This window comes from Bradyrhizobium sp. HKCCYLS3070 (assembly GCF_051167575.1).
Lineage (GTDB): Bacteria > Pseudomonadota > Alphaproteobacteria > Rhizobiales > Xanthobacteraceae > Bradyrhizobium.
Genome location: NZ_JBNPTI010000004.1, coordinates 114,534 through 172,204 on the forward strand (window position 1 = coordinate 114,534; position 57,671 = coordinate 172,204).

Here is a 57,671-nt window from a genome sequence, read left to right on the forward strand (position 1 = left end):
GCCTGTTCGTCGACATGCGCGGTTCGACCGGCCTCGCTGAGAAACGGCTGCCGTTCGACGTGGTGTTCATCGTCAACCGCTTCCTCAGCGCCGTCTCCCAGGCCGTGCTGGCGAATGGCGGGCAGCCCAATCAGTTCGTCGGTGACGGTATGCTCGCGCTGTTCGGACTAGCCACCGATTCACATGTCGCCTGCGGCCAGGCGATCCAGGCGGCGCGTGACATCGCGGCCAACATCGCCGAGCTGAACGCGTTCCTCAGCCATGATCTGCATGACCCGATCCGCTTCGGCATCGGCATTCACGGCGGCGAGGTGATCGTGGGCGAGATCGGCTATCGCGACCACATGGTGTTCACCGCGCTGGGCGACGCCGTCAACGTCGCATCACGACTGCAGGACATGACGAAGACCCTCGGCTGCCAGGTCATCATCTCGGACGAGGTCTACGCGCGGGCGCGACTCGGCTCCGACGTGCTGCCGCAGCGCGAGGTCGAGATTCGCGGCCGCGCCGAGCCGATGCGCGTCAGGACGGCCATGGACGCCGCTGAACTCGCAATGCTCTCGGACGAGGGGACGGCTGCATGACAAGTTGCGTTGAACCTGTTTGCAGCCTGCGCTGTCATACCGAGAACGGTTGCAGCGGGTCCGCGGTGACTGGCGGAACGGTGGCATTGCGGTCAAAAGCCGCAAAGCCGCCACGATATCGATCATTTCGGGCCAAAACCGCCCGCGGTTTGCGCTATCACGCCTGTCACAACCGCAGTAGTCTCGAATTCCGGGCCTGACGGTTTGCGGGGACCGCGGCTCGTACTCGGATTGGTCCCGCGGAGGCGACGTATGGCTAAAGGTACGGTCAAGTGGTTCAACCCGACCAAGGGCTATGGCTTCATCCAGCCCGCGGCCGGGGGCAAGGACATTTTCGTTCACATCTCCGCAGTGCAGAAGGCCGGGCTGGCGACCCTCAACGAGGGCCAGACCATCGAGTACGACGAGATTGCCAACCGCGGCAGGAGTTCGGCCGAGAACCTGAAAGTGTAGCGGATCAATTGGCGCGCCATTCCGCCTCGCGGCTATTCGGCGCGATCGTTTCCCTCACCAAGCCAGCATGGTTGTCGACACGTCGAAATAGACAGGAGCGGTGCCCGCTCCTGATCACATCTTTGCGTTTGTTTGTAGTTTCAGCTCCCTCCCCGCCATTGCCTCACCCGCCCGACCCGGGTCAAATGCGCCTCGAACCGCGCCGGCAACGTAATTCCAGCGCGCGGAAACAAGCGACGGGAGCGACGCAACATGGACGACAAGGGCATTTTCCATGGCCTGAAGGTGCTGGACTGCGCGAGCTTCATCGCGGCCCCCGCAGCCGCCACCGTTCTTTCCGATTTCGGCGCTGACGTCATCAAGATCGAGCCGCCCGGCGCCGGCGATCCCTACCGCAACCTGCCGAGCCTGCCCGGCTATCCGCGCAGCGAGCATAACTACGCGTGGTATCTCGAAGCCCGCAACAAGCGCAGCCTCGCGCTCGACCTGTCGAAGCCGGAAGCGCAAACCGTGCTGCAGCGGCTGGTAAGTGAAGCCGATGTCTTCATCACCAATTTCCCGCCGTCGGTCCGCGCCAAGCTCGGCCTCACCCACGAAAAGCTGGCGCCGCTCAATCCGCGGCTGATCTATGCGTCGTTTACCGGGTATGGCGAGAAAGGCGAGGAAGCCGACAAACCCGGCTTCGATAGCAATGCCTATTGGGCGCGCTCCGGACTGATGGACCTGGTCCGTGCCGACGAGAGCACGACACCCGCCCGCTCCGTCGCCGGCATGGGCGACCACCCCTGCGCAATGGCGTTCTATGGCGCGATCGTCACGGCGCTTTACCAGCGCGAGAAGACCGGCAAGGGCTGCCATGTCGCCTCCAACCTGATGGCCAACGGGGTCTGGGCGGCCTCCGTGCTTGCTCAGGCCAAGCTTTGCGGCGCGACCTTCGTCGAGCGGCGGCCGCGCGAACGCGCGCTGAACGCAGTCGCCAATCACTACAAATGCCAGGACGGCCGCTGGATCATGCTCTCGCTCCTCAATGAGGAGAAGCAGTGGCCGATCCTCGCCCGCTGCCTTGGCCGAGAGGAGCTGATCGACGATCCGCGCTTCGTCACCAAGGCCGATCGCCACGCCCGCTCGGTCGAACTGATCCACGAGTTCGACGCGGTGTTCGCGACCAGGCCGCTGGCCGAATGGCGCCGGATCCTCGACGGCAGCGGGCTCGTGTTCGGGGTGGTCGGGATTCTCGACGACATTCCAAACGACAGGCAGATGATCGAGAACGAGGTGCTGGTGCCGTTCGAGAACGACACCATGCTGACGGTCAACAGCCCGATCTTCATCGACGGCCAGCGCAAGGTCACCCCGCGCAAGCCGCCCGGCATAGGCCAGCACAGCGACGAGATCCTGCGCAGCGCCGGCTTCGACGACGAGGCCATCCGCGACCTGCGCGCGCGCGGTGCGGTGGCCTGAGCTAGCGCGTCGCGATGAAGCACATGCCGAACCGCGTCGCCGGGCCGGTCTGACAGGACAGGTTCGCGGCGCAGGTCCAGGTCGAGAAGCTCTTGTCGTTGTCCGCGGCCGCGGCGTGGCTCGCGTAGCAATGCCCGCCCCAGCCGTCATTGTAGACCGTGCCGGCGAGCTCATCGCTGCCGCGCAATTGCGGGCGGCTGGCGAAGCCGCGCGAGAAATCCGGAGTCCGCCCCTCGGCAAAGGCGGTGAGGATGTCGCGCCGGCGGACCTGGTCGCCGAAGAAGTGCGGCGAGCCCGGCACCACGACGGTGTTGGACGGCTTCTCCGCCATCCAGTCGACGCCGGGAAAGTGAAAGCCGCCGATGCCGCGGGTCTGATGGCAGCCGCCGCAGCTCGAATCGTTGAGGCGTCGCTCGAAGCCCGCGACCGACCGGATGTTCTGCAGCACGATGCCCTGCGCGGCCGCCTTCTCCAGCGCACCGACCACGTCGGCCTCGGTGAACACCGCGCCCTGCCCGGCCGCGCTCCCCTGCACCAGCCCGTAGGCCGGCAGCAGATCGGAATTGACGAATCCGACCGGGGTCGGCGCCACCGCAACCTTGGCCAGGAACTGCTCGGGGATCACCGCGGTGCCGCGGTCGAGCTCACCGAGATGGACGGGGTCGAGCAGCCAGGCCTTGAACTCGCGCGCCAGCGCGGCATCCGCCAGCAGCCGGTCGCGATCGACCTGATCCTCCAGCACCGCCTCCTCGAACGTCCCGCTCGCGGCCTGGTAGTCGAACACCTTCATCATGTAGTCGGTGCGGAAATCGCGGATCGCCGATTTCGGCGCATGCGCGATCTGCAGGTTGGTCTCGATGCGATGGATGTTCTCCGACCTGATCAGCGCCAGCGGGCCGTCCGGCGCCGTCAGCTTCGCGGCAAGCTCAGGCCCGGTCAGTTGCAGATCGGACGTCGCCAGCCACCGCTTGGCGATCTCGGCACAACTCGGCGAATTGCTCTTGGCCTCCGCATCGCTGCGCGCCTTGAGCACGATGTTGAGCGTCATCGGCAGCCGCGGCGAGGCGACCTCGCCATCTTTGGCCTCGGGCGGCGTGGTCCGCGTCAGGCGGTACAGCAGCCGCACCTCGCCGCAATGATCGGGATCGACGAAGGCGCGATCCATGCGATTGACGACGCCGGCCAGCACGAAGCGGGCATCGGGCGAATCGAGCACGGTGCGGTCGAACAGCTGGAACGCGTAGGACGTACCGATGCCGATGCTCTCGTTCGGCAACGTCGTCTTGTGCTTGTCGACGTAGCGGTCGAACTCCGTGTCGAGCGCCTTGCGTACGGGCATCATCGACGGCAGCGCAAACAACGCCGCGTCGGTCAGCGGCGCATCACTGGCGTGCGCAAGCATCTTCCCGAGGCCGAACGCGCCGTTGTCGAGCTCACGCAGCGCGAACGGCTCGAGGATGGCGGCGCCGCGCTCGACCGGCGGGCTCTCGTCCGCATGAGCGAGCGGGCCGCAGCACAGCATGACAAGGCCGAATACCGACAGTCGCAAGACGCGCCTCCTCACTTCCACGAACATGCAATTGAGGGCCTGCTAGTCCTCGAAGATAGCCGAAAGGCGGGCGGCTTCGGACAATTGTGCGACGAGGCGCCTCACGTCGCGGTGAGGCGCCTCGTCCAGATTCGTCTCCAAAAACAGATGGTCCGTCAGCGCGCGACGACAAGCCCCTTGGTGGTGACGACCACCCAGCGACCGTCCTGCTTGCGAATCGCGTCGACCTTGCCGAGGCCCGGCACGGGATCGCCGGCATAGACCTCGTAGAGGCCACCGCGGCCCTCGATCAGCGCGCCGCCACGACCGACGTCGCGCAGCACCCAGCCCTCGACGACCTTGGGCTTGGTGGCCTCCGTGCGGTTCGGCTCGGGGCGAGCGGTCTCCGCCCTGGCCGGCTCGGCCCGGCTCGCCTCTGCCCTTGCTGCTTCGGTCCTGGCTGCCTCGGTGGTCCTGGCCGCGTCGGCCCGGCTCGCCACGCCCGCGGGCGGCGCCGCCGCATTGATCGCCCCCACCGCCTGCGGCGCGGACGCGGCGCTGTCACGCGCGGGGGCTTGCGCGGTCGCGGACGCCTGCGCGGCGCGCAGCCGGTCCACGGCCTCGCTCAGACGCTGCAACTCGCTCGGCTTGGCCGACGATTTCGTCGACAGATCACCGAGGATCTTCTCGAGCCGGTCGAGACGCTCCGCGGACTTGTTGAGCTCGACGAGGCTCGTCTGATTGGTCTGGTCGAGGCTCGCCTTCAGCGCGGCGACATCATTGTCGATTCGCGCCACGGTCGCGCCAAGCGTGGAATCCGCAGCCTCGCCGGCCGTCGCATCGGCCGCGTCGCCGCCGCCGGAGCGCGTGACGAATTTGGCCGTGACCAGACCACCGGCAACGCCGCCGACAACCATCGACAGCAGCAGGATCGCAGCCATGGCCGGTAGGCCGAGCCTGCCGTTCACGGCATGCGGCGGCGGGGTCTGGCCCGGCTGCGGAGGTGGCAGCGTCGCTCCCGCAGCGGCCGTGCTGGCCGCCGTTGTGGCAGCGGCCGCCGGCTTGGACGCCGCATTGAACTTGAAGGGCTCGGTCTTGAACTTCGCTTTGGCCCAGGCCGCGGCCTTATCGACCGCGGCAAAAGCACCCGCCCTGGTCGCCGGTCCGGCATCCGCCTGGACTGGCGTGACCGGGCGCGTCGCGGACGCCCCGGGTTTGGCCGCGGATGCCTGCTTGGCAACGGGCTCCGACTTGGCATCCGGTTTGGCATCCGACTTGGCAACAGTCTCCGGCTTGGCAGCCGGCTCAGGCCGAACGACGGCTTCTGTCTTGGTGGCAGCCACCGACTTGATCGGCGCGTCCGGCTTGATGGCCGTCTCCGGCTTCGGCGCGGCCGCTGCCATCGGGCCGACTTTCGGCGCATTGGCCGCGAGCATCGACAGCTTTGGTGTCTCGACCTTGAGGAGCTCACCGGCCGCAGCCGTCTTGATCGGGTCCGACTTGACCGGCTCCGTCCTGATCAGATCCAGGATCGTCGAGGGAGGTTTCGCAGCACTCGATGCCACTGCAGCTTCGACTTTGCCCGGCGCCGCAACGTTGCCCCCCACCGCCTGGGGCTTGGTCAGCTCCGGCTTGACCTTGTCGGATTTGCCCTTGTCGGACTTGACCAGGTCGAGCCGCGCGGGCTCGGGTTTGGCTCGCTCCGGCTTCACCGCTTCGATCTTGGAGGGCTCGATTTTTTTCTGCTCGGCCGTGAGGGTTTCGACCTTGACCTGCTCGGGCTTGACCGGCTCGACCTTGGTCGTCCCGATCTCGGTGTCGGCCATCACCTCGGTCTTGATCTCGGACTGGCTGGCCTCCGGCTGTGGCTGGGGCGCGGTCACCGCTTCCACGATCTTCGCCTTCGGGTCGATGCCCGGACGGTCAGCCGCCGGCGCTTCGTGATCCGGCGCGATCATGGGCGGGGCGACGGTCGCGATCGCAGGCACGGCCAGGTCGACTGCATCGGGGACTGCGGATGTCTTCGGCATCGGGTCGACACTCGCACTGGCCTTGCCAGTGGTACCGGCCACGCCAAGGCTGGCCCGTTCGGGCTTTTGGTCGCTCACGTTCAGAGTCTCCGCATGACGTTGAGCACTTGGTAACCTTAGTTAGCGTTCGATTGATTGCCAAAATCTTACTTTTGGAAGGCTTACCTGAGTTTTAGGGATTCATACGGGGCGGATTTGCGCCGACAAAGTGGAGCAGATGTGGCGGACGGTGCCCGATTATTCAGCTCTGGCGGACGCGCCCCGGGGGCAGCAAGTTCGATCGGCACGCGGCGCAGCGCGGTCGACGCGGCGTCAAACGGAGCCGCTCTCGCGGCGCGATTGCGCCCGAGCTTTGCCGATCATTCCCTCCTCGTCAGTCGGAGGGCGCAGGGAAGGCCGGGTGCCGACTGGCACCCGTGGCCCCCGTGCGGAAAGATTGCACGGGGCAGGAACCACAGGTTCAGCCGGAGCGACCCGGCCTTCCCTGCGCGATGGTGTTACGGCTGCTTCGTAGTCTCCCCGGTGCGCCGGGCTTTCTGGTCACCGTCATCCGCACGAGGCGAAGCCTGCATGCGAACTTGGCATCGGCATCGGGATGCCAGGACCCTACGACTTGACCGTCCGTACCTCGCTTGCTCGCCGGCCCGCTCGCGCAGAGCCCCAAGCCTGATACGGCCACCGCTCCCCGCTGCTACGCCTCGTGACGATCGGCCGAGCCGCCCCTCCTCATCGCGAACGGGATGGCCGGGATCATCGTCGTGATTTGCCCGACGCTGCAAGGCGGCACACATGCGACAAACTGGCTCGACGGGCAGTTGGCGCATGGACGTATTGCCGGAATTGCCCGTCGGGTGGGTGGGCGATGGGCGACTGCAGGCTCGCGAATGTTGTAGTCCAGCAATGCAATCGACAGATGGAGGGCATGCACCGTCAGCGAAATCACCTCCGGCCGACGCGGCAACCACCGATTGCATAATGTCCCGTGCAGCCCGCTGTTTTCGATGAACGCTCTGGTTGCTTTCGTAGACTAATACCCTGCGTTCGGGCTATTTTTCATTTCCAGCATTTCAAGGGGAGCGCTCATGCGAAAGCTCATTTCTTCGATCGGATTTTTGTGCGCCGCGTTTTTGATCCTGGCCTCGCCAGAGGCTCACGCGCAGGCAACGCGGACCTGGGTGTCCGGCGTCGGCGACGACGTCAACCCGTGCAGCCGCACGGCGCCCTGCAAGACCTTCGCCGGCGCGATCTCGAAGACCGCAGCCGGCGGTGAGATCGACGTGCTCGATCCCGGCGGCTACGGCGCCGTCACGATCACCAAATCGATCACGATCGACGGCGGGGGAACCATGGCCTCGATCCTGGCGTCGGCGACCAACGGCATCAACGTGAATGCCGGCGCCAACGACGCCATCATCCTGCGCAATCTGAGCATCAACGGCGCCGGCACGACCCTCGGCCTCAACGGCGTCAATTTCCTCGCCGGCCGAAAGCTCGTCATTGAGAACTGTACGATCGAGAACTTCTCACAGAGTGCAATCTCGGTCGCGCCAAGCGGTGCGGCGCAGGTGGTGATCGCGGACTCCTCGCTCAAGGCGTCCGCGTTCGGCGTCACGGTCTCGACCGCGAATTCGAGCAGCGCGATCAGCGTGCTCGTCTCGAACACGAAGGCCATCGAAAATGGCAATGCCGGGATATCCGCCACGGTCCCGGCCGGAAAGCCGGGGATGGGCGTGTTTCTCGACCGGCTGACCTCCGAGTTCAACAACACCGGCGTTCTGGCGAGCGGCAGCGGCGCCATCGTGACGTTGGGAAATTCCGTCATCCAGGGCAATTCCAACGGCGTCGTCCAGACCGGCGGCGGCTCCGTCTCGTCCTTCAAGAACAACGCAATCAGCAACAACGGCGTCGACGGCACGCCGCTCACGGGGATCAGCCTGAACTAGCGACGCCGCCGCGGGAAGCCCGGCATTTGGCGAGCTGCGCCTGCCGGACAACGTGCAATCACATCAGTGAGGTCCCGTTGCCGGCGGGACCTCGCTCGATTGCGTCGATGCTGGCGCTCAAACGCCGGTGGCGGCCGCGTGCTGGGCCGCCATCTCGGCATCCGCGGCGGTGACGCGCTGGAACGCCGGACGCTGGGTGATGCGCTCGGCGTAACGCGCGAACACGTCCTTGCGCGGCACGACGCCGAACATCATGGTCCAGTTGAAGGCGACGCCCCACAACACGTCGGCGGCGGTCATGCGCTCGCCGAGGAGATACGGCCCCTTGGCGAGCTGCTGCTCCAGCGCGCCCAGCATCGTATCGTAGTCGGCATAGGGTGACTGCGTGATCGGGGCCGGTTCGCGCTTCATGAAATGGTCGATCACGGCGGGCTCGAACGACGCACCGTAATAGGCGATCCAGCGCAGATAGGGCCCGCGCAGGGCATCGTCGAGCGCCGGCGTCAGCCCCGCTTGCGGAAACAGATCGGCGAGATAGATGAAGATCGCGACCTGCTCGGTCACGATCTGGCCGCGATGCCCGATCGTCGGCACCTTGCCGAGCGGATTGACGGCCAGGAACTCCGGCTTGCGCTGCTCGCCCGCCTTCATGTTGAGGACATGCAGATCGTAGGGCGCGCCCAGCTCCTCGAGCAGGACGCGGGTGCCGGCGGCGCGGGTCTGCGGCGAGTAATACAGCGTGATCTTGTCGTCGGCGGTCATGATGGTGTCCTCCCATTGCCGGCTGCGGTGCAGGGCTTGTCGCACACCATACCTGACAAGGTGTGTCAGGTATGTTTAAACAACGTCATGCGCGCGAGCCGGCTGCTCTCCATCCTCACCACCTTGCAGGCCAAGGGACAGGTCACGGCGCCCGAACTCGCAGGCGCCTGCGAGGTCTCGGTGCGCACGATCTATCGCGACATCGACGCGCTCGCCGCGGCGGGCATCCCGGTCTATGCCGAGCGCGGCGCCGAAGGCGGGTTCCGTCTGCTCGACGGCTATCGCGTGCGGCTGAACGGACTGTCCCCAGCCGAGACCGACGCACTGTTCATGGCGGGCCTGCCGGGCCCCGCCGCCGCGCTCGGGCTCGATGGCGCGATGAGCGCGGCGCAGACCAAGCTGGTGGCGGCACTGCCGCAAAGCCTGCGCGCCAATGCCGGCCGCATGCAGGCGCGCTTCCATCTCGACGCGCCTGGCTGGTTCGGCGAGTCCGAGGAGCCGACGCATCTGCGCGCCATTGCCGACGCCCTGCTCCGCGACGTCATGGTCGACGTCCGCTATCAGACCTGGCGTGCCGAGAAGCGCCGCCGCGTCGCGCCGCTCGGCCTCGTGCTGAAGGGCGGCAATTGGTATCTCGCCGGGCAGGTCGAGCGCAGCGTGCGCACCTATCGCGTCGCGCGCATTCTCGACTGTGCCGTGACCGACGAGTGCTTCGCGCGACCTGCAGACTTTGACCTCGCCGCCTATTGGCGCGCCGCGACGGAGCGGCTGGAGGCGGAGCTGCATCCGAAGCAGGCGACGGTGCGCCTGTCAGCGCTCGGTGTGAAGCTGCTGGAGGTGTGGAGCCAGCCTTACGTGCGCGCCCGCACGCGCCTCGCCGACGACACCGATGCCGATGGCTGGCGCATCGTGACGATCCCGATCGGAACGACGCTGTGGCATGCCGCCGGCGAGCTGCTGCGCTTCGGGCCCGAGGCCGAGGTGCTCGACCCGCCCGAGCTGCGTGCGAAAATGGCCGAGCTGGCGCGGGCGATGGCGGAACGCTACGGCGCATGAGCTGCGACGGCGTGAGTTGCGGACGTATTTTCCATCCGCATCATTGGCGAGAGGGGTGCGCGCTCACGTCCAGCCGGGATGAGCGCGACCGGCAAGTGAGCGCGACCCGTATGATCGGAGCTAAAGCACCACTGGTGTGTCGGGCAGCTCGTTGGGATCGCCGGCATGCGGCGGGTAGTGCCTGGCGAGCTCGCGTGACACCGCGGCAATGCCATCGACCACGCCCCGCTCAAAGCGGCCTGCGCGAAACTCCGCTTCCATCGCGCGGCAGATCGTCTCCCAGCCTTCGGCGCCGACATGTCGATGAATGCCGCGATCGGCGATGATCTCTACGTCGCGATCGGCCAAGAGCAGGTAGATCAGGACGCCATTGTTGTGCGCGGTGTCCCAGATCCGCAGGTTGGAAAAGATGTCCAGCGCGCGCTCGCGCGGCGGCTGGTCGCGCCACAACGGCCGGCCGTCGAGCGCGCCCTCGACGACGAAGCGAAGCTGGCCGGCATGGGTGCGCTCGCCGTCCTTGATCGCCTGCTCGATGCGTGCCAGCACAGCCGGCGTGAAGATGCGCTTCAGCTGCCAGTGATGATGCAGGAGATGCCGGCCGATCCGCCTGATGCTCATGGTCGCGCGCCTCGTCCTCACCAGTTGCCCGAGGCGCCGCCGCCACCAAAACTGCCGCCGCCGCCCGAGAAGCTGCCGCTGTCGCTCGAGCTGCCGCTGCTCCAGCCGCCGGAAGACGAGCCGCTCGACCAGCCGCTGCCGCGGCGCCCGCCCGACGTCGGCATCGACGAGGACAAGCCGCCGGCGATGAAGGCAATGACGATGCCGGCCACGCTGGACAGCAGCGCAAGCGTGATCGATCCCACGAGCACCCAGGTCAGAATCCCCAGCGCGCCGCCGGTCGCAAGCGAACCCAGCAGCCGCCCGAACAAGGCCCGCAGCACGCCACCAATAAAGATCGCACCGAAGAAGGCGACAGGTGCGAACGAGGAGATGGTGTCGATATCAAGATCCGTGCCGTGCGAGGCCTGCGGCTGCGGCACCGGCAGACTCTCGCCATTGATCACGCCGATGATGCGGTCGACGCCGGCGTCGATGCCGCCGGCGAAATCGCCGCTGCGAAATCTTGGCGTGATGACCTCGTCGATGATGCGCCGCGCGGTGACGTCGGTGAGGCTGCCTTCGAGGCCGTAGCCGACCTCGATGCGCAGCTTGCGGTCGTTCTTGGCGATCACCAGCAGCGCGCCGTCGTCGACCTTCTTGCGCCCGATCTTCCAGGCCTCGGCGACGCGGAGCGAAAACTGCTCGATGGTCTCCGGCTGCGTCGTCGGCACGATCAGCACCGCGACCTGGCTGCCCTTGCGGGTTTCCAGGTCCTTCAGCTTCTGCGTGAGGCCTGCGATGTCCGAGGAGGACAGCGTGCCGGTCTGGTCGACGACGCGGCCGGTGAGCTGCGGCACCGCGACGTCCGCCAGCACGATCGTCGCGAGGCAGACGAACAGCGTCGCAAGCAGCGCCTTGAGGACCGGCAGCGCGCGCACGATTCCCTGCTCCGGCTATTTCGACGGCGCAGGCGACGGCGCGTTGAAATCGACCTTCGGCGCGACCGATATCTCGCGCTCGTTCTCGACGGTGAAGTTGGCCTTTTCCTTGTAGCCGAAGACCATCGCGGTCAGGTTGTTCGGGAAGGTGCGGATGCCGACGTTGTACTCCTGCACCGCCTTGATGTAGCGGTTGCGCGCCACCGTGATGCGGTTCTCGGTGCCTTCGAGCTGGGACATCAGGTCGCGGAACAGCGCGTCCGATTTGAGCTGGGGGTAATTCTCGGTGACGACCAGCAGCCGCGACAATGCTCCGGTCAGTTCGCTCTGCGCCGCCTGGAACTTCTGCAGCGCCGCGGGATCGTTGACGACGTCGGGCGTGGCCTGCACGCTGCCGACCTTGGCGCGGGCGTTGGTGACGCCGAGCAGCACGTCCTTCTCCTGCTGGGCAAAGCCCTTGACGCTGTTGACCAGGTTGGGCACGAGGTCGGCGCGGCGTTGATACTGGTTGACGACCTCGGACCAAGCCGCCTTGACCTGCTCGTCATTGGTCTGGATGGCGTTGTAGCCGCAATTGGTCAGGCTCAGCGTCATCAGTGCCGCCAGCACGGTCAGCAATCTCCGCATCGCGCGTCCCCCTCTTCATCCGGTTGTACCGCCTTCACACAGCACAGCTTTGGCGACGGCGCAATGACGGCAGCCGACCGCCGGACATGGGTCGCGGCGGCCGGTGCGTCGGTTCAGGGAGGTTCCGGGTCTGCCGCGGATGCGGGTCATTCGCGCGGAATGACCGGCGGAGAGAGGCAATGTCGTCTTTGCAGCGGGACTCGCGGCTGGATGATGGGCCTGCGCCAACCACACACCCCGTCATTCCGGGGCATCCGCGCGCCCCGGACGACACCATAGGCGCTTACGCTCAACTGCCCTTGCGGTCGCGTAGCTGGGTCACGAACATGTCCTGCCAGCTCGCCGGCTTGACCTTGATCGAGCCGACGCCGTGCATGAACTCGGCGATCTTCAGCACGCCCTCCGGCGTCGACGAGAACCAGGTGTCCTTGTCCTGCAGCATCTCCAGCACGTCCTCCTTGGTGGTCTTCACCTTGGCGGTGCGGGCATAGATCTCGGCTGCGGCAGCCTTGTCGTTGGCGATCAGCGTGCAGGCCTCGTCGAGCGCATCGAGGAACGCCTGCACGACCTTGGGATTGGCGTCGACGAAGCGCTTGGGCGCGAACACCACGTCCATCGTCATCCGTCCGAGCACGTCGGCGGAATTGGCAACGCGGCGAATCTTCGAATCCTTCAGCTCGATGTAGGAGAACGGCGGCGAGGTGAAATGCGCCGTGATCTCGGTCTTGCCCGAGGTGAGCGCCGCCAGCGCCTCCGGATGCGGCAGGCCGACGGTCATCGGATCGAGCTTGGCGTAGTTCTCCTTGCCGAACTCCTGCGCCGCCATCATCTGCAGCATGACCGCCGAAAGCGAGGTCTTGATGCCCGGCAGGGCGATCTTGTCGCTCGGCTTGAAATCCTTCAGCGACTTGATCTCAGGATTGTTGGTGTTCATCCACAGCGAGGTCGAGCTGAGGCCGCTGACGCCGACCACCTCCACCGCCGGAATGCCCTTGGCCTTGGCCCACAGCGTGATGAAGCCGGGCGCGCCGGTGCCGGCGATGTCGAGCGAGCCGGCCATCATCGCGTCGTTGATGATGTTGCCGCCGTCGAGCATCTGCCAGTTCACCTTGAACGGACCGAGCCCGGCCTTCTCCGCCTGCTTCTCCATCAGCTTCTGATCCTCCATCACGATCAGCGGCAGATAGAGGATGCCGTAGCCCTTGGAGAGCCTGATCTCCTTGACCTCGGCCTGCGAAGCGCCGGTGGCGCCGAGCAGCGCGGTGAGGCCGAGCGCGGCGGCCGTGAATGATTTGCTCCAGGACATGGTCGTCTCCTTCCCTGTTGTTGTGCTTATAACTCGAAGTTCAGTGCTGCATGCCCCAGCGCCGCACCGTCTTGCGCTCGATGGTCGCGAACACGACGTTCTCGACGACGAGGCCGATGAAGATCACGGTGAACAGGCCCGCGAAGACGTTGGCCGTCTCCAACTGGTTGCGGTTCTCGAAGATGAACCAGCCGAGGCCGCCGGAACCCGAGGATACGCCGAATACCAGCTCGGCCGCGATCAGGGTGCGCCAGGCGAAGGCCCAGCCCACCTTCAGGCCGGTGAGGATGGCCGGAAATGCAGCCGGGATCAGGATGAAGCGCACCAGCTTCAACCCGCGCAGGCCGTAGTTCAGGCCGACCATGCGCAAGGTGTTCGACACCGAGCGGAAGCCGGAATGGGTGTTGAGCGCGATCGCCCACAACACCGAATGCACCAGCACGAAGATGATGCTGCCCTTGCCGAGGCCGAACCAGATCAGCGCCAGCGGCAGCAATGCGATCGCCGGCAGCGGATTGAACATCGAGGTCAGCGCCTCCAGCATGTCGGCGCCGATCCGCGAGCCGATCGCGATCGTGGTCAGCACGGCCGCCAGCGCGATGCCGATGCCGTAGCCGATCAGCAGCGTCTCCAGCGACACGAGGGTGCGCGCAGGGATGATGCCGTTGCCGATGTTCTCGAAGAAGGCTGAGAGCGTGTCGGTGAAGGTCGGAAACAACAGGGGATTGCCGAGCCACAGGCCATAGGCCTGCCACAGCGCGGCGAGCGCCACCAGGATGATGGCCTTGCGGACCGCACCGATATGGTAGATGCGTTCCAGCCAGGACAGGCTCGCCTCGACCTTGACGTCGCCGAGGGGCGTGTCTGCATTGACGATTTCGGGGCGCAGCGCCAGCGTCTCGCTCATGGATGCTCTCCTCGTCTCAGTGTTGGCCGAACAGCATGTCGTTGATGCGCCCTTCGAGGGCGACCTGTTCGGGCGAGCCCATCGTACCCGGCGGCACGCTGTTGAGCTCGGCGCGGACGCGGCCGGGATGCGGCGACAGCAGCAGGATGCGGGAGCCGATCTTGATCGCCTCCTCGATCGAATGCGTCACGAACAGCACGGTGAAGCGGGTGTCCTGCCAGAGCTGCAGCAGCTCGTCCTGCATCTTGCGCCGGGTCAGCGCGTCCAAGGCGGCGAACGGCTCGTCCATCAAGAGCACGTCGGGCTCCATCGCCATGCCCCTGGCGATCGCGACCCGCTGCTTCATGCCGCCGGAGAGCATATGCGGATAGGAGTCGATGAACTTGGTGAGGCCGACCTTGTCGATATAGGACTTGGCCCGCTCGTTGGCTTCCGCGGTGCCGAGCCGGCCGCTGGCGGTCAGCGCGAACACGACGTTCTCGCGCACCGTCTTCCACGGCAGCAGCTGGTCGAATTCCTGGAATACCATCATGCGGTCCGGACCGGGCTCGCTGACATCGTGGCCCTTGAGGCGGATGCGGCCCTCGGTCGGCTTCAGATAACCGCCGATCGCCTTGAGAAGCGTGGATTTGCCGCAGCCGGAGGGGCCGAGCAGCACGAAGCGGTCGGAATCGAAGACCTTGAAGTCGACCCGGTAGGTCGCCGTGACCAAGGTGTCCGGCGTCTTGTACTGGAGCGTCACGCCCTCGACCGAGAGCAGCGGCTCGAACTGAGATGGCGATTGATGGACGGTCATCGTCCTCCCCTCCTTTATATTGCAATGCGAAATTTCGCTCGGTGCACTTCGGCGCCCTTATTCGAAGTGATAGAGGAGGAGACTGACGCGAACCTGACTCCGAGGCGGACAACAAGACCTTGCGCATCCTGCTGGTGGAAGACACGCCCGAGATCGGCGCCGCCGTGACCAGCCGGTTCGAACGGATCGGCTATGCCGTCGACTGGGAAAAGGACGGCCGCACCGCGAGCGAGCTGATCGAGGTGCAGACCTATGATCTTATCGTGCTCGACGTGATGCTGCCGAACATGGACGGCTTTGCCGTGCTCAAGCACCTGCGCAAGCGCGGCCTGCGCACGCCGGTACTGGTGCTGACCGCGCGCTCGGCGGTCGACGACCGCATCGGCGCGCTCGACCTCGGCGCCGACGACTACCTGATCAAGCCGTTCGACTATCGCGAGCTGGAGGCGCGGGCGCGGGCGCTGCTGCGCCGGGCCGCCGGCCAGTCCGACAATCTGCTGACCCTGGGGCCGCTGGTGATCGACCGCGCCGGGCGCACCGCCAGCGTCGCCGGCCAGCCGCTGGACCTGACGCGGCGCGAGCTGACCGTGCTGGAAATCCTCGCCGCACGCCCTGGGCGTTACGTCGCCAAGGAGGAGCTGGTCGAGCAGCTCTTCAGCTTCGACCAGGATCCGAGCCCCAACGCCGTCGAGCAGTTCGTCGCGCGTCTCAGGCGCAAGCTGGCGGCGACATCCGTCGAGATCAAGACCGAGCGCGGCCTTGGCTATCAGCTCCACGCTTCGTGACCTCAGGACCTCGCTGCGCGCGCGGCTGCTGATCGCGATCGGCGCGATCCTGGCCGTCGGCGCCGTCGTGCTGAGCCTCGCCGCCCGGCAATATGCCGCCACCGCCGCGCGCGACGCCTATGACAAGCTGCTCGCCGGCGGCGCCGTGCAGATCGCCGAGAACATCTACATGCAGGGAGGCGTCGTGACGCTGGATCCGCCGGCGGCCGCGTTTGCGACATTGTCGGCCTATGACCTCGTGTTCTATCGCGTCACCGATCCGCGCGGCGTCGTCGTCGCCGGCTATGACGATCTCGCCGTCACCGCGCCCGCCAGGGCGCTGCGTGAGGGCGTCGTGCTGCGCGACGGCATCTATCGCGACCAGGCGGTGCGCATCGCGGCCGTGGCGCGCAAGCTCGACGGCGCGCCCGGCGACGGCTGGAGCGAGATCGTGCTGGCGCAGACCTTGCGCGCCCGCGACGCGCTGACCTGGGACCTCGCCTCCAAGGCGATCGGCCTGATCGCTGCGATGAGCCTGCTGGCGCTGGTGGCGACTGCGCTGTGCCTGCGGCTGGTGTTCGCGCCGCTGACGCGGATCGAGGCCGAGATCGTCAAGCGACGGCCGGACGATCTCAGTCCGATCGCGATCACGCCGCCGCGCGAGGTGCGCGCGCTGGTCGGCGCGATCGACGGCTTCATGCAGCGCCTCGCCGAGCGCATCGCGCTGATGCAGCGCTTCATCGCCGACGCCACCCACCAGCTGCGCACGCCGCTGGCGGCGATCGATGCCGAGGTCGAGCTGCTGAGCGATCAGACCAAGGACCCGAGGGCGTTCGACAGGCTGCGCGGCCGCATCGCGGATCTCGCCCGCCTCACCAGCCAACTGCTCGATCACGCCATGATCCAGCACCGCGCCCAAGCACCGCGCTTCGCCGCGGTCGATATCAACGCGCTGGCGAAATCGGTGCTGTCGCAGAGCGTGCCGCTCTCTCTCGATCGCGAGGTCTCCGTCAGCTTCGTGCCATCGGAGGACGAGGTGATGCTCGCCGCCGACGCCATCAGCCTGCGCGAGGCGCTTGCCAATCTCATTCACAACGCGCTGGCGCATGGCGCGCGGACCCGGCTGATGGTGACGGTGGAGCGAGCGGCGGCACATGTCGCGATCGTCGTCTGGGACGACGGACCTGGGATCGCAGCCGACGCGCAGCAACGCCTGCTGACCCCGTTCCAGAAGGGCGACGGCTCCCACGGCTCAGGCCTCGGCCTCGCCATTGCGAGCGAGGTCGCGCAGGCCCATGGCGGCCGTCTGCGGTTCAGCGGAGTGGCAGGCGACTTCAGTGTGCGACTGGAGCTGCCGGTCGATCGGTCGACGGCAGTCGATCCACGTCCAGATTCACAGCTCAAACAGCAGCAGACATGACGTCGTCGTCCCGCGGCGGACCACGCCCGGGTCTTGCGATCGACATGCCCTTTCGAAGATCGAGAGCGCGCAGGGAACGCCGGGAGCCTTCCAGCGTGCACTTGCAAAGTGTAAAGGCTTGGCGGAATGAGTTGGCAGAATAGCGAGACCGTGGAATTCTGACACGAACTCCGTCGAGGATCGTTAAGCCCATCTTTTGGGAGAACCTCTCATGGCCTGGGTGATCTTATTCATTGGCAGCCTTTGCGAGGTGGGTTGGCTGATCGCTCTCAAATATTCCGAAGGTCTCTCGCGCCTGCCGTCGATCCTGGTCACCGTGGGTTTTATGGGCGCCAGCGTCGGTTGTCTTGGCCTCGCCGTGAAGACGATCCCGATGGGCACGGCCTACGCCGCGTGGACCGGCGCGAGCATCGCCGTCGCCACTCTCTTCGGAATCTATCTGTTCGACGAGCCGACGACCGCGACCCGGCTCGCCTCGATTGGTCTCATTGTACTTGGCATCGTCGGACTGCGCCTCGAGTCCGGATAGGCGTGCCAATCCTCAAAAATAGCTCTCGAGCGTCCCGCGCCGCCTGATGTCGAGTGTCGCGCAATGGAATGCTCCGCCAAATGCGGCGTAATGCAGGAATTCGCAGGGGATCGGCTCGAAACCCCATTGCTCGATCGCACGCATCGTTCGCACATGATGCGGATCAACGATGATGCGCTTTTCGTCCACCATCAGTACATTCATGTTGAGCCATTTTCCGCAGAGCGACGTGATATTGAGCAAGCGATCGGTGATCGGATCAGGCTCGGGAGCGACGAGAATGTCCCATTTCTTCAGTATGTCCGGGAGGCGGCTGACGTCGATGTATTCGGGATTGATCAGAAGCCTGCCCGGCCCCAGCGGCAAAATGGTCGTGTCGATGTGCATCGGGCTACGACAGCGGCTCTCGATCTCGTGGATGCGATAGCCGTCGCCGAGATGGCGGCGCAGCCATTCGATGCCGGATGCATTGGTGACATTGCTGAGGGTTACAAACAGATCGCGCCCGCAGCGGACGAAATCGGCAGCGTCGAACACCGGTTCGAATTCAGTCAGAATATACGACATCGGCTCACCGTTTTCGGGCCGTCTGAAATCGGCGTTATACAGTTCGTCCGTGAGTTGCGGCCGTGGCGCGGCAGTCCAGCGGGCGCCGCGACGGAAATAGTCCTTCAGGACCGGACGAAAGGAATGGGTCTCGAAATAGCGGCTGGGCCACGCCATAGGCGTTTCAATGATTTCGTCTCCGATCACCAGCATGCTATCGCGCGGGCAGGAGTTGCAGAAGCCGCGCGAAGACCATTCGGGCGTGCTGAAGCGCTTCTTGAAATCAGCCGGTTCCGGCCGGGTGACCACCACGCCAAGCGACTGCAACAGCGCAATAAAGCCGTCGAGCTCGCGCTGAGCCGGTTCAATCATCATCCTTGGATAGCGGAAGCCCCCGAGCAGCGCTTGCGCCCGTGCAGCCATTCCCGGAATGTTACAGGCGACGACCGGATGAGCGGATGGAATCGTCGCGCCTTCGAGCCTTCCGACAATCACTTCCTCGAGTGGATCCCACTCATTGTGCGAGTTGACCGGAGAAATCCTTACCTTGCGGTCGGAATCCGGGCCGCTGTCGTGCGTGATCATGGCATGACCAAAGCAAGAGGTGCAGATGTGGCACGAATACTCTAATGCGGTAGCATCGCCGGCGCATAGCCTCAGTGCAGCAATGCACCACAATCCGTCCTTAACAAACGGCGCGGCGCTTCCAGCCCAGTGCGGTGGCAGGGCTTCACGGCGAGCGCTCCGCAGTCATGTCGCGCGGCGTGCGAGCGCCACAACGCGGATATAAAGATGACGTTGTATCTGTCCGTAGGGCTCTGCCCTGTCAGGAGCCGCCTTTCTTGAATTCCAGCGGCGCGGCCGGCTTGAACTGGCTGCTCACCTCGCCGACCAGATCCCTGTCCGCCCCGGACAGGTCGAGCTTGCGGATCGGAGCGCCGACGGAAAGGTCCAACAGCGGCAAGTTGACCCAGACGATGTTCGGGCTGAGAGTCGATTCGAAGAAATAGAGCCGGTCGGTCGAGTCGGCGACGGCGCGCCAGATCGTATGCGACGCCTCCGGTCGCTTCGGGTCTGGCCGCACGAAAGGCTGCGCCACGTTGCGCATGACCGACAACATGCGGGCCACGGTCTGGCGAGTGTCCGACGGCTTGGTCTGGTTCTGGATGTAATAGGCGGCGCGGACGAAGCGGTCGGCCGCTTCGCTCGTCCCCGGCAGCGCTTCGGTGCCGCCAAAGACGTGGTATTTCTTCAGATTGGCGAGCTGCTCGGGGAAGGGCGGCGAGTTCGTCATGACCAGATAGCGGCGGTCGTGATGAACGCGCACCTTGCCGCCATCGACGATCTCGATGATCGCCGAATCGCCCGTCGCGTCCGAAAGCGACAGATGCACGGTCGCCGTCGCGTATCCGGGCATGCCGGCGGCGATGAGTTGATAGCGACCGGTTTCGATGTCGGCCACCGCCTCGGCAACGGTGGCAAAGTTGTCGAGGTTGTATTGCGCCCATAGCGACAGCGCGAGGCCGGGGCGCTTGAGATCGCGCTTTCCGTAATCGCTCTCGGAGAGCCACAGCAGGTTGGCGACAAGACCTTTTTCATTCATGCCGTCGGCGATCGCCAGATTATAAACCGCCCCGCCGACGCTGCCGTATTTCGACGTCCAGCTCAGTTCGTTGTCGTCGCCGCTCTCGCCTTTGCGCGCAAGGCCGCGCGGAAAGGCCCAGAGATCGGTGCGCATGTCTTCGGGCCAATCCATGTTGCGCCCGGTGACAACGGCCTGACCATTATCGGCCCAGAGGACGCGCGAACACGCGTCCGCCAGAGATGATCCAAACGCGACGATTGCCAAAGCCATCGCCCCGCTCATCACGCCCGCACACCGCATCACGCCCGCACACCGCCGCATGGTCAGGCTCCTCGTTGTGTTCAATACAATCTAGAGGCGAGTGCGAGTCGGCGACCTTGATCTGGGTCAATCATCGTCGGTCGCGGCGCCGCGACGATTCGCATGAGATCGTTGTCTTGCCTGGCGCGGCGGGGCGATCCGACAGCATCGTCCCCTCAGATGCACAATTGCACCGAAAATCTCGAGATTCCGGATTCAGCCCTGACGGGCTGGCCCGGAATGGCGGGCTATGACGCAGCAAGATCAGTCGCCGCTGCGCATGCAGGGGCGCGACCAGATGCGGGTGTAACCCTCGCCGCCCTCGTCACCGAACAGCTCGGCGCAGATCGGCGCGTTGAGCGACGCAACAGGAGCACGTCCGGCGCGGAAGCGTCCCGCGCGCTCGCTCAGGCCGACGCTTTGACCTTTGCCGCCTTCGCCTCGGAGATCGCCGCCCACACCTTCTCCGGCGTCAGCGGCGTCTGCAGGTTGGTGATCCCGAGCTCGAACAGCGCGTCCATCACGCCGTTGGTGACGCAGGGCGGGCCGCCGATGGCGCCGGATTCGCCGCAGCCCTTGGCGCCCAGCGGGTTGGTCTTGCACGGCGCGGAATCGTCGAGAGTGACCACGATCGGCGGCACGTCGTCGGCGCGCGGGATGCAGTAGTCCTGATAGGTGGCGGTCAGGAGCTGGCCGTCGGCATCGTAGGCGACGTTCTCGTACAGCGCCTGGCCGATGCCCTGCGCGACGCCGCCATGGATCTGGCCCGCCACCAGCATCGGATTGACCGCGACGCCGACGTCGTCGACCGTGGTGTAGCGCACCACGCGGCTGATGCCGGTCTCCGGATCGATCTCGACCTCGCAGACATGCGTGCCGTTCGGCCAGCTCGGACCGTCGACCTCGCCCTCGCTGTCGACCGACAGCTTGGCGCCCTGCTCCTTCCCGGCGATGTCGAACAGGCTGATGCGGCGGTCGGTGCCGACGACGGTGAGGAAGCCGTCGCGATACTCGATGTCCTCGACCGCGGTCTCCAGCAGGTTCGACGCCTTTTCCCGCGCCTTCGCAATCAGGTCGTTCGACGACACCGCCACCGCCGTGCCGCCGACGAACAGCGAGCGCGAGCCGACGCTGCCGAAGCCGGTGGCGAGATCGGTGTCGCCCTGCACGACGTCGATCTTGTCCAGCGGAATGCCGAGCGTATCGGAGATCATCTGCGTATAGGTGGTCTGCAGGCCCTGCCCCATCGCCATGGTGCCGGAATGCAGGATGACGCGGCCCTCGGAGGTCGCGTGCAGCGATACCTTCTCGGTGTGGGCGCGGCCGCCGGTCCATTCGATGTAGCTGGTCAGGCCGCGGCCGTAGAGCATGCCGCGCTTCTTCGCCTCGCGCTTGCGCGCGTTGAAGCCGTCCCAATCGGCAAGCTTGGACGCGCGCTCCAGCATGTGGGCGAAGGCGCCGGAATCATACACCTGGCCGACGGCGTTGGTGTAGGGGAGCTGCGCCGGCTTGATGTAGTTGGTCTTGCGGATGGCGCGCGGATCGATCCCGATCTGGCGCGCGGCCGCATCGAACAGCCGCTCGACGATGAACACCGCCTCGGGGCGTCCGGCACCGCGATAGGCGCCGACCGGCGCCGTATGCGTCATCACGGTCTTCACCTCGAAATGCACCAGCGGCAGATCATAGACGCCGGTCTGCACGAACGGCCCGAGCACCAGCGGGATGATGTTGGCCGCACCCGACGAATAGGCGCCGGTGGCGCCGATCGAGCGCACCCGATAGGCCAGCACCTTGCCCTTGGCATCGAGCGCGAACTCGGCGGTCGAGGTGAGGTCGCGGCCATGCGTGCCGCCGACGAACTCGTCGGTGCGCTCGGCGCGCCAGCGGATCTTCTTGTTAAGCTTGGTGGCGGCATAGGCGACGATGCCGTCCTCAGGATAGAGGTTGGTCTTCTGGCCGAAGCCGCCGCCGATGTCGCCGACCAGCACGCGCACACTTTCCTTGGGCCGCTTCAGCACGGCTTCCGCCAGCACGTCGCGGGTCGAGGCCGGGGTCTGCGATTGCACATGGAGCAGCAGCCGGCCGGTCTTCTTCTCGATCTCGGCGATGGTCGAGCGCGGCTCCATCGCCGAGGGCACCAGGCGCTGGCTGGCGATGTCGAGCGAGACCTTGTGCGGGGCGTTGGCGAAGGCCTCCTCGACCTTGGCGGCATCGCCATAGCTCATCGCGGCGACGATGTTGTCCGGCGCCTCGGCCCAGACCACGGGCGCGCCTGGCGCGAGCGCCTTCACCGGATCGGTCACCGCCGGCAGCACCTCGTAATCGACGACGATCGCTTCCGCGGCCTCCTGCGCGACCGTGCGCGAGGTCGCGACCACGGCGGCGACCGCCTCGCCGGTGAAGCGGACGATCTCATGGGCAAGCAGGCGGCGCGGCGGCACCGTCATCGGCTTGCCGTCAGGACGCTTGAAGATCGCCAGGGTCGGAATGGTGCCGACATCGTCAGCGACGAGGTCCGCGCCGGTGTAAATCGCCTGCACGCCCGCAATCTCGCGGGCAGCGGCGGTGTCGATCGACAGGATCCTGGCATGCGCATGCGGGGAGCGCAGCACGTAGAGCCACAGCGCGCCGTCCTCCGCCTTGTCGTCGATGAACTGCCCCTTCCCGGTCAGCAGCCGCTGATCCTCCAGACGCTTGAGGGGCTGCCCCGCACCAAACCGCATATTGTTGGGAAGAATGTTCATTCGTCAGTCCTTGGTCAGTTCAATGAATTTGGCAGGGTCTTAGCGGATCGGCATTGCGGTGGCCAACACGTGTTTAAGCTGGTGCGTCATGACGAACCGTCATTCCGGGGCGCGCGCAGCGCGAGCCCGGAATCCATAACCACGACCGGTAGTTTGGAGGCTCGATGTCTCCATGTCTGCCCACCCGAGAGGTCGCGGAGTATGGATTCCGGGCTCAGCCCTTTGGGCTGCCCCGGAATGACGATGAGGAGAGAGCGGGGGCCAAAGCCGGGGCTAGCTCACCCCAGGCTGCGCAGCACCTCTTCGACGACCTTGCGCTGCTCGGGCGAGAGCGGGGCCTGCGGCGGCACGGGATCGCCGACGTCGTAGCCCTGGATCGACAGGCCGGCCTTGATGCAGGCCGCGAGGTTGAAGCGGGCGAAGGCCTCGTTGACGCGCCACAGCTTCTTCTGCAGCAGCATCGCATCGTCCCAGCAGGACGCCTTGCAGAGATTGTAGAGCTCGACGCTCTGGCGCGGTATGATGCAGGCCGGCCCGGCCATCCAGCCCTTGCCGCCGATCAGCATCACCGCGGCCGGAATGTGTGAGGACGCCGCGAACACCTTGATGGCGTCGCCGCAGCGATTGATGATCGACAACAGCCGGCCGGTGTTGGTCGAAGCGTCCTTGATGTAGTTGATGCGCGGATGCTCGGCGAGGCGCGCGATGACGTCGAGCGACAGGTCGGAACGCTGGAACTGGGGATTGGTGTAGATGACGACGGGAACGTCGACGGCATCGGCAATCGCCCGGAAATACGCCTCGATACCGGCGTCGTTGACCGGGAAGTAGGCTTCGAGCACCGCCAGGATGCCGGTTGCGCCGCGCTTCTGGTAAGCCTTGGCCTGCGCCACCGCGTCAGCGGTCGCAGTCGAGGCCACGCCTGCAATCACGGGAACGCGGCCCTGGGCGGCATCGATGGTTGTCTCCACGACGGTCATGCGCTGGGCACGATCGAGATAGGCGAACTCGCCGGTGGAGCCGAGCGGCGTCAGGCCGTGCACACCGGCAAGGATCAGATCGTCGCAAAGACGCCCCAGCACCTCCGTACGGATCGTTCCATCCGCGCCGATCGGCGAGGCCAGGTAGGGAAAGACACCGTGAAATTCAGTCATGCGGCCGGTATAGCGGCCGGGCCGCTGGTTCCGCAAGGCGGCCGCCGAAGCGAGAGGCGCCCTTCTCAGGCCCGGCCTGTTGCCCGCAGCGACATCTGCCTCAGGGACCTGACACCAGCGGACAGGAGCCGGTGTGTAGCAGCGTCACGCTGCCGCGATGGAATGCGGGGTGTTGCCGCAAACCGACCTGCCAATCAGCTCACGTTAAATCCGGCTTCAAACTTTCTCTTCACCATAGGTGCATGTCCCGCGGCGGAGGCGGTCAGAGGGCCGCGATTCAATCTGGGATTGCGCGCACCGTGGCGAAGAAGGACGAGCGCTATGACCTCAAACACGGCAAAAATGGCTACGAACTTCGCCATTTTCAGTCATTTTTCCGCCGGATTGACCAACCATCATGCCAAGCGGAAAGAGTTAGTACGAGTGCTCCAGCGTAAATTCGCCGTAGGAATTTCGATCGGAGACGAGGGAAGCCTGCAGCGAGAACGACGATGAAGACGCTTTACGATTTACTCGGAGCTCTTCCAGACGATGACGCTGACGATATCCGGGCGGCCTTCCGCAAAGCGGTCAAAGAGAGCCACCCCGACGTCAATCCCGGCGATCCGGACGCCGCGCTGCGGTTTCGACAGATCATCCGCGCCAACGACATTCTCGGCGACAAGGAGCAGCGCACGGCCTATGACCGGCTGCTCGGCGCCGCGCAGGACGAGCATCAGCAGGATACCAAGCTGGCCGTCGTCGCCAAGGTCCACAAGGTTGCGTCCGGCGTGATGGCGCTGGCCGGTGCGTCCGCCGTGGCGCTAACCGGCTACCTGCTGTTCACCCACATGTCGTCGGCTTCCGTCGCGCCGCTCAAGCCGATCGTGGTTGCGACCAACAAGGTCAAGCCGAACGAGGTTCCCGCCAAACCGATCGATAGCGCCACTGAGGCGGCGACGGCCGGCGATGCGGCCGCGAATTCCGGCGGCGAGACGGCTGCCAGCGCAACGGTCGGCAGCGCATCGGGCAGCAATGCCTCGGTATCCGCCGATCCGCTTCCGCTACGCGTCAGCAAGATCGACACGGTCTATTCTGCCGAGCAGGAGCGTGCGCCCTGCGCGGCAGGCGCGACCGCGCCATGCACGGCGGATGCAATGCTCGCCGGGGGTACGGCTTCGAACGAGGCCCAGGCCCATCACGATCGCGGCATGGCCGCGTTCCAGAAGGGCGATTTCGCGGCGGCGCTGGCCGATCTCGACGCGGCGATCCAGCTCGATCCCCGCTATCATGAGGCCTATATCGACCGCGGCATCGTGTTCTATCGCATGCGCAAGTTCGACCGCGCCTTTGCCGACGTCGCGGCCGCAAAGCGCATCGAGAAGACGAACCGCGCCGTACTCGACGCGATGGCGAAGCGTCAGCCGCTGCGGCCGCTGAAGCTCGAGCCGCCAAAATCCGACATCAAGGCGGAGACGCCGAAGGCAGAGGCGCCGAAAGTGGCGACGGCGGCGCCGATGCCCTCGCGGATGTCGACGGCGACGCCGGTCTATCCAACCACCGACCCCAGCCGCGCCCCCTGAGCGATTGACGAAGATTTAAGGTAACTCCGAACCTTCGTCGCGCGAATCGTTCGCGCCCATCAACTGTTAGGAAAGGTGTCCCATGGTGTTCCCATGGGACATGGGCTGCTTTCCAGATTCATCCATCCGAACCCGGCGATCCGGCGCGAGCTCGTCGATCTGCTGTACACGTCTCTGCCGCAGGTCATGTCGATCAACGCGGCCGCCATCACCGGCTCGGTCACGCTTGCGGTCCTGCACGGCGATCCCGGCTACATCGCGATCACGTTCGCGATCATCGTCAACGCCATCGGTCGCGTGGTCAGCCTGCTGCGCTACAAACAATATGCGGGACGCCTGTCCGATCGCGACGTGATCCTCTGGGAGAAAGTCTACGCCGCGGGCGCCGCCGCCTTCGGCCTTGCGCTTGGCGCTCTCACCTTCCGCGCGTTCCAGCTCAACGATGCTCCGGGCGCATGGATCGCCTTCGGCCTGTCGATGTCCTATTGCGTCGGCATGGTGTCGCGCGCGGCGATCCGCCCGTGGGTCGTGCTGACGACAACCGCCGTGCTGCTCGCCCCGACGCTCATCGCCGGGTTGATGCGCCCGGAGCTGCCCTATCAGCTCGGGGCCGTCCTGCTGGTGCTGTTCTGGTTCTCGATCCGCGAAGCCTCGCGCCATCTCAGCACCGCGTTCATCGAGCGGCTCGAGGCCAAGCACGCGCTGGCCCGCCAGGCCAACCATGATTTCCTGACCGACCTGCCCAACCGGGCGGCCTTCCTGGCTGCGCTCGAACGCACGACCCGGACTGTCGCGATCATTGCCATCGATCTCGACGGCTTCAAGCCCGTCAACGACCGCCATGGCCACCACGCCGGCGACGACCTGCTGCGTCAGGTCGCAGCCCGACTGTCGAGCTGTGTCGGCCAGGGCGGTCTCGCCGCGCGCTTCGGCGGCGATGAGTTCATGCTGCTGAAGCCGGTGACGGGCGGCGCGGACGGACGCGACGAGGCGCTGGCGCTGGCGCGCGAAGCAATCCGCTCGCTGTCGATGCCATTCCTGCTGTCCGACATCCCCGTGGTGATCGGCGCCAGCGCCGGCCTGCTGGTGAACGACCGGCCGCTCACGGACGAGTCCATGGACGAGGTGCTGCGCCAGGTCGACAGCGCGCTCTATGCCGCCAAGCGCGCCGGGGGCGGCTGCTGTACCTGGGCCGAGGCCGCGGACGGCGCATTGCGGCAGGCGGGCTGACGCGCGGCCTTCGATCTCAGGCGACGATCACCTCGTGCAGCAGCGCGTCGATCTCGCCGGCGTCGAGCTCACCTTCGAGTCCGATCAGCACGAGCTGGGCCGTGAGGCCATCGGCGGGCGACACCGGCGACGGCGCCAAGGTGCCGCGCGTCGCCACCGACTGAAACAGGATCGGCTGTCCCGGATGGTCGGTGAACAGCAGGATGCCCTTGATGCGCAGGGTGCGCGGCGCGAGCTTTCCGATCACCTGCTGGAAGCGGGCCAGCGACAGCGGAGCACGGGAGGTCCAGGTGAGGGTTGCGAAAGGTTGCGACATCGTCGGCACCTGCTTGGGCAGCTCTCGCGGCGCGCGAATGTCGCGGCTGAACAGCAGGTCCGGCGCGACGACGCCATGCGCGATCTCGAAGATCGCCGATTGCGGCTTGGTGCCGCCGACGACGGCGCGGGCCGCATCGAGCGCGGCGCGGTCGAGCAGATCGGCCTTGGTCAGCAGCACGAAATCCGCGGCCCGTAACTGCGAGCGCCACAGCACATCCTGTTCGATCTCGGGATCATCGCGCAGCCGCTGCGGGTCGACCAAGGTGACGACGGTCTCGAGCGGCGCCACCTTGAAGATCACGGGATCCATCAGGCTGCGGATGATTTCGGCGGGATCGGAAATGCCCGATGTCTCGATCGCAATCGCGTCGGGTGCCGGATCGCGCTTGATGACGGAGGACAGCGTGCGCAGCAGGTCGCCCTGCAGCGAGCAGCAAATGCAGCCGTTCTTGAGGCTGATCACCTCCTCGGTGACGGTGCCGAGCAATTGCGCGTCGATGTCGACCGCGCCGAAGTCGTTGACAACAGCCGCGATACGCCGTCCGTCCGGATTGGCGAGCAGATGATTGAGCAGGGTCGTCTTGCCGGCACCGAGCGATCCGGCGACCAGCAGGACCGGGACGATCATGACAGGACCGGACGGCGTACCGCCTGCCCCGGCCTGACGTCGCGAACGAGCTCGCCATCGGTGATGACGGCGCGGCCATTGACGAGCAGATGCCGCACGCCCTCGGACGGCCGGTTCATGTTGAGGAAGTCGGCGCGGTCACGCAGGCTGGCGAGATCGAGCACGGCGATGTCGGCGTCGCAGCCGGCCTGCAGCCGTCCCTTCTTGCGCATCGCGGGCGTCGACGGTTCCAGAATCCGGGCCGGGATCAGCGTGCACTTGGCGAGGCCCTCCATCAGCGGCACCGCCTTGCGGTCCAGCACCCATTCGCGCAGGAATTTGGTGAACGTCGCCGATGAGCGCGGATGCGACACCGCGTCATCCGGCAGCGGCCAGGCGTCGCCGGTGTAGTCCGTGCCGTTGGACAGGATCCAGGGCATCGCATCGGAGGCGATGGCGCCGCCCGGAAACAGCACGGAGACATCGAGCAGGTCGCGGTGGCGCTGGTTGACGGCGACATCGAGGAAATGGATCAGCACCAATGCGCCGGGATCGTCCTGCTGCCGCGCGAGCAATTCGTCGCGGCTGCCGAGCCGATGGCGCTCGGCGACCATCTCGATTGCGTCATAGCCGGTGCCCATGCGCTGGCAGAACGCGGGATCGGCGAAGAAGCCGGCGCCGACCACGGTCGAGCCGGTGCCGTAGGGATAGGCTTCGGTCGTGACCTTCAGGCCTTGCTTCTGCGCGGTCTGCACCAGCTCGGCGCAGCGCTCGACATCCTGCAGGCTGGTGCTGTTGAAATGGCAGATGTGCATGTGGGCGCCGGTCGAGCCGGCCAGCCCGATCAGCCGCGTGTAGGCATCGACCGAGCTGCGCGGATCGACGTTCGACATATAGGCGATGTGCGTGTAGGTCGGCACGTCGTGCTTGGCCGCCAGGCTGCACAGCTCCGACAGCTCCTTCATGCCGGTGCCGGGCGCGTAGGCGTTCGGGAAGGCAATGCCGAGACCGCCCTGCTCCAGACCCTGCCGCGTGCGCTCGACGATCTCGGCGGTCTCGGCAGCCGTGGCGACCTCCTCGACCCAACGCTTGTCGCGCATCGCCTCGCCCATGCCGGCGATGTTGGACGCGGTCTGCTGCGTCGTCATCGTCGCGATCCGCGCGAACACCCAGCCCGACGCTGCGCCGTAATTCAGAAGGCGGCCGATCGCCGCCTGCTCGTCATACCAGCGCGCCACCGGCATCACGCCGATCTCGAGCTCCAGCGTCGTGGTGACGCCGTCGAAGGCCTGCATGCGGTCGGCCGGCAGCGACTGGCCATGGGCGTGCAGATCGATGAAGCCGGGCACGACGGCGAGGCCGGCCGCATCGACCACCTGAACGGCGACCCCGCCGACATCGCCCACGGCAGCGATCGCGCCATCCTTGATGGCGACATCGGCCGTGGCGTCGAGCTTCGTTTCCGGGTCGAGCACGCGACCGCCGCGAATGATCAGATCGTAGTGAGGCATGAAATCAGCTGGGCTCGCGAAGTGGAACTGCGCGCAGGCCTAACACAGATGCGCGGCGATGAGAACGCGGCGGGAGAGATCGATGCTCTCCGAGCCATGCGTGGCGCACTTATCAGTTCGTCGAACTGGGGCGCCGCTCTTCCCCTTGCGCAAAGGATCGGTCAGGATTGCGAAGAACGACCTCTCGGCATCCGCCGTTCGACAGAGGAGACCCGAATGGCTTCGCACACACGGCGCATCGCCGACTTCACCTGCGAGAAGCAGCCGGCGACGGGCTCGCGCGGCATGGTGGTGACCAATCATCCGCTCGCCTCCAGCGCCGGTGCCGAGATGCTGATGCGTGACGGCAACGCGATCGATGCCGCGGTCGCCGCACTGTTCGCGCTGACGGTGGTCGAGCCGATGATGGTCGGCATTCTCGGCGGCGGGCTGTCGCACATCCGCCTTGCGGATGGACGGCACATCGTGCTCGACGGATTGAGCACCGCGCCGCGGCGCGCCACGCCGGGAATGTATGATCCGGTCTCCGACGAGATCGCGCTGGCGCGCGAGACCCGCGGACGCCGCAACGTCGCAGGCGCGCTGGCGGTCGCCGTGCCCGGCGCGCTGAAGGGATGGTGCGAGGCCCTGTCGCGCTTCGGCCGGCTGCCGCTGGCCGAGGTGATGGCGCCGGCGATCCGGCTCGCCGAGCATGGTTTCATCGCCAGCCCCTATCTCAACGACTGCGTGCGGCTGGTCGCGGACGACCTCGCGGGCGATCCGCATCTCGCCGCGCTGTTCCTGCCGGGCGGCGAGCCCGTCAGTCCAGGCACGCGCGTGATCCAGACCGACTATGCGGCATCGCTGCGGCTGATCGCGGAGCAAGGACCGGACGCTCTCTATGGCGGGCCGCTCGGGATCGCGCTGGCCGACTACATGGCCGACAATGGCGGGCTGATCGATGCGAGCGACCTCGCCGCCTACAAGGTGATCGAACGCGCGCCGATCCGCGGCCACTATCGCGGCCATGAGATCATCGGCCCGCCGCCGCCCTCCTCCAGCGGCGTGCACATCGTGCAGATGCTGAACATCCTCGAGGGTTTCGACGTCGGCGGGCTCGGCTTCGGTTCGGCCGATGGCGTGCACGTGCTTGCCGAAGCCTTGAAGATCGCCTTTGCCGACCGGGCGGTCGCCACCGCCGATCCCGCTTTCGTCGACGTGCCGGTCGAGCGGCTGACGTCGAAGGCCTATGCCGCGCAGCGGCGGGCGCAGATCGACATGAGCCGGGCCCGGAGCTTCGGCCCGGGCCTTGCGCCGACGGAGTCCGCCAACACCACCCATGTCACGGTCGCCGATGCCGAGGGCAACGTCGTCGCGGCGACCCAGACCATCAACGGCCTGTTCGGCGCCTGCGTACAGATCCCGGGCACCGGCATGACCGCCAACAACTACATGTACAATTTCGATCCGCATCCGGGCCGCGCGCTGTCGATCCAGCCGGGCAAGCGCGTCTTCACCTCGATGGCGCCGATGATGGCGCTTCGCGACGGCCGCTTGCGCTATGCGCTCGGCCTTCCCGGCGGCCTGCGCATCTTTCCCTCGGCCTTCCAGGCGCTGGTCAACCTGATCGACCACGGCATGTCGCTGCAGGAGGCCGTCGAGGCGCCGCGGCTCTGGACGCAGGGCGGCGTGCTCGAGCTCGAGCCGGCGTTTCCCGACCATGTGGCGCGGGAGCTCGCCGCACGCGGGCACGAGATCAAACGCGAGCCGGTCGTGGCCGGCGGCATGAACGCGATCGCGTTCGGCGACGACGGCACGCTGACGGGAGCCGCGTGCTGGCGCGCCGACGGCACCCCGATCGCGATCTCCGGCGGGCGTGCCCGCGCCGGGCTTCGCTTCGCCATCGCGTGAGCTCTACAGGCGCTCTCGCATCATCCGCGCGATCGCCTCGCCGATCACGACGGTGGTGAAATGCGTGTTGGCGCGACAATCGGACGGCATGATCGAGGCATCGGCGACGCGCAGGCCGGCAATGCCCTTCACGCGGCCGTCCGGATCGACCACGCCGTCGCCATCGTCGAATCCGCTCATGCGGCAGCTCCCCGCCGCATGCTGGATGTCGCCGGTGACCTGCCGCAGCAGCGCATCGAGCTCGGCCTCGGGCAGCGCAGCCGCCTGCGGCAGCGTGAACTCCGTATCGCCGAGGCGAATCCAGTCGGCGATGTCGCGCAGCGCCGGCTGCACCGTGATCACGGCCAGCCGCTTCACCGCGTCCCGCATTCGCGCCACGTCGCGCGGATCGGCCAGCATGTTCTCTTCGACGATCGGATCCACGCTCGGATCGGTCGAGGCGAGCTTGAGCGTACCGCGCGAGAAGGCGTTGAACAGTCCGGCGCCGATCGCGCCGGGCACGCCGATGCCCCGATGGTTGAACGCGATCAGGATCATGTCGCGCTTGCCGCCGCCGGCGAGGCCCGACGAGTAGGTGACGCAGCAATTGGTATGGCGCGTGTCGCGGTCGGTCGGACGCAGCGCCTCGCGGAGCTGGATCGTGGTGCGGAACAGCGGATGATCGAAGAAGTGCCGGCCGACCGGAAGATCACGCACGACCGCAATTCCCATCTCCAGCAGATCGGTCGCAGGGCCGATACCCGAGCGCAGCAGGATCGCGGGGCTGTGGATCGCGCCGGCGCACAGCACGACCTCGCGCGCCGCGACGTTTTTCACGCCTTCACCTTCGATGTGGACGCGCACGCCGGTCGCCCTGCCGTCGCTGATCAGCAGCCGATCGACCAGCGCCCGCCCCCGGATCTCCAGGTTCGAACGGCCGCGGGCCGGCTCGAGATAGCCCTCATTGGTGGAGATACGGCGGCCGTTGCGGCTGTTGATCGGATAGCAGGCGACGCCCTCGCCGTCGGGCCCATTGAGATCGTCGCACCAGCGATAGCCGCTCGCCAGCGCGGCATCGCGCAAGCCACGGTCGATCGGGCCCCATGTGTCAGGCGGTGCGCGAGTGACCGGAAGCGGGCCGCCGCGACCGTGCCCCTCGCGATCACCGAATGCGAGATCGTCCTCGATCACCGCGAACAGCGGCATGATGTCCTTGGCCGACCATCCCGTGCAGCCATTGGCCGCCCATTCATCGAACGCATCGGCCACGCCGCGGATCGCGATCTGGCCGTTCATCATCGAGCTGCCGCCCAGCCCCTTTCCGCGCCAGTAGAAGCGCATGTCCTGCCCGGCGACGCGGCGGGACATCAACTCCGGCCACTGCCATTTCTCCTGGAAGGCGCGATCGTGGATGATCGGAATCGGGTTCGGCGTCACGATCTCCCACGGCGCGTCGTCCGCGCGCCAGTCCGCGCCGGCTTCGAGCAGCAGGACCCGCGTCCGGGGGTCTTCGGACAGGCGCGCAGCGACGACCGCTCCCGCGGAGCCGCCGCCGACCACAATGACGTCATACATGGACTGAATTCTCGCTTGTTCTCAGGCACCGCAACCATGACGGCCAGCTTGCGCTGCCGAGAGCGATCCGTGAAGCCCTTGAAAACTCAGGCCGTCAGCATGCCGACGCAGAGCTGCGGCGCATCCTCGGCAACGAGACAGGAGGCGACGGCGATCACCTCGCGCGCCGATTTCCAGGCGCCGCCGCCACCTGCCGGGCCATTGGTGTAGAGCGTCTCGACCTCGTTGCCGATGCGGATCGCCTCCGCCATCGTCTCGGTCCGCCCGGCGACACGAACGCGCACCTCGTAGGGCTCGGCGCCCTGTGCGCGATCGTCGCCATGCAGCGCATTCAACCCGATCAGGTCGCAGCGCAGCTCGTTCACCGCCACGCCGGTGAGCGCGAGGCGCTCCCTGACGACATCGAGCGCAAGGCGGCCGCGCGTGACCGCGCCAGGGCCGGCATAGGAGATCTGACCCTCGCCGACATAGGAATCGAGATAGCCGACCGAGGTCTTCAGCAGTCCCGTCTTCGGCCGGCCGCGACCGCCGACCACCCTGACCCGGTCCGGACCAAGCTCCTCGACGGTCACCTGCGAGAAATCCGCCACGACGTCGGGTTGGAAATATTGCACGGGATCGTGGATCTCATAGAGCAGTTGCTCCTTCACGGTCGCCGGCGTGACGCAGCCGCCGGAGCCCGCGACCTTGGTCACGATCAGTTCGCCATCCTCGCGCACCTCGCCGATCGGAAAGCCGAGCCGGGCGAGATCGGGAACATCCTTCGCTCCGGGATCGGCGAAATAGCCGCCGGTGATCTGTCCAGCGCATTCGAGCAGATGACCGACGACGGTGCCCTGCCCGAGCCGGTCCCAATCATCCAGGGCCCAGCCGAACTCGTGGATCAAAGGTCCGAGAAACAGCGCCGGGTCGGCGGCGCGCCCGGTGATCACGACATCCGCGCCGGCCGCGAGCGCCTCCGCGATCGCGCCCGCCCCGACATAGGCGTTGGCCGAGACGACCCGATTGCCGAGGGCCCGGATCGTGTCGCCGGTGTCGAGCACGACATCCGCTGTCTTCAACGGCTCCAGAACATCGTCGCCGGTCACGGCCGCGATCTTCAGCCCCGTCAGTCCAAGCCGGCGCGCGATGGTGCGGGTGGCTTCGGCCGCGGCGACCGGATTGGCCGCCCCCATGTTGGTGATGATACGGACCTTGTTGGCGCGGCAGATCGGCAGCACGGCCTGCATGCGCGCCGCCAGCAGCGGATCATAGCCGGCGGCCGGATCCTTCATGCGCGCCTGCTGCGCCAGCGCGATCGTGCGCTCCGCCAGGCACTCGAACACGAGATAGTCCAGGCCGCCCTTCGCCGCGAGCTCCACCGCAGGCTCGATCCGGTCACCGGAATAGCCCGCTCCGGCGCCGATCCTGATGCTCCGCATCGGCCGCTCCTCCTGACATCGTGCGCCGTTCGTCGGCTTCTGCCGGCCACATTAGCGGCCGCGGTCCGAGCTTGCCAGCGTCCGCGTGGAACGGTCAGGCTGCGATCGTGCTGCTAGTCCGCGAGCGCCAGCGTCGGCGCCTCGCTGCTCGCCGTGCATGCGACGGCAACGGCCATGTGCTCGTCGGCCCAGCACCAACGCTGGCCGCCGGCACGCTTGGCCGCATAGAGCGCGCGATCGGCCTGGTCGAGCAGCGCCTCGGTGTCCGCCTGCCGATCCTCGGTGACCAGGATGCCGGCGCTGGCGCCGATCTGAACGCGGGTTCCAGCCAGCGTGAAGGGTTGCGACAGCGCCGTCACCGCCGCTTGCGCGAACGCGAGAGCGGCGTCACGTCCCACTGCGGGCAGCAGCAGCATGAATTCGTCGCCGCCGAACCGCGCCGCCAGGCCCGTTTCGCCGAGGCAATCCTGCAGACGTGCGCCGACCTGGCACAGCAGCTCGTCACCGGCCTGATGGCCGAACCGGTCGTTGACGAGCTTGAAGCCATCGAGATCGACCGCGATGATGGCGACGGGGCGATCGCACCGGCCGAGCGCGGCGATGAACGCGGCGCGGTTCGGCAGGCCGGTGAGGAAATCGCGCAGCGCCTGCCGCGCCAAGGCCTGCTGCGCCGTGATCCGCTCGGTGAAGGCGGACGTGAGTCGATACGACGTGCCGCGCAGCGTGATCCAGAACAGCACCACCATGCCGGCGCCCATCCGGTACACCGGCTCGGGCTGCATCAGGCAGGCCACCACGGTCGGAATCAGCAGCACCGCCGAGGAGGTCATGACGATCCATGGGCTGACACGCGACACGATGCCGACGCAGAAGGCCATCGACAGGCCGAAGCACATCCAGATGCCGGGCCCGTCGCCGATCTGAAACGCGCGTGACGACAACGCACCGACGGCCAGACCGAAGGCGGCAGCGCCGAGGCCGTAGAGGCGTTCCCAGCGAATGATCGCATCGTGATCGAGCCGATCGAAGCGCGCCGCGAACATCCGCAGCTTGATCACACGAAGGGCACCGATCACCAGCAGCACCACCGTGATCGCGGCGTAGCCCGGATCGCGCGCAACCCAGGCCATCACGCTGCCGATCACGACGGCGGCGGCCGAGATCGTCCCGACCAGCGGCATCGAGCTGTACAGCAGATGCGCGAGATCGCGACGAATGTCCGGGTCCAATCGATGCATCGCAATTCCAGTTCGCCAAGCGCGCGCACTCTCGTACCCACGCCTTAACGAAATCTCGCTGCACCCGCGAAGGGCTGCCATGCGCCGCGGATGCTTAAGAGATCCTCACTGCGACGATGACAATGCAAGTGGATAGAATGCGAATGATGGTACGCGCACGCGCGCATGAGCGATGCAGGGCCGGGATCAGCTCGCCCAATTGTCTCGGAATTCGCCGAACAGCGTGATGCCGCCGCATGCATAGATCGTCTGTCCGGTGATGTAGCTCGCTTCGGACGAGGCGAGAAAGGCGAACACGCCGGCGATCTCTTCCGGGCTCGCCACCCGCCCCATCGGAATGTGGGACTCGACCGCCGCGCGCTTGGCCGGGTCCCCGGTCCAGGCCGCGTTGATCGGCGTGTCGACGGCGCCCGGCCCGACCGAATTGACGCGGATGCCGCGCCCGGCGAATTCGAGCGCCAGGGTCCGCGTGAGGCCCGCCATCGCGCTCTTACTGATCGAATAAGCGAGATAGCCGGGCTTCGGAATGATCTGGTGCACGCTTGAGGTGTTGATGATGTTGCCGCCGCCGCGCGTGACGAAATGCGCCAGCGCGTGACGCGCGCAGAGCACGGCACCGTTGAGGTTGACCTCGAGGATCTTGCGATACGTGTCGACGTCGAGCGCCTCGCTGGGCGATTCCCGCTGAAAGCCGGCATTGTTGACCAGGCAGTCGAGCCGGGGCCAGCGCTTCAGCACCGTCTCGAACATCTCGGCGATCTCGGCCTCGACGCCGATGTCGGCCTTCACGGCAACGTGATCACGCGAGCCGTGACCATGCGCGGCAGAGGCGGCCTGCACCAGCGCCAGGGTTTCGTCGCCGGACGGCGACGGGCCGCCGAAATTGATCGCGACATGCGCACCCTCCTCGGCAAACCGCACCGCGATCGCGCGGCCGATGCCTTGCGTTGCGCCCGTCACCAGCGCGTAGTGTCCGACGAGACGCGACGCCCGTTCGGCTGGTTGGTCAGATGGCTCCATGTCTCGACTCCGTGAAAATGATCTCGCCTCAGCACGCTGCGATGACTCGCGTTCGGATGACAAGGCTATCAGGAGTCTGGTATCGCTCCACTCCGTATCCGTCGTTGCGCACGCAGGCGTGAGACGTCATGTATCTCGGCATCGATCTTGGAACATCCGCGGTCAAGACGATCATCGTCGATGACACGCAGCGCGTCGTTGCGAGCCGCAGCCACGCCTTGACGATGGACGTGCCGCGACCGGGCCGGGCCGAGCAGGACCCCGCCGCATGGATCGGCGCGGTATTCGCCACGCTCGATGCGCTGAAGGCGGATCATCCCGGCGCGTTGGCGGCGGTGGACGCCATCGGCCTGTCGGGCCAGATGCATGGCCCGGTGCTGCTCGATGCCGCGATGAATCCGTTGCGGCCCTGCATTCTCTGGAACGACGGCCGGTCGGAGCGCGAATGCGCTGCGCTGGAGCAGCGCTGGTCCGCCTTGCGCACGATCACCGGCAACAAGGCGATGCCCGGCTTCGCCGCGCCGAAGCTGATGTGGATCGCGGCGCACGAGCCCGAGATCTTCGCGGCCACGCGGCTGGTTCTGCTGCCGAAGGCCTATGTCCGGCTGGTGCTGACGGGCGATGCGATCGAGGACATGTCCGATGCGTCCGGCTCGCTCTGGCTCGATGTCACCAGGCGCGACTGGTGCGACGAGGGCCTCGCCGCCACCGGCCTCACCCGTGCGCAGATGCCGCGCCTCGTCGAAGGCTGCGCGCCGGCAGGCCGGCTGCGCAGTAACCTCGCGGAACGCTGGGGCATGACGAAGCGCCCAACCATCGCGGGAGGCGCCGGCGACAACCCGGCCGGCGCCATCGGCATCGGCGCGATCCGGCCGGGCGCCACGTTCATCACGCTCGGCACGTCCGGCGCCGTGATCTCGCCGGTCGACGCCGTCACGGCCAATCCCGAGCGCGTCGTTCACACCTTCTGTCATGCCATCCCGGCGATGTGGCTGCAGGCTGGCGCGATGCTGTCGGCGGCCTCATGCCTCGCCTGGGTCGCGCGGCTGCTCGGCGCGAGCGAGACCGAGCTGCTCGCCCCGCTGGGCGCGGGGCCCGCCGCGCCGTCGCCGGTCAGCTTCCTGCCCTATCTCGCGGGCGAGCGCACGCCGCATGACGATCCCCATGTCCGCGGCCTGCTCGACGGCCTGAGCCACGCCACCGACCGCAACGCCATCGTCCAGGCAGTGCTCGAGGGCGTTGCCTTCGCACTGGCCGACTGCCGCGACGCGCTGACGGAAACCGGGCTCGTCATTGCCGAAGCGGATGCGATCGGCGGCGGATCGCGCTCGGACCTTTGGCTGGCGATCCTGGCGAATGTGCTCGGCATTCCCGTTCATCGGCTGGCCGAGGGCGAGACCGGCGCCGCCTTCGGCGCGGCGCGGCTGGCACGTCTTGCCGTCACCGGTGAGGACATCGGCGCGGTCTGCACGCCGCCGGCGCGCGTGCGGACCTTCGCTCCGGACGTCGCGCTGTCGGCAGCCTATGCCGAGCGGCGGCCGCGCTGGCGACAGCTCTATCGTCGGCCGAGCTAACCGGATCTCCGAAAGGCATTCGTCGCGGCGACGTGTTGCGGCGGCGTCTCTTTCATATTGTATTCGGCAACAGCCTCTAGTTTAATGGCTTCCCGCGCCAGCGATCAACGAGCCGCGGACGACGAGACGACGTGCATTGGGAGGCACGATGAGCGGTCCGATCCTCGAGATGCGCGGGGTGTCGAAGTCATTCTTCACCATCAAGGCCCTGCACAAGGTCGACCTCACCGTCTACGCCGGCGAAGTCCATGCGCTGATGGGCGAGAACGGTGCCGGCAAATCCACGCTGATGAAGATTCTCTCCGGCGCCTATCGCCCGGATCCCGGCGGTGAGATCCGCATCGAGGGCCGGCCGGTGCGCATCGAAGGGCCGATGGGCGGCCGCAACGCCGGCATTTCGATCATCTACCAAGAGTTGTCGCTGGCGCCGAACCTGACGGTCGCCGAAAACATCTATCTCGGCCGCGAGCTGTCGCAGAGCGGCCTGCTCGCGCGCAGCACGATGCGCGAGGGCGTCGGACCGATCCTGGACCGGCTCGGCGCCGATTTCACGGCCTCCACCTTGGTGGCCGAGTTGTCGATGGGCCAGCGCCAGCTGGTGGAGATTGCCCGCGCGCTGCATGCACGATCCAAGATCCTGATCATGGACGAGCCGACCACCTCGCTGTCGGCCGGCGAGAGCGAGAAGCTGTTCGCGCTGATCCGCCAGCTCCGCGCCGAAGGGCTCGCCATCATCTACATCTCGCATCGCATGGACGAGGTCTATGCGCTCGGCGACCGCGTCACCGTGCTGCGCGACGGCCGGCTGGTCGGCTCGCTCGACAAGCCGGAGATCCGCGCCGACAGCATCGTCCGCATGATGGTCGGTCGCGACGTGTCGTCGTTCTACAAGAAGGACCACGACCCGCACGCCAAGCGTGATCGCGCGGTGCTCAGCGCCGTCGACCTCGGCGACGGCCATCGCGTCAAGAATTGCTCGTTGACCGTTCATGCCGGCGAGGTGGTCGGCCTCGCCGGGCTGATCGGCGCCGGACGCACCGAGCTCGCGCATCTCATCATCGGAGCCGCGCCGAAGACGACCGGACACATCGAGCTCGACGGTGAGAAAGTCAGCATCGACACGCCGCGCGATGCGCTCGATGCCGGCATCGCCTATCTGACCGAGGACAGGAAGGCGCTCGGGCTGTTCCTCGACATGTCCTGCGCCGACAACATCAACCTCGCCGTGATCGGACGGGACGCGAAGCCCGGCGGCATTCTCGACCGCGACAAGGCGCGCGCACGCGCCGACGAGGCGTTCAGCGCGCTCGGCATCCGCGCTCCCAATCCTGGCGTCACCGTCGGCGGCCTGTCGGGCGGCAATCAGCAGAAGGTGCTGCTGTCCCGCCTGCTTGCGACCGCGCCGAAGGTCCTGATCCTGGACGAGCCGACCCGCGGCGTCGATGTCGGCGCCAAGTCCGAGATCTATTCGATCATCGACAATCTCGCCAAGTCCGGCACCGCGATCCTGGTGATCTCGTCCGATCTGCCGGAGATTCTCGGCATCTGCGACCGCGTGCTGGTGATGCGCGAAGGGCATCTGGCCGGCGAGTTGCAGCAGAGCGCGACATCCCCCATCACCCAGGAAGACATCATGGCGCTGGCCACCGGGACGGAGCACGTCGATGCCTGACAACAGTTCGTCGCAAGCCAAGACCGCGCCTTCATCCGGCCTGCCGTCCGCATCGGACAACAAGCAGCAGCGGCTACGGCTGATGATCCGCGCCGCCGGCATGCTGCCGGTGCTGCTGATCCTCTGCGTCGGCTTCCACATGCTGTCCGACGGACGCTTCTTCTCAGGACAGAATCTCGGCATCGTGCTGCAGCAGGCCGCCGTGAATACCGTGCTCGCCGCCGGCATGACCTTCGTCATCCTGACCGGCGGCATCGATTTGTCGGTCGGCTCGATCCTCGCCGCGGCTGCCATGGCCGGCCTGACACTGTCGAAGATGCCCGATCTCGGCGCACTGTGGCTGCCGGCCGCGGTGCTGACGGGCCTTGCCTTCGGCGTCGTCAATGGCGCGTTGATCGCGCTATTGCGGCTGCCGCCGTTCATCGTGACACTCGGGTCGCTCACGGCGGTGCGCGGTCTCGCCCGCCTGATGGGTGGCGACACCACCGTGTTCAACCCATCGATTCCCTACGCCTTCATCGGCAACGCCTCGCTGACGATCATTCCCGGCGTCGTCTCGATCCCCTGGCTGTCGGTGATCGCGCTGCTGGTGATCCTGGGCTCCTGGCTGATCCTGCGCCGGACCGTGCTCGGCGTGCACATCTATGCCGTCGGCGGCAATGAGAGCGCCGCGCGACTCGCCGGCATCAAGGTCTGGGCGGTGCTGATCTTCGTCTACGGCATGTCCGGCCTGCTCGCCGGCCTCGGCGGCGGCATGCAGGCGGCGCGGCTCTATGCGGCGAACGGTCTGCAGCTCGGCCAGTCCTACGAGCTCGACGCGATCACCGCCGTCATTCTCGGCGGCACGTCGTTCGTCGGCGGCATCGGCTCGATCTGGGGCACGCTGGTCGGCGCGCTCATCATCGCGGTGTTGTCGAACGGGCTCATCTTGGTCGGCGTGTCCGACATCTGGCAATACGTCATCAAGGGCCTCGTGATCATCGGCGCCGTCGCGCTCGACCGCTACCGGCTGCAGGGCTCGGCCCGCACCTGAGACAACATGGCGGGCGCCACCGGGGCCCGCCACAACGCATTCTTCCACGGCCACTGGTCCGCCGTGCGTAGACGAACAGGAAGGACCAGGGAGGAAACACATGGTCAAGTCGATGTTATCAGCCGGTGCCGCGCTGGCGCTCGTGATGAGCTCCGCGCCGTCATCGGCCAAGGAGCTGAAATCGATCGGCGTGTCGCTGGGCTCACTCGGCAACCCGTTCTTCGTCGCGTTGTCGAAGGGCGCCGAGTTCGAGGCCAAGAAGACCAATCCCAACGTCAAGATCACCGCGGTCGGCTTCGAATATGATCTCGGCAAGCAGGTCACCCAGATCGACAATTTCATCGCCGCCGGCGTCGACATGATCCTGCTCAACCCGGGAGATCCCAAGGCGATCGGCCCGGCGATCAAGAAGGCGCAGGCGGCCGGCATCCTCGTCGTTGCGGTCGACACCGCCGCCGAGGGCGCCGATGCCACCGTGACGACCAACAACGTGCAGGCCGGCGAGATCTCGTGCCAGTACATCGTCGACAAACTCGGCGGCAAGGGTGACGTGATCATCGAGAACGGGCCGCAGGTGTCGGCGGTGATCGACCGCGTCAACGGCTGCAAGAGCGTGTTCGCCAAGGCCCCCGGCATCAAGGTTCTCTCCAGCGACCAGGACGGCAAGGGCTCGCGAGAGGGCGGCCTCACGGTGACGCAGGGCTATCTCACCCGCTTCCCGAAGATCGACGCCATCTTTGCCATCAACGATCCGCAGGCGATCGGCACCGATCTCGCTGCGCGTCAGCAGCAGCGCACCGGCATCATCATCACCGCGGTCGACGGCGCCCCCGACATCGAGGCGGCGCTGAAGGATCCGGCCTCGCAGCAGATCCAAGCCTCGGCCTCGCAGGATCCGTTCTTCATGGCCCGCCGCGCCGTGCAGATCGGCGTCGGCCTGCTCAATGGCCAGAAGCCGGCCTCGACGGTCGAGCTGCTGCCCTCCAAGCTGATCACGCGCGACAATGTCGGCGAGTACAAGGGTTGGACCTCGGAGCGGAAGGAATAGAGTTCGATCGTCGACCCGCATCTGATTGAAAGCATCGAGAAGCGCCGCCCTCTCTGGGGCGGCGTTGTGCTTGGAACCACATTCTGTCTCGTCGGCGTGCCCTCAACGACCGATCGCCGCGGACTCGCGCGTCGATGGCAGATGTGGCAATCAACGTTCTCGACGGCGGAATTCAACCTGCGCTGGTGGCATTGGAGCTGGCGGTTCCTCCCGGGGATGGCTGCCAAGCTCGACGATCTCGGCCGCGGCCTGGTGCGGGCGCAGGGCCTGTTCCATTCCACAGCAGGAATTCCTCGCCGCGCTCGGCCGCGCATAGGACCGCGCTCAATCAGCGCCCTGTCGCGTTTGCGACAAGACTCCCCTGTTTGTCCCCGCTTTCCGCTGGTCCGGAACTTGCGTGGGCCTGCCTGACGGCATCAATCAGCAGGCGATCCGATGGCTTTCACCGCAGTCTGTCCGACAAGCGCCATGACCGAAGGCGGCATGGGCCTGTACCAGGTCGGCAAGAAGAGCGTGCTGCTGCTCTGGCCCCGTGGCGGCGAGCTGAAGGCCTATCGCGGCCGCTGCCCGCATGCCGACGTGCCGCTGGCGGAAGCGACCTTCGACGGCCGGACGATCACCTGCCCGCACCATCAATGGGGCTTCGACGCCACCCATGGCAAGTGCGTCACCCATCTCGTCCGCAATGCGCTGCACGCCTACCCGCTGCAGGTCGAGGGCGATGAGATCCAGGTGGATGTCGGGCCGGTGAAGCCGGCGCGCGCCGCGAGCTGATCGGGCCCAGGCCGGCCGCGGGGCGCTCGACGGTCGCGCGGCAGACACCTGCCCGCACGCCGCCGCAGCTATCCCGTTGCCATCAGCCGCTTCATGAACTGGTCGACCTCGCGACGCAGCGTCTCGACCTCACCATGGACCCGCTCGGAGGCATTGTTGACCCGCGCCGCGATCCGGCCGGTGTCGGCGGCAGCGCTGCTGATCGCGCCGACATTGGACGCGACCCGTGCCGTGCCGGACGAGGCTTCCTGAACGTTGTGCGCGATGTCTCGCGTCGCCGCCGCCTGCTGGTCGACCGCGGCCGAAATGGCGGAAGCGATCTCGTCGATCTCGGCGATCGTTCGCGCGATCGCCTCGACCGACGCGACCGACGTGGAGGTCGAGTGCTGCATCTCGTTGACCTTGGCGCTGATCTCTTCGGTCGCCTTGGCGGTCTGATCGGCAAGACTCTTGACCTCGGCCGCAACGACGGAAAAACCACGCCCGGCGTCGCCGGCCCGCGCCGCTTCGATCGACGCATTCAGCGCCAGGAGATTGGTCTGTTCAGCGATCTCGCTGATCAGCTTGACCACGTCGCCGATCCGGACCGCGGCATCGGCAAGTTCGCGGATCTCCCCGCCGGCACGATTGGCCTCGCTGACCGCACGCCCGGCACTTTCGGTGGAGCGTGAAACCTGCCGGCCAATTTCGGCGATCGAGGACGCGAGCTGATCGGCCGCGCCCGCCGCCGTCTGAACATTGGACGACGCGCGCCCCGAGGCGGCGATCACATCCTCGGTCTGGCGGCTGGTTTCCGTCGCGGCCGTCGCGACGTGGCCGGCATCGGACTCGAGATCCTCCGCCGCACCGACGAGGCTGACGACGATCTGATCGAGTTGGGTGCCGAACTGCCGGGCCAGACCCGCAATGTCGACCACCCGGCGGCCCAGGCTGTCGGTGCCCTGGTTGATGATCGCCGCGGACCGGCGGAATGCGCCAGGCAGGCCTCGCGCCATGATCTTGCGGAAATGCTTGCCGCGGCTGGCATAGTCCATCGAGGCCGACGCTTCGCGCACGAAGGCGTCGGTGATGTCGAGCATGTCGTTGATCGATTTCTGCAACAAACCGATGTCGCCGTGCTGGCGCCGGCTCAGCACCCGCGGCTCAAGGTTGCCTTTGGCCGCGCTGTGACACACCATGGCCGCCTCCGCGACCACGGCGGCCGCCAAGCGCAGCTGCCACAGGGCAAGGCCGAGCAGCAGCGCGACCGCGATGAGCAGCGCTCCGCCTGCCGCGGGCGGGGTCGCGCCGGCGACGACGAGCCAGGCCAGCGCGCCAAGCGCCAGCAGCGCAGCGGCCGCGATCGCGATCTGCGCCTTAGAGAGAGAGCACGAACTCATCATATTCAACGCCTTGTTGTTTGATCACCGCGACCATCATGTCAAAGCTTGCGCGCAGGCCGTCCTTGGCATTGGCGTGGCGCGCCTCTTCGTCGCACAGCGCCTTGTAGATGGACTTGAGCCGCTCGATCGGCGCACGCTCGGGTCTGCGGCGGTTGGAATGGTAGCCGATGATATTGCCCTGGTCGTCCAGCGTCGGCGTCACATGGGCGAGCACCCAATAATGGCTGCCGTCCTTGGCCAGGTTGACGACATAGGCGAAGATCTCGCGCTTGGCCTCCAGCGTGTCCCACAGCAGCTTGAAGACGCAGCGCGGCATCTCGGGATGGCGGATCAGGCTGTGAGGCGCTCCCAGGAGCTCGTCATAGCTATACCTGGCCATGCGAACGAAGACGTCGTTGGCGTAGGTGATGCGTCCCTTGCGGTCGGTCTTCGAGACGATCAGGTCTTCTTCGCCGAGCATGTGCTCGATTCCCGTCGGCTTCACAACGTGGGCCATGGCTGGTCCTCCTTGCGGTCATCACGATGCGGGGCGGACAGACGGGATGTCCCGGCCTTCACGGACGGTCCGGTCGACGCGCTGGCGGAACCGGCGTCGTCCGGCATGCGGCCGGGTGTCGCCGAGACCCCCATCGACCGGCTTTCGTCGGCTCAGGAAAAAGGCTGTCCGCCTCACCGGCCTCAATCTGACGTTAACTGTCAAACATCGCGTTAACCGGGAGGTCCGCCAAACGACAGAGACCGCCCGCGGCAGGGACGGGACGCGCCGGCTCGATGGTCGGCGTTGGGTCTGGACCGCTGGCCGGAGGATCGCATCGGCCGTCGCCTTGTCGGAAGATGTGGCACAAGGACCAGGAGGTGCGTACGTGACGCCACGCAACCTCGTGAGACGCGCACGGGCCGGTCGGGGCGCTCATGCCCGACCGGCCCGGCGCCCCCTGCCTCAGAAGAAGCCGAGCTTCTTCGGGCTGTAGCTGACCAGCATGTTCTTGGTCTGCTGGTAGTGGTCGAGCATCACCTTGTGGGTCTCGCGTCCGACGCCGGACTGCTTGTAACCGCCGAACGCCGCATGCGCCGGATAGGCGTGATAGCAGTTGGTCCAGACGCGCCCCGCCTGGATGTTGCGGCCGAAGCGGTAGCATGTGTTGGCGTCGCGGCTCCACACGCCGGCCCCCAGGCCGTAGAGCGTGTCGTTGGCGATCGCCAGCGCCTCGTCCTCGGTCTTGAAGGTCGTGACCGAGACGACGGGTCCGAAGATCTCCTCCTGGAACACGCGCATCTTGTTGTGTCCCTTGAACACCGTCGGCTTGACGTAATAGCCGCCGGCGAGATCGCCGCCGAGCATGTTGCGCTCGCCGCCGATCAGGAGCTGCGCACCCTCGTTCTTGCCGATGTCGATGTAGGACAGGATCTTGGTGAGCTGCTCCGAGGAGGCCTGCGCGCCGATCATGGTGGCGGGATCGAGCGGGCTGCCCTGCACGATCGCTCCGACGCGCTTGAGCGCACGCTCCATGAAGCGTTCATAGATCGATTCATGGATCAGCGCGCGGCTCGGGCAGGTGCAGACCTCGCCCTGGTTGAGCGCGAACATCACGAAGCCCTCGATCGCCTTGTCGAGGAAGTCGTCGTCCTCGGCGCAGACGTCCTTGAAGAAGATGTTGGGCGACTTGCCGCCGAGCTCGAGGGTAACCGGGATCAGGTTCTGCGACGCGTATTGCATGATCAGCCGCCCCGTCGAGGTCTCGCCGGTGAAGGCGATCTTGGCGATGCGGTTCGACGATGCCAGCGGCTTGCCTGCTTCGAGGCCGAACCCGTTGACGACGTTGAGCACGCCCGGCGGCAGCAGGTCGCCGACGATCTCCATCAGCACGAGGATCGAGGCCGGTGTCTGCTCGGCCGGCTTGAGCACGACGCAGTTGCCGGCGGCGAGCGCGGGCGCGAGCTTCCAGGCCGCCATCAGGATCGGGAAATTCCACGGAATGATCTGGCCGACGACGCCGAGCGGCTCGTGGAAGTGATAGGCGATGGTATCGTGGTCGATCTCGGCGATCGAGCCTTCCTGCGCGCGGATCACGCCGGCGAAATAGCGGAAGTGATCGATGGCGAGCGGGATATCGGCGGCGGTCGTCTCGCGGATCGGCTTGCCATTGTCCCAGGTCTCGGCGAGCGCGAGCTTGTCGAGATTGGCCTCCATGCGGTCGGCGATCCGGTTGAGGACCATCGCGCGCTCGGTGACGCTGGCGCGGGCCCAGCCGTCCTTGGCGGCATGCGCGGCGTCGAGCGCGGCCTCGATGTCAGAGGCATCGGAGCGCGCGATCTGGCACACCGGCTGGCCGGTGATCGGCGAGATGTTGTCGAAATATTTGCCGGCGTTGGGGGCCTTCCAGGCGCCGCCGATGAAATTGTCGTAACGCGCAGCGAACGGCGGCTTGAACGCCGCATTGACGTCAACCTTGGTCATCTGTCTCTCCCATTCACGCCGATGCACACGGCGTTGGAGACAGGCTCGATCAAACCGACGCAACAGACCAGAGGCCGGAGCGAGCGCGTCCGAGGAAGTGTCGCAGTTCTGCGACATCTTGGCTGCGATTCGACAGCCGCGGCGCGTTCACCGCTCGAGCCCGAGCCGCTTCATCTTCCGGTGCAGGGTGGCGCGCGACATGTCGAGCTCCTTCGCCGCCTTCGAGACGTTGCCGCCGGCGCGCGCCAGCGCGCGCTTCAGAACAGCACGCTCGGCGGCGTCGATGTCGTCGCCCTCGGTGGTTGCGTCCTTGATCAGGTCGCCGGCTGGCACCGGGCGCGCCAGCGCGGACGAAGAAAGGTTGAGCGCACGGCGCGCCGCCCGTGTGGCACCGATGACGAGGTCGTTGCGATCGACTGCCAGCAGCGAGTTGATCTCGCGCTCGCTGTCCGGCGTGAGCACGATGCGGGCGTGCGGAAAGGCCTGGCGGAAATTCTCCGCCTCGATCAGGCGCGCGGCATCCGCGACGGTGGTCGCGATCAGCCGGCTGAAGCCTTCGGTCAGATCGGCACGACAGGAGGAGACGTCGAGCGCGGCCTTGAGCTGACCGTGCTCGTCGAAGATCGGCGCCGTGGTGCAGAACAGGCGCGCGTTGCGCGACAGGTAGTGCTGATCTCGGTCGATGGTCAGCGGCCGCTTCTCGACCAGGCAGGTGCCGATGGCGTTGGTGCCCTCGCGCCGCTCGCTCCACACCGCGCCGGTCCACAGGCCCCAGGATTCGAAGGTGGCGTCGTCCCCGCGGGCGCCGCGGCGCTCGAGCACGGTGCCGTCGGCATCGGCGAGCAGCACCGAGCAGCCGACGCCCCCAACCGCCAGGAACAGCCGGTCGAGGCTCGCCTGCGCGATCGCGAGCAGCCGCCCGAGCCGCGCGCGCGCGTCCGCGATTTCGGCGGCCGTCAGGCGAGCCGGCAGCTTCGGCGTGGCGGGATCGAGCGCATGGAGATGGCCGGAGCGGCGCCATGATGCCGCGAGCGCCGAAACCGCCGGCGCGCCTCTGTCGGCTCTGCTGTCAGCGTCAGCCTTCGCATCCCCCTTGGCCAAGGCCTCAAGGACGCGATCCGAATGGGCATTCCCGGGCGAACGCCCCATGTCCCTCCTCCCGGCTCTCCCCGCGTTGGCGCGGCTTGTTGCTAGACTAGCGCAACTACAGCACCGCGGTTTGACCGGCGTCAAGGAACGCCGACCAGGCTGCAATCCTTCGCTCGCCGCCGGGGCCGCGACCGATGCCTCACTTTCCCCGGACGACTACGGAGGTGTCGCAACACTGCGACACTCCCTCGCCTGAACTGGTCCGTGCGCCCTGAAATGGAGCCGGTGCCTTAAAGCACATTAATCCTCAGTCCGGATGGTTCCCGCACGCGCTTCGCACCGACGAACGTCATTGCCGGTGTCGCGAGGCAACCATGAGAGGGAAACATGCGCCTATCCTTTGCGGCAATACGCTCCATCCAGACCAAGATCGCCTTGATCGCCGGCTTCTGCCTGGCGCTCACCTGCGTCATCCTGATCGGCTACGGTCTGTTCTCGACGCAGAGCATGAACCAGTACGTCAACCACGAGGTGATGCAGCTCGTCGATCGCCAGACCAAGGAAAGCCTGATGAACCGGGCCTCCACCGAGGCCAACGTCATCAAGGCCGAGCTGGAGGTCGGGTTCGACGCCGCGCGCACCCTGGCGCAGTCCTTTGCGGTGTTGGCGGACGCCAAGAACGGGACCGCCACGAGCGCCCGCCGCGCGCAGCTCAACGCCGTGCTGCGGCATGTGCTGGAGCTCAATCCCGCCTTCAACGGCACCTACTCGGCCTGGGAGCCCGATGGGCTGGACGGCAACGATGCGGCCTTCAAGGCCAACAAGGAAATGGGCTCCGATCACACCGGCCGCTTCCTCCCCTATTGGACGCGAAGCGCCGGCGGCGCAATCGCCGTGCAGCCGCTGGTCGAATACGACAGCAGCGAGCGCCATCAGAATGGCCTCGTGAAGGGCGCCTGGTACATCAACCCGAGCACCACGGGGAAGGAGAACATCCTCGGACCGCTGCCCTACATCGTCCAGGGCAAGCCGGTGTTCCTGGCCACGATGTCCGTTCCCGTCATGATTGACGGCAAATTCCGCGGTCTCGCCGGCGCCGACTACAATCTCGACTTCGTGCAGAAGCTGGCGGTCAAGATCAACACCTCGCTGTTCGACGGCAAGGGCAAGGTCGTGATCCTCAACGACACCGGCCTCGTCGTCGCCGACAGCGCCGACCAGAACGTCATCGGCAAATCCGCCGCCGAGGCCGACTCGCGCTGGGCCGACAGCGCCGCCATCGTTCGAACCGGCAAGGGCACCGTTCTCGACGAGCCCAACAATCCCAACGTCGACATCTACGCCCCGATCACATTCGGTCTCACCGACACGCCCTGGTCGGTCGTGATCTCCGTCCCGCGCGACGTCGTTCTCGCCTCTGCACGGCAGCTCGACGCCTCGCTCAGCGGCCGCTCGACCAACAACACGCTGTGGCAGCTCGGGGTCGGAACGCTGATCACGGCGCTTGCGATCTTCCTCATCTGGGTGGCGGCACGGGGCATTGCCCGTCCGATCCAGGATTGCGCCGTGTTTGCCAACGGCATCGCCAAAGGCGACTTCAACCAGACCCTCACCATCGAGCAGGCGGACGAGGTCGGAGCCCTCGCCACCTCCCTGAAAGCCATGCAGGGCGACCTGAAGCAGAGCATCGCGCAGCGCGCCGAGGACCAGGCCGCCGCCGACGCCCAGCGCCGCCACGCGATGAGCCAGATGGCGGATCAGTTCGAGGCGTCCGTCGGCGGCATCGTCGAGACCGTGTCGGCTGCCTCGAGCACGCTGGAGACGTCGGCCGGCTCGTTGAGCGCCACCGCGGAGCGGGCGCAGACGCTGGCTACGACGGTCGCCGTGGCATCGGAGCAGGCGTCCACCAACGTGCAGTCGGTGGCGTCGGCGACCGAGGAGATGGCCTCCTCGGTGACCGAGATCAGCCGCCAGGTGCAGCAGTCCGCGCGCATGGCCAACGAGGCCGTCACGCAGGCACGCTCCACCACGGGGCGGGTCGGCGAGCTGTCGAAGGCGGCCGCGCGGATCGGCGACGTCGTCGAGCTCATCAACAGCATCGCCGGCCAGACCAACCTGCTCGCCCTGAACGCCACCATCGAGGCGGCACGGGCGGGCGACGCCGGACGCGGCTTTGCCGTGGTCGCCACCGAGGTCAAGGCGCTTGCCGAGCAGACCGCGAAGGCGACCGGGGACATTGGCCAGCAGATCGCGGGCATCCAGACCGCCACCCAGGAGTCCGTCGGCGCGATCCGCGAGATCAGCGAGACCATCGAACGCCTGTCGGAGATCTCGGCCACCATCGCCGCCGCAGTCGAGCAACAGGGCGCGGCGACGCAGGAGATCTCACGCAACGTCCAGCAGGCGGCCCAGGGCACGCAGCAGGTCTCCTCGAACATCACCGACGTGCAGCGCGGCGCAAGCAGCACCGGGACTGCGTCCTCCGAGGTGCTGTCGGCGGCGAAGCTGCTGTCGCGTGACAGTGGCCGCCTGAGGGACGAGGTCGGCAAGTTCCTGAGCTCGGTCCGCGCGAGCTGAGCGCCGGCCGACCAAGACCGAAAAGGCCGCCTGGATGAACCAGGCGGCCTTTGTCGTGTGGGATGCAATGCGTCTGCTGCTGATCTCAGCGGCCGCCGCGCGACAGCATCTCGAAGCGGTAGTTGACGCCGACCATCGCCGTGTGGAGCTGGGTCTTCTGGCTGACGACGTTCGGCCCTCCGGTGATCGCGGCGGCGCCCGGCAGCGTGCCGGTCACGGTGCCGAAATCGGCGTAATCATATTCGGCGAAGGCCGACCAGTTGCGGGCGAACATCCACTCGACGCCGGCGCCGACCGTCCATCCGCTGCGATTGAACGCCACGCTCGCCGACTGCCCGGTGGCGGTGTTGACGACCGAAACGTTGGTCCGAGTCCACGCCGCACCACCGCGCACGTAGGCCAGGATCTCAGGTGTCACGAGATAGCCGGCACGCACCGTGGCGGTGTAGAGGTTGCTCGTCCGCGTGTTCATCGTCAGCGCCGGCCCGAGCGGGCTCGATGCGTTGATGATGCCGATATCGGCCATGGCCTGGATGCCGACGACGAAGCGGTCCATCTGATAATCGCAGCCGAGCTGCAGGCCGCCGATGACGTCGCTGCCATTGCTCGAGATGGCGGTCGGAATCTGCACGGCAGCGACGGGCAGCGGCGCCACGTTGCCGCCGCCTGCCACCGGCGGCTGGTTCTGCGGCGGCGGGTTGCCATTGTTGCCCTGCGGCGGCGGGTTCGGCTGGCCGCCGCCATTGTTCGGCGGCGGATTCTTCGGCGGCCAGGGCTTGTCCGGATGATACGGCCATCCGCCATGATGGTAGTTGCCGCCCTGCTGCTGCCAATGATCCTTGTCGGGCTGCTTGTCGCCATAGCCGCCCTTGCCGTCATCATTGTCGCGCGGCTTGCCGCCCCAGCCATAGCCGCCATGCTTGTCGTCGTCGCGTTGATCCGGCTTCAGCCAGGCGTAGCTGTCACGCTCGCTCTTCAGCGGCTGCTTCGACCAGCCGAAACCGAGTGGCTTGTCGTATCCGTCGTCCTTCTTCCCACCCCATCCGGAAGCCGGCTTGTCGTGATCGTCCTGCCGATCACGGTGCAGCCAAGCCGATCTGTCGGAGTAGCCGTTTGAATGCAGCTGCGACCAGCCGCTCGACTTGTCATGGTCGTCGTCGTGATGCTTGTCGAACCAGCCGCCACCATATTTGACGTCGTTGTAGTTGTTGTCCTTGTTCTTGGATGGCGCCGACGGCCAGGACGACTTGTTGTCGCCGCCTTTCGATCCAACCTTTGGCCAGTCGTGATCCTTGTCGCCGTACGGCTTGCCGGGCTGCCACCAGCCCTTGTCGCCGCGCTCACAGATCGGGGGCTTTTGCGGCGGCTTATGCGGCGGCTTCCACCCGCCGTTATTCCCGCCGGGGTTGTTCGACGGCGGCGGGTTCGGCGCAGGGTTTGCAACCACAGGCGGCTTGACCACAGGCGGGTTGTTCGCATTGCCGACCGGTTGCTGCACGGGCTGAACGGGCGCGGCGGCAGCATTGGCGACCTGACTCCACGTCTGCTGCTGGCGTGACCAGGCCATCCCGGCATTCGCGCCGGCATGGCAGCCACTCCACCTGTAGGCGAAGACGTCGGGCGGCGGGAGCGGGGGAGGCAGGGCGAGATCAGTCGCCCAGACCGATGTCGTACTTCCTGCGAAAGTAGATAGGCAAAGGCATACGCCAAATACGCGACGCATCGAACTCACAACTCCTGAACACGTGCCGCAACAAACGGCGGCCGCATCAGGAGGGTGAGATTGTGTCGCGAACTGAATTGAAAAATGTCATTCGGAAGGAATGCAGATCGGGCCCCCGACGCGATCGAGATTCGGCTTTGACTGTTGCACGCAAGATGCAGGATTCTGGCGAAAAGAAGCAGCGCGCGACACGATTGCGACAAACGGCGCGATGCGCGATGCCGTCGCGGTTCATGAGTTCATTCGTAGACGAACGTGCGCACCGAACTCGCTGGATGCGCAGCGCGCGGCGCCGCGCTCGACGGCATGCTTCCTGATCGCGCGCACTTCGCGATCGTCGTCCTTCACATCTACTACACGCCTCGATTGCATCACATCGAGCAGGGCGGCACATCGGCTGCACGGTCGCCATCGTCTTCGACGCGCCGACGCTCGGCGGTCCATGCGTGTCGACAACCCCTGCTCTTGGTTTCGCCGTTATCGCGCAGCCTGTGCGACGTCATCGATCGGGAGAGAAAGCGGCGGACGCCGCCGCAATCGCACCGAATGAGGCGTGGCTCCGTCAACGTTGCGGCAACTCATCGGGGGCGCGTGCCGCGAAGCATCCATAATTGCGGCCGGTTGTATCGTGCTCACTCGCCGGGCTCGAAGGCCCCGCAGAGGGCGCCGATCCGATCCTGCACTCCGCAGAGATGCACCCATTTCCGCTCGTTCCGGATTTCGATCAGGATCGAACGAAGCTAGGTCACGGCCGATCGCGACCGGAAATACGGATTTGAGCTCGCCGCCAAATCGTCCGGTCATCAGCACAAGCGCCGCCTGCGGCGCGCAGCATCATGGCGGGGCTCGCCTCGGCCATGACGACAGACTGAGGCCCGTCGGGCGGATCAGCGCAGCGTGATCCGCCGCACCGCGCGGTGCGCACGGCACATGGCGTGTCATGCCACCATCATCACGGATTGCGCCGGGAGAACGAGATGGCATAGGCGCCGTTGCGGATGTCGATCATCGGATCGTCGGAGGCCTCGATGCCGTCGGTGAGCTGGCCCGGCAGGAACAGCAGCTTCTTCTGCGCGGCGTCACTGTCTTCGACCGCCTTGTCGATCGTCAGCACGCCGAGCTCGACCAGCTTGCGATCGTCAGGCCACGGCTTTGCCGGATCCTTGGTGTCGTCGCCGGCCGCGGCGAGCTGCGCCTTGAAGCGGAACGTCACCGGCCCCTGCTTCAGCCGCGCCGGCAGCTCGGCCATCAGGAAGTCCGGCGCGCGTTTCGCCGCGTCCTCCTGGTCGATATGCACGACCTTCTCCGGCAGCATCTGCCAGCGCACCGCCTGCTTCTCGCCGGCCTTGTTGACGAGGACGAAGGCGTTGACGCCGAAATAGGCCTCGTCGGCAAGACTGTCCGGCGTCGCGATGGTGCCGAGCGCCGCCGGCACCGAGGGATGGCTGGCGACGAACTGCTCGAGCCTGGTCGGCTTGGCCGCGTTCGGTCCAGAGTCCGCGATCGCCAGGAACAGATCGCGCAGCTCCGCACCGGTCGAGACGGGGAAGAATTTCAGCGAGTTGATCACGAGGTCCATGTCGCTGCCGTCGGCGAGATGAAACTTCACCGCCATGCCGTGCGGATTGGCGTCGCCGGATCCGTCCGGCAGGTTCGGCACGCCGGTGGAGTCCGAGAACCGCACCGTCACCGGAATCTCGCCGCCGCTGAACAGCGACGCCTTGCTCAAGGTCGCCGCCTCGGTCGACGGCTTGAACTTGCCCTCGACCACGACGCCCTTGGCGTGATTGGCGCGAAAGCCGGCGTGCACGCCGAACACCTTGTTCATCGCATTGACGAGTTGCTCCTCGACCGGCGGTTCCTGCGCGAGGGCAGCGGCGGGCAACGCGAGAGCAATCCCGGCCAGCGCGGCAACGAGTGTGCGTATCGTCATGAGCGGCGTCCTCCTGTATGAGCGATGCAGGATAGCAGCATGAATTGACGCGTGAGCGATTTTCGAGCGCGGCCGATTGGGCGCCCATCACAGCGGCATGATCCACCTTGCGGTCTGACAGGAGCCATCACGCCCCATCACCGCTCCTTGCGGCGAGATGGCGAATGTCTCTATTGTAGCCACACGTGCCCGGTCTGCCTCCCTCCGCCCTGCGGTGCGGATCCGGGGATCGTGCCCCCTCCGACCCTGACGCCGGACGGCGCGCCCACGACGGAGTTTCGACTGTGTCCGCACCGGAAAGCTTCCCCATCGACAAGATCCACATCCCCGACAAGAAGCGCAAGGCGCTGAAGCAGGACGCGGTCGACGCGCTGGCCGAAAGCATTTTGGAGGTCGGCCAGCGCGAGCCGATCCTCGTCCGCCGCGACAAGGACCATTTTGTCCTGGTCGAAGGTCTGCACCGCCTCGAAGCCTGCAAGGCCCTCGGCGAAGGCGCCATCATGGGTCTGCTGATCTCCGCCGAGGAAGCCCGCCAGCGCGAGCTGCCACCGCCGCCCGTCGATCCGGAGCGCGAGAAGATGGAGCGGCTGCGCAAGCTGCGGCTGGAGAAGGAGGAAGCGGAGAAGCTCACAACGGCGCCGAGGGGCGTCTCTGGCGCCCATGCCGCGACGCGCCCGCGCGCGCCGACGGAGACGACGAACCGGAGCAACAGGCCTGCCACAGCGAAACCATCGCGCCCCGGACAAGGATCGTCGCCCCGGACCTTGTCGGATTGGATCAAGCAACAAGAGCGCAGCGGCGGGCGATACTGACGGTTTCAACGCGCGAGTTCTTCCCCGGCCACGGTCTGATTGAGCGGCAGTCCGTCTGGCGGGTCAGCGCAGCGTGATCTGCCCGGCGGCCTCTCCGATGCGCCTTGCGCAGCGGGATCACGGCAGGCTGCATGCAGATCGGACCGGCCTGGTTCTGCCCGTAGGCGCCGCGAGTCCGTCCCGCATGTTGCTCCGCGGAGGACGGTGCGGGACGGGATCGCTAGGCAACTCGGATCAAGCCCGTCCGACTCAGCGCGACGCGAGGGAGCGCGGCAATCACTGCGAGCATGCCAAAGGCTGCGACGTTGGCCCCCACGTCCCTCGCAGCCGCCTTCGGCTGAAAAAGTCTATTCTCGGAGAAGATGCTCGCCGTCTGGATCATCGACTTTCTGCGCGCTTACGGGTTCGGACGCCGTTTCCGGTATTTCCCGATTGCGCCGATGCGAGGTCTGTCGCTCGGCCAGGGGCTTATCGCGGCCGCCAAGGCCGATACGATTTCGATCGCGTCTTGGCCGGTCGGAATGCACGGCTTCACACTTGCCATTTCCACGGCCTCCGACACGTGCTCGGCACGCGACTGGAGGTCTACGGCTCGTGAAGGTCAGCAGCCCGGAGTTCCGTGCTCCTGGGTTCCTCACTTCCCACCCGGCGAACCGGTGGCTTCTGACTCGGGGCTCGAAGGAGAAGAAGTAGCGACCTCCGCGGCCGATCGAGGCCCGTTTGGTATTGAGCTGCGGATTGTCTCACGCCCCCCGCTATACCGACAGTGCCAGAGATAGTCCGCCATGCGCCGAGGAATTGGGTTGGCAAACCGGATGGGGGCCCTTCTCGGCCCCGAACGGGTACGGATGCGGCGCGTGGAACCCCTGCTTCGACGAGACATTCTTTTCTCGTCCGTTGAATCACCGCCGCTGCCCCGCGCTCGTCGGCCATGAATCTTGGAGCGTTGACTTGACCTCATCTGAGCAGAGGCCGCTCGGCCCGATCATCATCCTCGTGGCAGCCGCCGCCGGCACGCTGCTCGGCCTCTACGACTACCTAGCTCCTTTGACCGGGGTCACTGGCGCCCCGGGCGCGTTGCTCGTCATCGGATCCAGTCTGGCACTCGTCGTCGACGCCTTCATCCTGTGGTTTGGTCGACGCGGGTGGCTCTTCTGGGTGTTCTGGTCCCTCGGGCTGCTCGGCGCGCTCGGCACAATAACCGCCGCCTGCTTTCTGCATGCGTGGTGGCTGGCGGCGGCCACGGTCGTCGCACTCGTCGGATTGATTGTGACGCTTGCCGCCCCACCCCAGCCAAGAAGAGCCGTCGCATGAGAATCCGTTCATTCTGCCGTAGCGCCCCATTTGCGGCGCTCACGCTGGCGGTCATGGTCGCGCTGCCGCCGGCGATTGCACAGAACGACACTGCTCATCCGGCTGCCACCCCCGGAAGCATTCCAGGCCCAGAGCAGCGTGGGCCTTCGAGCACTGGCTCGGAGCAGCCCCACAGCAATGCCGGTCGCGCATCGTCAGCACCGGGCAACGAGCCATCGGGAGCTGCCGACGCAGGCGCTCAGCTGCCGTCCGGCAGCTTGCCCACGCCGAAGCCGATCCCGCTCGTCCCGACCCATGCCGTCTGGAATACGTTTCACGGTCAGCTCAATGCCCAGAAGTACTCTCCTCTGACCCAGATCACAGCCGACAATGTCCGATCGCTGGTAAAGGTGTGGGAGTATCACACCGGCGACGTTTCGGATGGATCGGGCAAGCTGCCGACCAGCGTCTGGTCCGCCACGCCGATCTTTGCCAATGACACGCTCTACATCGGCACGCCGTTCTATCGCGTTGTTGCGCTGGAGCCCGCGACCGGAAAGGTCAAATGGACCTTCGACTCCAAATCGACGCTCAAGGCTTTGACCCAGCCGGCGCTGAAGAACCGCGGGGTCGCCTATTGGGAGGCAGCGAATCCCGTCGCGGGCCAGCCGTGCCAGAAGATCGTCTATCTCGGCACCATGGACGCGCAGCTCTTTGCCATGGACGCGGATACTGGCAAGCTCTGTCGTGATTTCGCGAACGGCGGCGTCCTCAACGTCGATCAGTGGAACGACGTGAACAACAAATATCCGCTTTCGTTGCTTCAGCCGCCGACGGTCGCGGGCAATCACGTGATCCTGGGCTGGGCCGGCAAGGACTGGGCCTATGCTGAAGCACCGCCCGGCACCGTATTCTCGCTCGATCCGCAAACGGGCGAGCGACAATGGTCCTTCGCTACGCTGCCGCCGAAGATCGCGTCCCGCACCGGCACCGCCAATGTGTGGACGGGCATGTCGGTCGACGAGGGACTTGGATTGGTCTATCTCCCGGTCTCCAGCCCCTCCCCGAACTACTGGGGCGGCAACCGCACCGAGCCGATCCCGTTGGCCACATCGACAACGGCCCTCAACCTCGAAACCGGCGAGGTCGTTTGGTCTCGCCAGTGGGTGCACCATGACATCTGGGACTACGACATCAACTCCGCGCCGACGTTGATGGACATCACCGTCGATGGGAAGCAGATCCCAGCGCTGATGCAGGCAACCAAGATGGGGTTCCTCTTCGTCGTCGACCGACGCACTGGCAAGGACGTCTGGCCGATCGAGGAGCGCAAGGTGCCTGGTGGCGACGGCTCGATCCAGGGCGAAATCTACGCGCCGACGCAGCCGTTTCCGATCAGGCCGGCGCCGCTGCTCGACCAGTCGAAGAAGCCTCCCATCTGGTGGGTCGCCGACGCCCTCGGGCTCGGCCAATGCTCGAGGCTCTGGAAGAGCCTCAATTACGCCGGCATGTACTCGCCGCCGACCCACAAGGACAGCGGCGTGCTCGCCTATCCCGACTCGGCCGGCGGCGTGCAATGGGGCGGCGTAGCCTTCGATCCGCGCGGCAAGACCGCGATCGTCAACTTCTCGCACGTGGTGCAATCCATCAAGCTCTACCCCCGGAAAGAATATGAGCAGCGCGCAGCCGGCTCGGGCAACGAGCAAGGCTTCTATCCTCAAGAGGGTGCGCCATACGGCATGTCACTCGACAACGCGCTGAACTGGCTCGGCATGCCCTGCTGGAAGCCGCCATTCGGCGAGATCGCCGCCATCGACATGACCACCGGTGACATCAAATGGCGCCGTCCCATCGGCGCCTCCCAGAAGTGGGGCTTCTACATGCCGGAGTCGATGGGATCGGTGACGATCGGCGGC

The 57,671-nt window shown here is 66.4% G+C and carries 46 protein-coding genes (2 of these 46 cut by a window edge); 21 read left to right on the forward strand and 25 right to left on the reverse strand.

The features are described 5' to 3' along the window. The 3 genes from ACQR03_RS15625 to ACQR03_RS15635 all read left to right on the forward strand — a co-directional run. A protein-coding gene (locus ACQR03_RS15625) for an adenylate/guanylate cyclase domain-containing protein (RefSeq protein ID WP_316203697.1) crosses the window boundary here: on the forward strand, positions 1–584 show its final stretch. Its footprint begins 1,144 nt before the window's first position; the window shows 584 of its 1,728 coding nt (coding positions 1,145–1,728); the start codon falls outside the window, past its left edge; it ends in the stop codon at positions 582–584. Between the two features lie 252 nt (positions 585–836). Then, on the forward strand, positions 837–1,037 hold the full coding sequence (locus ACQR03_RS15630) for a cold-shock protein (protein WP_315713975.1): 201 nt from the start codon (positions 837–839) through the stop codon (positions 1,035–1,037). Positions 1,038–1,289: 252 nt separating this feature from the next. Then, the gene (locus ACQR03_RS15635) at positions 1,290–2,498 is read left to right on the forward strand and encodes a CaiB/BaiF CoA transferase family protein (RefSeq protein WP_434841695.1); all 1,209 of its coding nucleotides are present in this window, start codon (positions 1,290–1,292) and stop codon (positions 2,496–2,498) included. Between the two features lies 1 nt (position 2,499). Here ACQR03_RS15635 and ACQR03_RS15640 read toward each other — a convergent pair whose 3' ends face one another. Both ACQR03_RS15640 and ACQR03_RS15645 read right to left on the reverse strand, forming a co-directional pair. Then, positions 2,500–4,074, reverse strand: a complete 1,575-nt coding sequence (locus tag ACQR03_RS15640; protein WP_409977922.1) for a hypothetical protein — start codon at positions 4,072–4,074, stop codon at positions 2,500–2,502. Between the two features lie 128 nt (positions 4,075–4,202). Continuing rightward, positions 4,203–6,134, reverse strand: a complete 1,932-nt coding sequence (locus ACQR03_RS15645; protein ID WP_434841696.1) for a hypothetical protein — start codon at positions 6,132–6,134, stop codon at positions 4,203–4,205. Positions 6,135–7,138: 1,004 nt separating this feature from the next. On the opposite strand from ACQR03_RS15645, the gene ACQR03_RS15650 reads away from it, so the two are divergent. Continuing rightward, a complete protein-coding gene (locus tag ACQR03_RS15650) occupies positions 7,139–7,999 on the forward strand; it encodes a hypothetical protein (RefSeq protein WP_434841697.1) in 861 nt (286 codons plus the stop codon). Positions 8,000–8,116: 117 nt separating this feature from the next. Here ACQR03_RS15650 and ACQR03_RS15655 read toward each other — a convergent pair whose 3' ends face one another. Continuing rightward, positions 8,117–8,761: a glutathione S-transferase family protein gene (locus ACQR03_RS15655; protein ID WP_316225855.1), complete on the reverse strand. Its 645-nt coding sequence runs from the start codon at positions 8,759–8,761 to the stop codon at positions 8,117–8,119. An 87-nt stretch (positions 8,762–8,848) separates the two neighbouring features. On the opposite strand from ACQR03_RS15655, the gene ACQR03_RS15660 reads away from it, so the two are divergent. Continuing rightward, complete coding sequence (locus tag ACQR03_RS15660; protein ID WP_315713969.1) at positions 8,849–9,817, forward strand: helix-turn-helix transcriptional regulator; 969 nt, start codon at positions 8,849–8,851, stop codon at positions 9,815–9,817. Positions 9,818–9,937: 120 nt separating this feature from the next. Here ACQR03_RS15660 and ACQR03_RS15665 read toward each other — a convergent pair whose 3' ends face one another. From ACQR03_RS15665 to ACQR03_RS15690, 6 genes are all read right to left on the reverse strand, one after another. Beyond that, positions 9,938–10,435, reverse strand: coding sequence for a TPM domain-containing protein (locus tag ACQR03_RS15665; RefSeq protein ID WP_315713968.1), 498 nt, complete (start codon positions 10,433–10,435; stop codon positions 9,938–9,940). Positions 10,436–10,452: 17 nt separating this feature from the next. Then, the gene (locus ACQR03_RS15670) at positions 10,453–11,355 is read right to left on the reverse strand and encodes a TPM domain-containing protein (RefSeq protein ID WP_434841698.1); all 903 of its coding nucleotides are present in this window, start codon (positions 11,353–11,355) and stop codon (positions 10,453–10,455) included. Positions 11,356–11,370: 15 nt separating this feature from the next. Further along, positions 11,371–11,982, reverse strand: coding sequence for a LemA family protein (locus tag ACQR03_RS15675; protein ID WP_315713966.1), 612 nt, complete (start codon positions 11,980–11,982; stop codon positions 11,371–11,373). A gap of 289 nt (positions 11,983–12,271) precedes the next feature. Then, the gene (locus ACQR03_RS15680) at positions 12,272–13,288 is read right to left on the reverse strand and encodes an ABC transporter substrate-binding protein (RefSeq protein WP_315713965.1); all 1,017 of its coding nucleotides are present in this window, start codon (positions 13,286–13,288) and stop codon (positions 12,272–12,274) included. Between the two features lie 40 nt (positions 13,289–13,328). Then, a complete protein-coding gene (locus tag ACQR03_RS15685; RefSeq protein WP_315713964.1) occupies positions 13,329–14,195 on the reverse strand; it encodes an ABC transporter permease in 867 nt (288 codons plus the stop codon). Positions 14,196–14,211: 16 nt separating this feature from the next. After that, positions 14,212–14,991, reverse strand: coding sequence for an ABC transporter ATP-binding protein (locus ACQR03_RS15690; RefSeq protein ID WP_315713963.1), 780 nt, complete (start codon positions 14,989–14,991; stop codon positions 14,212–14,214). 119 nt (positions 14,992–15,110) lie between these two features. On the opposite strand from ACQR03_RS15690, the gene ACQR03_RS15695 reads away from it, so the two are divergent. The 3 genes from ACQR03_RS15695 to ACQR03_RS15705 all read left to right on the forward strand — a co-directional run bounded on the left by ACQR03_RS15695 (position 15,111) and on the right by ACQR03_RS15705 (position 17,704). Beyond that, complete coding sequence (locus ACQR03_RS15695; protein WP_315713962.1) at positions 15,111–15,776, forward strand: response regulator transcription factor; 666 nt, start codon at positions 15,111–15,113, stop codon at positions 15,774–15,776. Beyond that, positions 15,751–17,175, forward strand: coding sequence for a sensor histidine kinase (locus ACQR03_RS15700; protein ID WP_434841699.1), 1,425 nt, complete (start codon positions 15,751–15,753; stop codon positions 17,173–17,175). The genes ACQR03_RS15695 and ACQR03_RS15700 overlap by 26 nt, the downstream gene beginning before the upstream one ends. 211 nt (positions 17,176–17,386) lie before the next feature. Further along, a complete protein-coding gene (locus tag ACQR03_RS15705) occupies positions 17,387–17,704 on the forward strand; it encodes a DMT family transporter (RefSeq protein ID WP_315713960.1) in 318 nt (105 codons plus the stop codon). Between the two features lie 12 nt (positions 17,705–17,716). Here ACQR03_RS15705 and ACQR03_RS15710 read toward each other — a convergent pair whose 3' ends face one another. From ACQR03_RS15710 to ACQR03_RS15725, 4 genes are all read right to left on the reverse strand, one after another. Beyond that, positions 17,717–18,835: an amidinotransferase gene (locus ACQR03_RS15710; protein ID WP_434841700.1), complete on the reverse strand. Its 1,119-nt coding sequence runs from the start codon at positions 18,833–18,835 to the stop codon at positions 17,717–17,719. 241 nt (positions 18,836–19,076) lie between these two features. Further along, on the reverse strand, positions 19,077–20,117 hold the full coding sequence (locus ACQR03_RS15715) for a linear amide C-N hydrolase (RefSeq protein WP_434841782.1): 1,041 nt from the start codon (positions 20,115–20,117) through the stop codon (positions 19,077–19,079). Between the two features lie 425 nt (positions 20,118–20,542). Beyond that, positions 20,543–22,882, reverse strand: a complete 2,340-nt coding sequence (locus ACQR03_RS15720; RefSeq protein WP_316201404.1) for a xanthine dehydrogenase family protein molybdopterin-binding subunit — start codon at positions 22,880–22,882, stop codon at positions 20,543–20,545. 278 nt (positions 22,883–23,160) lie between these two features. Beyond that, positions 23,161–24,036 carry a dihydrodipicolinate synthase family protein gene (locus ACQR03_RS15725; RefSeq protein ID WP_316201406.1) on the reverse strand — a complete coding sequence of 292 codons (876 nt, stop codon included), beginning with the start codon at positions 24,034–24,036 and terminating at the stop codon, positions 23,161–23,163. 491 nt (positions 24,037–24,527) lie between these two features. On the opposite strand from ACQR03_RS15725, the gene ACQR03_RS15730 reads away from it, so the two are divergent. Further along, entirely contained in the window at positions 24,528–25,598 is a 1,071-nt protein-coding gene (locus ACQR03_RS15730; protein WP_434841701.1) for a DnaJ domain-containing protein, read from the forward strand. A gap of 93 nt (positions 25,599–25,691) precedes the next feature. Continuing rightward, positions 25,692–26,828: a GGDEF domain-containing protein gene (locus tag ACQR03_RS15735; RefSeq protein WP_315713953.1), complete on the forward strand. Its 1,137-nt coding sequence runs from the start codon at positions 25,692–25,694 to the stop codon at positions 26,826–26,828. 16 nt (positions 26,829–26,844) lie between these two features. Here ACQR03_RS15735 and ACQR03_RS15740 read toward each other — a convergent pair whose 3' ends face one another. Together ACQR03_RS15740 and ACQR03_RS15745 are read right to left on the reverse strand one after the other, a co-directional pair. Next, positions 26,845–27,774 (reverse strand): CobW family GTP-binding protein, encoded by a 930-nt coding sequence (locus ACQR03_RS15740; RefSeq protein WP_315826046.1) that lies wholly within the window; start codon positions 27,772–27,774, stop codon positions 26,845–26,847. Further along, a complete protein-coding gene (locus ACQR03_RS15745) occupies positions 27,771–29,264 on the reverse strand; it encodes an amidohydrolase family protein (RefSeq protein WP_434841702.1) in 1,494 nt (497 codons plus the stop codon). Before ACQR03_RS15745 ends, ACQR03_RS15740 begins: the two co-directional genes overlap by 4 nt. Before the next feature lie 216 nt (positions 29,265–29,480). On the opposite strand from ACQR03_RS15745, the gene ggt reads away from it, so the two are divergent. After that, positions 29,481–31,154, forward strand: coding sequence for a gamma-glutamyltransferase (gene ggt / locus ACQR03_RS15750; RefSeq protein ID WP_434841703.1), 1,674 nt, complete (start codon positions 29,481–29,483; stop codon positions 31,152–31,154). 3 nt (positions 31,155–31,157) lie between these two features. Here ggt and ACQR03_RS15755 read toward each other — a convergent pair whose 3' ends face one another. The 4 genes from ACQR03_RS15755 to ACQR03_RS15770 form a co-directional block, all read right to left on the reverse strand. After that, positions 31,158–32,708, reverse strand: coding sequence for a GMC family oxidoreductase (locus ACQR03_RS15755; RefSeq protein ID WP_316201416.1), 1,551 nt, complete (start codon positions 32,706–32,708; stop codon positions 31,158–31,160). Between the two features lie 86 nt (positions 32,709–32,794). Next, positions 32,795–34,129, reverse strand: coding sequence for an acyclic terpene utilization AtuA family protein (locus ACQR03_RS15760; protein ID WP_315713948.1), 1,335 nt, complete (start codon positions 34,127–34,129; stop codon positions 32,795–32,797). Positions 34,130–34,242: 113 nt separating this feature from the next. After that, the gene (locus ACQR03_RS15765) at positions 34,243–35,367 is read right to left on the reverse strand and encodes a GGDEF domain-containing protein (protein ID WP_315752632.1); all 1,125 of its coding nucleotides are present in this window, start codon (positions 35,365–35,367) and stop codon (positions 34,243–34,245) included. Positions 35,368–35,553: 186 nt separating this feature from the next. Further along, positions 35,554–36,387 carry a glucose 1-dehydrogenase gene (locus ACQR03_RS15770; RefSeq protein ID WP_315713946.1) on the reverse strand — a complete coding sequence of 278 codons (834 nt, stop codon included), beginning with the start codon at positions 36,385–36,387 and terminating at the stop codon, positions 35,554–35,556. Positions 36,388–36,515: 128 nt separating this feature from the next. On the opposite strand from ACQR03_RS15770, the gene xylB reads away from it, so the two are divergent. The 5 genes from xylB to ACQR03_RS15795 all read left to right on the forward strand — a co-directional run bounded on the left by xylB (position 36,516) and on the right by ACQR03_RS15795 (position 42,488). After that, positions 36,516–37,961: a xylulokinase gene (gene xylB, locus ACQR03_RS15775; RefSeq protein WP_315752631.1), complete on the forward strand. Its 1,446-nt coding sequence runs from the start codon at positions 36,516–36,518 to the stop codon at positions 37,959–37,961. A 148-nt stretch (positions 37,962–38,109) separates the two neighbouring features. Continuing rightward, entirely contained in the window at positions 38,110–39,633 is a 1,524-nt protein-coding gene (locus ACQR03_RS15780) for a sugar ABC transporter ATP-binding protein (RefSeq protein ID WP_315713944.1), read from the forward strand. After that, positions 39,626–40,666, forward strand: a complete 1,041-nt coding sequence (locus ACQR03_RS15785) for an ABC transporter permease subunit (RefSeq protein ID WP_315713943.1) — start codon at positions 39,626–39,628, stop codon at positions 40,664–40,666. The genes ACQR03_RS15780 and ACQR03_RS15785 overlap by 8 nt, the downstream gene beginning before the upstream one ends. A gap of 100 nt (positions 40,667–40,766) precedes the next feature. Continuing rightward, complete coding sequence (locus tag ACQR03_RS15790; protein WP_315713942.1) at positions 40,767–41,714, forward strand: ABC transporter substrate-binding protein; 948 nt, start codon at positions 40,767–40,769, stop codon at positions 41,712–41,714. A gap of 435 nt (positions 41,715–42,149) precedes the next feature. Continuing rightward, a complete protein-coding gene (locus ACQR03_RS15795) occupies positions 42,150–42,488 on the forward strand; it encodes a Rieske 2Fe-2S domain-containing protein (RefSeq protein ID WP_315713941.1) in 339 nt (112 codons plus the stop codon). A 68-nt stretch (positions 42,489–42,556) separates the two neighbouring features. Here the strand turns inward: ACQR03_RS15795 and ACQR03_RS15800 are convergent, their stop codons facing one another. The 4 genes from ACQR03_RS15800 to ACQR03_RS15815 form a co-directional block, all read right to left on the reverse strand. Further along, a complete protein-coding gene (locus ACQR03_RS15800; protein ID WP_315713940.1) occupies positions 42,557–43,867 on the reverse strand; it encodes a methyl-accepting chemotaxis protein in 1,311 nt (436 codons plus the stop codon). After that, positions 43,845–44,366: a PAS domain-containing protein gene (locus tag ACQR03_RS15805; protein WP_315752630.1), complete on the reverse strand. Its 522-nt coding sequence runs from the start codon at positions 44,364–44,366 to the stop codon at positions 43,845–43,847. The genes ACQR03_RS15800 and ACQR03_RS15805 overlap by 23 nt, the downstream gene beginning before the upstream one ends. Before the next feature lie 444 nt (positions 44,367–44,810). Beyond that, positions 44,811–46,328: an aldehyde dehydrogenase gene (gene adh / locus ACQR03_RS15810; RefSeq protein ID WP_315713938.1), complete on the reverse strand. Its 1,518-nt coding sequence runs from the start codon at positions 46,326–46,328 to the stop codon at positions 44,811–44,813. 147 nt (positions 46,329–46,475) lie between these two features. Further along, a complete protein-coding gene (locus ACQR03_RS15815) occupies positions 46,476–47,477 on the reverse strand; it encodes a helix-turn-helix domain-containing protein (RefSeq protein WP_434841704.1) in 1,002 nt (333 codons plus the stop codon). Positions 47,478–47,804: 327 nt separating this feature from the next. Between ACQR03_RS15815 and ACQR03_RS15820 the strand changes: the two genes are divergently transcribed. Continuing rightward, positions 47,805–49,994, forward strand: a complete 2,190-nt coding sequence (locus ACQR03_RS15820) for a methyl-accepting chemotaxis protein (protein ID WP_434841705.1) — start codon at positions 47,805–47,807, stop codon at positions 49,992–49,994. A gap of 85 nt (positions 49,995–50,079) precedes the next feature. Here the strand turns inward: ACQR03_RS15820 and ACQR03_RS15825 are convergent, their stop codons facing one another. Both ACQR03_RS15825 and ACQR03_RS15830 read right to left on the reverse strand, forming a co-directional pair. Then, entirely contained in the window at positions 50,080–51,561 is a 1,482-nt protein-coding gene (locus tag ACQR03_RS15825; RefSeq protein ID WP_434841706.1) for an outer membrane protein, read from the reverse strand. A gap of 1,108 nt (positions 51,562–52,669) precedes the next feature. Further along, on the reverse strand, positions 52,670–53,650 hold the full coding sequence (locus tag ACQR03_RS15830; RefSeq protein ID WP_434841707.1) for a catalase family peroxidase: 981 nt from the start codon (positions 53,648–53,650) through the stop codon (positions 52,670–52,672). Between the two features lie 284 nt (positions 53,651–53,934). Between ACQR03_RS15830 and ACQR03_RS15835 the strand changes: the two genes are divergently transcribed. From ACQR03_RS15835 to ACQR03_RS15850, 4 genes are all read left to right on the forward strand, one after another. Beyond that, on the forward strand, positions 53,935–54,462 hold the full coding sequence (locus ACQR03_RS15835; protein WP_434841708.1) for a ParB N-terminal domain-containing protein: 528 nt from the start codon (positions 53,935–53,937) through the stop codon (positions 54,460–54,462). A gap of 362 nt (positions 54,463–54,824) precedes the next feature. After that, positions 54,825–55,241 (forward strand): DUF4396 domain-containing protein, encoded by a 417-nt coding sequence (locus ACQR03_RS15840; RefSeq protein WP_434841709.1) that lies wholly within the window; start codon positions 54,825–54,827, stop codon positions 55,239–55,241. A gap of 172 nt (positions 55,242–55,413) precedes the next feature. Continuing rightward, positions 55,414–55,776 (forward strand): hypothetical protein, encoded by a 363-nt coding sequence (locus ACQR03_RS15845; protein ID WP_434841710.1) that lies wholly within the window; start codon positions 55,414–55,416, stop codon positions 55,774–55,776. Between the two features lie 257 nt (positions 55,777–56,033). Further along, positions 56,034–57,671: the 5' portion of a pyrroloquinoline quinone-dependent dehydrogenase gene (locus ACQR03_RS15850; protein WP_434841711.1), read on the forward strand. It continues 237 nt past the right edge of the window; the window shows 1,638 of its 1,875 coding nt (coding positions 1–1,638); it begins with the start codon at positions 56,034–56,036; its stop codon lies off the right edge, out of view.

Bases quoted from the DNA above. Each gene is read 5' to 3' on its own strand.
- ACQR03_RS15630 (WP_315713975.1), top strand. From the start codon at position 837: ATGGCTAAAGGTACGGTCAAGTGGTTCAACCCGACCAAGGGCTATGGC.
- ACQR03_RS15635 (WP_434841695.1), top strand. From the start codon at position 1,290: ATGGACGACAAGGGCATTTTCCATGGCCTGAAGGTGCTGGACTGCGCG.
- ACQR03_RS15640 (WP_409977922.1), bottom strand. From the start codon at position 4,074: ATGTTCGTGGAAGTGAGGAGGCGCGTCTTGCGACTGTCGGTATTCGGC.
- ACQR03_RS15650 (WP_434841697.1), top strand. From the start codon at position 7,139: ATGCGAAAGCTCATTTCTTCGATCGGATTTTTGTGCGCCGCGTTTTTG.
- ACQR03_RS15655 (WP_316225855.1), bottom strand. From the start codon at position 8,761: ATGACCGCCGACGACAAGATCACGCTGTATTACTCGCCGCAGACCCGC.
- ACQR03_RS15660 (WP_315713969.1), top strand. From the start codon at position 8,849: ATGCGCGCGAGCCGGCTGCTCTCCATCCTCACCACCTTGCAGGCCAAG.
- ACQR03_RS15665 (WP_315713968.1), bottom strand. From the start codon at position 10,435: ATGAGCATCAGGCGGATCGGCCGGCATCTCCTGCATCATCACTGGCAG.
- ACQR03_RS15675 (WP_315713966.1), bottom strand. From the start codon at position 11,982: ATGCGGAGATTGCTGACCGTGCTGGCGGCACTGATGACGCTGAGCCTG.
- ACQR03_RS15680 (WP_315713965.1), bottom strand. From the start codon at position 13,288: ATGTCCTGGAGCAAATCATTCACGGCCGCCGCGCTCGGCCTCACCGCG.
- ACQR03_RS15685 (WP_315713964.1), bottom strand. From the start codon at position 14,195: ATGAGCGAGACGCTGGCGCTGCGCCCCGAAATCGTCAATGCAGACACG.
- ACQR03_RS15690 (WP_315713963.1), bottom strand. From the start codon at position 14,991: ATGACCGTCCATCAATCGCCATCTCAGTTCGAGCCGCTGCTCTCGGTC.
- ACQR03_RS15705 (WP_315713960.1), top strand. From the start codon at position 17,387: ATGGCCTGGGTGATCTTATTCATTGGCAGCCTTTGCGAGGTGGGTTGG.
- ACQR03_RS15710 (WP_434841700.1), bottom strand. From the start codon at position 18,835: ATGATCACGCACGACAGCGGCCCGGATTCCGACCGCAAGGTAAGGATT.
- ACQR03_RS15715 (WP_434841782.1), bottom strand. From the start codon at position 20,117: ATGAGCGGGGCGATGGCTTTGGCAATCGTCGCGTTTGGATCATCTCTG.
- ACQR03_RS15720 (WP_316201404.1), bottom strand. From the start codon at position 22,882: ATGAACATTCTTCCCAACAATATGCGGTTTGGTGCGGGGCAGCCCCTC.
- ACQR03_RS15725 (WP_316201406.1), bottom strand. From the start codon at position 24,036: ATGACTGAATTTCACGGTGTCTTTCCCTACCTGGCCTCGCCGATCGGC.
- ACQR03_RS15730 (WP_434841701.1), top strand. From the start codon at position 24,528: ATGAAGACGCTTTACGATTTACTCGGAGCTCTTCCAGACGATGACGCT.
- ACQR03_RS15735 (WP_315713953.1), top strand. From the start codon at position 25,692: ATGGGACATGGGCTGCTTTCCAGATTCATCCATCCGAACCCGGCGATC.
- ACQR03_RS15740 (WP_315826046.1), bottom strand. From the start codon at position 27,774: ATGATCGTCCCGGTCCTGCTGGTCGCCGGATCGCTCGGTGCCGGCAAG.
- ACQR03_RS15745 (WP_434841702.1), bottom strand. From the start codon at position 29,264: ATGCCTCACTACGATCTGATCATTCGCGGCGGTCGCGTGCTCGACCCG.
- ggt (WP_434841703.1), top strand. From the start codon at position 29,481: ATGGCTTCGCACACACGGCGCATCGCCGACTTCACCTGCGAGAAGCAG.
- ACQR03_RS15755 (WP_316201416.1), bottom strand. From the start codon at position 32,708: ATGTATGACGTCATTGTGGTCGGCGGCGGCTCCGCGGGAGCGGTCGTC.
- ACQR03_RS15760 (WP_315713948.1), bottom strand. From the start codon at position 34,129: ATGCGGAGCATCAGGATCGGCGCCGGAGCGGGCTATTCCGGTGACCGG.
- ACQR03_RS15765 (WP_315752632.1), bottom strand. From the start codon at position 35,367: ATGCATCGATTGGACCCGGACATTCGTCGCGATCTCGCGCATCTGCTG.
- ACQR03_RS15770 (WP_315713946.1), bottom strand. From the start codon at position 36,387: ATGGAGCCATCTGACCAACCAGCCGAACGGGCGTCGCGTCTCGTCGGA.
- xylB (WP_315752631.1), top strand. From the start codon at position 36,516: ATGTATCTCGGCATCGATCTTGGAACATCCGCGGTCAAGACGATCATC.
- ACQR03_RS15780 (WP_315713944.1), top strand. From the start codon at position 38,110: ATGAGCGGTCCGATCCTCGAGATGCGCGGGGTGTCGAAGTCATTCTTC.
- ACQR03_RS15785 (WP_315713943.1), top strand. From the start codon at position 39,626: ATGCCTGACAACAGTTCGTCGCAAGCCAAGACCGCGCCTTCATCCGGC.
- ACQR03_RS15790 (WP_315713942.1), top strand. From the start codon at position 40,767: ATGGTCAAGTCGATGTTATCAGCCGGTGCCGCGCTGGCGCTCGTGATG.
- ACQR03_RS15795 (WP_315713941.1), top strand. From the start codon at position 42,150: ATGGCTTTCACCGCAGTCTGTCCGACAAGCGCCATGACCGAAGGCGGC.
- ACQR03_RS15800 (WP_315713940.1), bottom strand. From the start codon at position 43,867: ATGAGTTCGTGCTCTCTCTCTAAGGCGCAGATCGCGATCGCGGCCGCT.
- ACQR03_RS15805 (WP_315752630.1), bottom strand. From the start codon at position 44,366: ATGGCCCACGTTGTGAAGCCGACGGGAATCGAGCACATGCTCGGCGAA.
- adh (WP_315713938.1), bottom strand. From the start codon at position 46,328: ATGACCAAGGTTGACGTCAATGCGGCGTTCAAGCCGCCGTTCGCTGCG.
- ACQR03_RS15815 (WP_434841704.1), bottom strand. From the start codon at position 47,477: ATGGGGCGTTCGCCCGGGAATGCCCATTCGGATCGCGTCCTTGAGGCC.
- ACQR03_RS15820 (WP_434841705.1), top strand. From the start codon at position 47,805: ATGCGCCTATCCTTTGCGGCAATACGCTCCATCCAGACCAAGATCGCC.
- ACQR03_RS15825 (WP_434841706.1), bottom strand. From the start codon at position 51,561: ATGGCCTGGTCACGCCAGCAGCAGACGTGGAGTCAGGTCGCCAATGCT.
- ACQR03_RS15830 (WP_434841707.1), bottom strand. From the start codon at position 53,650: ATGACGATACGCACACTCGTTGCCGCGCTGGCCGGGATTGCTCTCGCG.
- ACQR03_RS15840 (WP_434841709.1), top strand. From the start codon at position 54,825: ATGCTCGCCGTCTGGATCATCGACTTTCTGCGCGCTTACGGGTTCGGA.